The 56,609-nt window shown below is 45.1% G+C and carries 58 protein-coding genes (1 of these 58 running past the window's edge); 32 read left to right on the top strand and 26 right to left on the bottom strand.

What is annotated here, in order from left to right; genetic code table 11:
- Window positions 1–487, bottom strand: the 5' portion of a protein-coding gene (gene radC / locus ICN48_RS08350) for a DNA repair protein RadC (protein ID WP_216153246.1). It extends 236 nt beyond the left edge of the window; 487 of the gene's 723 nt are visible here — the first part of the coding sequence; the start codon lies at window positions 485–487; its stop codon lies beyond the left edge, outside the window.
- Window positions 488–490: 3 nt separating this feature from the next.
- On the opposite strand from radC, the gene ICN48_RS08345 reads away from it, so the two are divergent.
- The 7 genes from ICN48_RS08345 to ICN48_RS08315 all read left to right on the top strand — a co-directional run bounded on the left by ICN48_RS08345 (window position 491) and on the right by ICN48_RS08315 (window position 6,668).
- Window positions 491–937: a peptidylprolyl isomerase gene (locus tag ICN48_RS08345; RefSeq protein WP_216153245.1), complete on the top strand. Its 447-nt coding sequence runs from the start codon at window positions 491–493 to the stop codon at window positions 935–937.
- A gap of 3 nt (window positions 938–940) precedes the next feature.
- Window positions 941–1,882 carry a 4-hydroxy-3-methylbut-2-enyl diphosphate reductase gene (ispH, locus tag ICN48_RS08340; RefSeq protein WP_216153244.1) on the top strand — a complete coding sequence of 314 codons (942 nt, stop codon included), beginning with the start codon at window positions 941–943 and terminating at the stop codon, window positions 1,880–1,882.
- Between the two features lie 29 nt (window positions 1,883–1,911).
- Complete coding sequence (locus ICN48_RS08335; protein ID WP_216153243.1) at window positions 1,912–3,090, top strand: branched-chain amino acid ABC transporter substrate-binding protein; 1,179 nt, start codon at window positions 1,912–1,914, stop codon at window positions 3,088–3,090.
- Window positions 3,091–3,165: 75 nt separating this feature from the next.
- Window positions 3,166–4,101, top strand: coding sequence for a branched-chain amino acid ABC transporter permease (locus ICN48_RS08330; RefSeq protein ID WP_216153242.1), 936 nt, complete (start codon window positions 3,166–3,168; stop codon window positions 4,099–4,101).
- 1 nt (window position 4,102) lies between these two features.
- The gene (locus tag ICN48_RS08325; protein WP_216153309.1) at window positions 4,103–5,185 is read left to right on the top strand and encodes an ABC transporter ATP-binding protein; all 1,083 of its coding nucleotides are present in this window, start codon (window positions 4,103–4,105) and stop codon (window positions 5,183–5,185) included.
- Window positions 5,182–5,955, top strand: a complete 774-nt coding sequence (locus ICN48_RS08320) for an ABC transporter ATP-binding protein (RefSeq protein WP_216153241.1) — start codon at window positions 5,182–5,184, stop codon at window positions 5,953–5,955. The genes ICN48_RS08325 and ICN48_RS08320 overlap by 4 nt, the downstream gene beginning before the upstream one ends.
- Entirely contained in the window at window positions 5,955–6,668 is a 714-nt protein-coding gene (locus ICN48_RS08315) for an ABC transporter ATP-binding protein (RefSeq protein ID WP_216153240.1), read from the top strand. Before ICN48_RS08320 ends, ICN48_RS08315 begins: the two co-directional genes overlap by 1 nt.
- Window positions 6,669–6,680: 12 nt before the next feature.
- On the opposite strand, the gene ICN48_RS08310 is transcribed toward ICN48_RS08315, so the two are convergent.
- Window positions 6,681–7,874 (bottom strand): acetylornithine transaminase, encoded by a 1,194-nt coding sequence (locus ICN48_RS08310; protein ID WP_216153239.1) that lies wholly within the window; start codon window positions 7,872–7,874, stop codon window positions 6,681–6,683.
- A 71-nt stretch (window positions 7,875–7,945) separates the two neighbouring features.
- Window positions 7,946–8,986 (bottom strand): 2Fe-2S iron-sulfur cluster-binding protein, encoded by a 1,041-nt coding sequence (locus ICN48_RS08305; RefSeq protein ID WP_216153238.1) that lies wholly within the window; start codon window positions 8,984–8,986, stop codon window positions 7,946–7,948.
- A 36-nt stretch (window positions 8,987–9,022) separates the two neighbouring features.
- On the opposite strand from ICN48_RS08305, the gene ICN48_RS08300 reads away from it, so the two are divergent.
- On the top strand, window positions 9,023–9,928 hold the full coding sequence (locus tag ICN48_RS08300; RefSeq protein ID WP_216153308.1) for an SDR family oxidoreductase: 906 nt from the start codon (window positions 9,023–9,025) through the stop codon (window positions 9,926–9,928).
- Here ICN48_RS08300 and ICN48_RS08295 read toward each other — a convergent pair.
- From ICN48_RS08295 to ICN48_RS08285, 3 genes are all read right to left on the bottom strand, one after another.
- A complete protein-coding gene (locus ICN48_RS08295; RefSeq protein WP_216153237.1) occupies window positions 9,891–11,663 on the bottom strand; it encodes a glutamine--tRNA ligase/YqeY domain fusion protein in 1,773 nt (590 codons plus the stop codon). The two genes, ICN48_RS08300 and ICN48_RS08295, sit on opposite strands and share 38 nt — an antisense overlap.
- 84 nt (window positions 11,664–11,747) lie before the next feature.
- Entirely contained in the window at window positions 11,748–13,250 is a 1,503-nt protein-coding gene (locus ICN48_RS08290) for a tripartite tricarboxylate transporter permease (RefSeq protein WP_215358500.1), read from the bottom strand.
- Between the two features lie 18 nt (window positions 13,251–13,268).
- Window positions 13,269–13,727: a tripartite tricarboxylate transporter TctB family protein gene (locus ICN48_RS08285; RefSeq protein ID WP_216153236.1), complete on the bottom strand. Its 459-nt coding sequence runs from the start codon at window positions 13,725–13,727 to the stop codon at window positions 13,269–13,271.
- Window positions 13,728–13,848: 121 nt separating this feature from the next.
- On the opposite strand from ICN48_RS08285, the gene alaS reads away from it, so the two are divergent.
- Both alaS and ICN48_RS08275 read left to right on the top strand, forming a co-directional pair.
- On the top strand, window positions 13,849–16,473 hold the full coding sequence (gene alaS / locus ICN48_RS08280; RefSeq protein WP_216153235.1) for an alanine--tRNA ligase: 2,625 nt from the start codon (window positions 13,849–13,851) through the stop codon (window positions 16,471–16,473).
- Window positions 16,470–16,715, top strand: coding sequence for a sulfurtransferase TusA family protein (locus ICN48_RS08275; RefSeq protein WP_216863775.1), 246 nt, complete (start codon window positions 16,470–16,472; stop codon window positions 16,713–16,715). Before alaS ends, ICN48_RS08275 begins: the two co-directional genes overlap by 4 nt.
- A 51-nt stretch (window positions 16,716–16,766) precedes the next feature.
- Here the strand turns inward: ICN48_RS08275 and galU are convergent, their stop codons facing one another.
- Entirely contained in the window at window positions 16,767–17,654 is an 888-nt protein-coding gene (galU, locus tag ICN48_RS08270) for a UTP--glucose-1-phosphate uridylyltransferase GalU (protein WP_216153234.1), read from the bottom strand.
- Window positions 17,655–17,684: 30 nt separating this feature from the next.
- A complete protein-coding gene (locus ICN48_RS08265; protein ID WP_216153233.1) occupies window positions 17,685–20,576 on the bottom strand; it encodes a valine--tRNA ligase in 2,892 nt (963 codons plus the stop codon).
- 24 nt (window positions 20,577–20,600) lie between these two features.
- Here ICN48_RS08265 and ICN48_RS08260 point away from each other — a divergent pair, with 24 nt between their 5' ends.
- Entirely contained in the window at window positions 20,601–22,979 is a 2,379-nt protein-coding gene (locus tag ICN48_RS08260; protein ID WP_216153232.1) for a UvrD-helicase domain-containing protein, read from the top strand.
- 8 nt (window positions 22,980–22,987) lie between these two features.
- Here ICN48_RS08260 and ICN48_RS08255 read toward each other — a convergent pair whose 3' ends face one another.
- From ICN48_RS08255 to ICN48_RS08245, 3 genes are read right to left on the bottom strand one after another with little or no spacing between them, the layout of a single operon-like run.
- Entirely contained in the window at window positions 22,988–23,764 is a 777-nt protein-coding gene (locus ICN48_RS08255; RefSeq protein WP_216153231.1) for a BPSS1780 family membrane protein, read from the bottom strand.
- Window positions 23,761–24,735: a homoserine kinase gene (locus ICN48_RS08250; protein ID WP_216153230.1), complete on the bottom strand. Its 975-nt coding sequence runs from the start codon at window positions 24,733–24,735 to the stop codon at window positions 23,761–23,763. The genes ICN48_RS08255 and ICN48_RS08250 overlap by 4 nt, the downstream gene beginning before the upstream one ends.
- 20 nt (window positions 24,736–24,755) lie before the next feature.
- Window positions 24,756–25,130, bottom strand: coding sequence for a hypothetical protein (locus ICN48_RS08245; protein WP_255539513.1), 375 nt, complete (start codon window positions 25,128–25,130; stop codon window positions 24,756–24,758).
- A gap of 116 nt (window positions 25,131–25,246) precedes the next feature.
- On the opposite strand from ICN48_RS08245, the gene polA reads away from it, so the two are divergent.
- Genes polA through ICN48_RS08230 form a run of 3 tightly spaced genes read left to right on the top strand, consistent with a single transcriptional unit; the run spans window position 25,247 to window position 29,777 of the window.
- The gene (polA, locus tag ICN48_RS08240; RefSeq protein ID WP_216153228.1) at window positions 25,247–28,075 is read left to right on the top strand and encodes a DNA polymerase I; all 2,829 of its coding nucleotides are present in this window, start codon (window positions 25,247–25,249) and stop codon (window positions 28,073–28,075) included.
- Between the two features lie 47 nt (window positions 28,076–28,122).
- Window positions 28,123–28,998: a dienelactone hydrolase family protein gene (locus ICN48_RS08235; RefSeq protein WP_216153227.1), complete on the top strand. Its 876-nt coding sequence runs from the start codon at window positions 28,123–28,125 to the stop codon at window positions 28,996–28,998.
- A gap of 5 nt (window positions 28,999–29,003) precedes the next feature.
- The gene (locus ICN48_RS08230; protein ID WP_216153306.1) at window positions 29,004–29,777 is read left to right on the top strand and encodes a ZIP family metal transporter; all 774 of its coding nucleotides are present in this window, start codon (window positions 29,004–29,006) and stop codon (window positions 29,775–29,777) included.
- 31 nt (window positions 29,778–29,808) lie between these two features.
- Here ICN48_RS08230 and ICN48_RS08225 read toward each other — a convergent pair whose 3' ends face one another.
- Both ICN48_RS08225 and ICN48_RS08220 read right to left on the bottom strand, forming a co-directional pair.
- Entirely contained in the window at window positions 29,809–30,639 is an 831-nt protein-coding gene (locus ICN48_RS08225; RefSeq protein WP_216153226.1) for a sulfurtransferase, read from the bottom strand.
- A gap of 48 nt (window positions 30,640–30,687) precedes the next feature.
- Entirely contained in the window at window positions 30,688–31,794 is a 1,107-nt protein-coding gene (locus ICN48_RS08220) for an SRPBCC family protein (protein ID WP_216153225.1), read from the bottom strand.
- Window positions 31,795–31,955: 161 nt separating this feature from the next.
- Here ICN48_RS08220 and xseB point away from each other — a divergent pair, with 161 nt between their 5' ends.
- The 4 genes from xseB to folE2 are packed head-to-tail and all read left to right on the top strand — an operon-like array spanning window position 31,956 to window position 35,885.
- Window positions 31,956–32,189 (top strand): exodeoxyribonuclease VII small subunit, encoded by a 234-nt coding sequence (xseB, locus tag ICN48_RS08215; protein WP_072582862.1) that lies wholly within the window; start codon window positions 31,956–31,958, stop codon window positions 32,187–32,189.
- Window positions 32,190–33,086, top strand: coding sequence for a polyprenyl synthetase family protein (locus ICN48_RS08210; protein WP_216153224.1), 897 nt, complete (start codon window positions 32,190–32,192; stop codon window positions 33,084–33,086).
- A gap of 44 nt (window positions 33,087–33,130) precedes the next feature.
- Window positions 33,131–35,032, top strand: a complete 1,902-nt coding sequence (gene dxs / locus ICN48_RS08205; protein WP_216153223.1) for a 1-deoxy-D-xylulose-5-phosphate synthase — start codon at window positions 33,131–33,133, stop codon at window positions 35,030–35,032.
- 25 nt (window positions 35,033–35,057) lie between these two features.
- Window positions 35,058–35,885 carry a GTP cyclohydrolase FolE2 gene (gene folE2 / locus ICN48_RS08200; RefSeq protein ID WP_216153222.1) on the top strand — a complete coding sequence of 276 codons (828 nt, stop codon included), beginning with the start codon at window positions 35,058–35,060 and terminating at the stop codon, window positions 35,883–35,885.
- Window positions 35,886–35,908: 23 nt separating this feature from the next.
- Here folE2 and tsaD read toward each other — a convergent pair whose 3' ends face one another.
- Complete coding sequence (gene tsaD / locus ICN48_RS08195; RefSeq protein WP_216153221.1) at window positions 35,909–36,982, bottom strand: tRNA (adenosine(37)-N6)-threonylcarbamoyltransferase complex transferase subunit TsaD; 1,074 nt, start codon at window positions 36,980–36,982, stop codon at window positions 35,909–35,911.
- Window positions 36,983–37,059: 77 nt separating this feature from the next.
- Between tsaD and rpsU the strand changes: the two genes are divergently transcribed.
- From rpsU to rpoD, 4 genes are all read left to right on the top strand, one after another.
- Complete coding sequence (gene rpsU, locus ICN48_RS08190) at window positions 37,060–37,272, top strand: 30S ribosomal protein S21 (RefSeq protein WP_011903537.1); 213 nt, start codon at window positions 37,060–37,062, stop codon at window positions 37,270–37,272.
- 137 nt (window positions 37,273–37,409) lie between these two features.
- Complete coding sequence (locus ICN48_RS08185) at window positions 37,410–37,856, top strand: GatB/YqeY domain-containing protein (protein ID WP_216153220.1); 447 nt, start codon at window positions 37,410–37,412, stop codon at window positions 37,854–37,856.
- A 49-nt stretch (window positions 37,857–37,905) separates the two neighbouring features.
- On the top strand, window positions 37,906–39,870 hold the full coding sequence (dnaG, locus tag ICN48_RS08180; protein WP_216153219.1) for a DNA primase: 1,965 nt from the start codon (window positions 37,906–37,908) through the stop codon (window positions 39,868–39,870).
- A 242-nt stretch (window positions 39,871–40,112) separates the two neighbouring features.
- Entirely contained in the window at window positions 40,113–42,656 is a 2,544-nt protein-coding gene (rpoD, locus tag ICN48_RS08175) for an RNA polymerase sigma factor RpoD (RefSeq protein WP_216863774.1), read from the top strand.
- A 29-nt stretch (window positions 42,657–42,685) separates the two neighbouring features.
- Here the strand turns inward: rpoD and ICN48_RS08170 are convergent, their stop codons facing one another.
- The 5 genes from ICN48_RS08170 to ICN48_RS08150 all read right to left on the bottom strand — a co-directional run bounded on the left by ICN48_RS08170 (window position 42,686) and on the right by ICN48_RS08150 (window position 46,104).
- A complete protein-coding gene (locus tag ICN48_RS08170; RefSeq protein WP_216153218.1) occupies window positions 42,686–43,090 on the bottom strand; it encodes a PIN domain-containing protein in 405 nt (134 codons plus the stop codon).
- Window positions 43,080–43,310 carry an AbrB/MazE/SpoVT family DNA-binding domain-containing protein gene (locus ICN48_RS08165; RefSeq protein ID WP_072582921.1) on the bottom strand — a complete coding sequence of 77 codons (231 nt, stop codon included), beginning with the start codon at window positions 43,308–43,310 and terminating at the stop codon, window positions 43,080–43,082. The genes ICN48_RS08170 and ICN48_RS08165 overlap by 11 nt, the downstream gene beginning before the upstream one ends.
- A 762-nt stretch (window positions 43,311–44,072) precedes the next feature.
- Window positions 44,073–44,582 carry a hypothetical protein gene (locus tag ICN48_RS08160; protein ID WP_215283661.1) on the bottom strand — a complete coding sequence of 170 codons (510 nt, stop codon included), beginning with the start codon at window positions 44,580–44,582 and terminating at the stop codon, window positions 44,073–44,075.
- Window positions 44,579–44,896: a hypothetical protein gene (locus ICN48_RS08155; protein ID WP_216153217.1), complete on the bottom strand. Its 318-nt coding sequence runs from the start codon at window positions 44,894–44,896 to the stop codon at window positions 44,579–44,581. The genes ICN48_RS08160 and ICN48_RS08155 overlap by 4 nt, the downstream gene beginning before the upstream one ends.
- A 66-nt stretch (window positions 44,897–44,962) precedes the next feature.
- Window positions 44,963–46,104 (bottom strand): IS3 family transposase gene (locus ICN48_RS08150; protein WP_173959624.1). Its coding sequence is split into 2 segments (ribosomal slippage): window positions 44,963–45,837 and window positions 45,837–46,104, totalling 1,143 coding nucleotides; the frame shifts between segments, so codons are not numbered across the junction.
- 77 nt (window positions 46,105–46,181) lie between these two features.
- Between ICN48_RS08150 and ICN48_RS08145 the strand changes: the two genes are divergently transcribed.
- Both ICN48_RS08145 and ICN48_RS08140 read left to right on the top strand, forming a co-directional pair.
- Window positions 46,182–46,508: a hypothetical protein gene (locus tag ICN48_RS08145; RefSeq protein WP_216153216.1), complete on the top strand. Its 327-nt coding sequence runs from the start codon at window positions 46,182–46,184 to the stop codon at window positions 46,506–46,508.
- A 163-nt stretch (window positions 46,509–46,671) separates the two neighbouring features.
- Window positions 46,672–48,018, top strand: coding sequence for a hypothetical protein (locus tag ICN48_RS08140; protein ID WP_216153215.1), 1,347 nt, complete (start codon window positions 46,672–46,674; stop codon window positions 48,016–48,018).
- 59 nt (window positions 48,019–48,077) lie between these two features.
- On the opposite strand, the gene ICN48_RS08135 is transcribed toward ICN48_RS08140, so the two are convergent.
- From ICN48_RS08135 to ICN48_RS08110, 6 genes are all read right to left on the bottom strand, one after another.
- Window positions 48,078–48,275, bottom strand: coding sequence for a hypothetical protein (locus ICN48_RS08135; RefSeq protein WP_216153214.1), 198 nt, complete (start codon window positions 48,273–48,275; stop codon window positions 48,078–48,080).
- 2 nt (window positions 48,276–48,277) lie between these two features.
- Window positions 48,278–48,796 carry a zeta toxin family protein gene (locus ICN48_RS08130; RefSeq protein WP_216153213.1) on the bottom strand — a complete coding sequence of 173 codons (519 nt, stop codon included), beginning with the start codon at window positions 48,794–48,796 and terminating at the stop codon, window positions 48,278–48,280.
- Window positions 48,793–48,990 (bottom strand): antitoxin VbhA family protein, encoded by a 198-nt coding sequence (locus ICN48_RS08125; protein WP_216153212.1) that lies wholly within the window; start codon window positions 48,988–48,990, stop codon window positions 48,793–48,795. Before ICN48_RS08125 ends, ICN48_RS08130 begins: the two co-directional genes overlap by 4 nt.
- 85 nt (window positions 48,991–49,075) lie before the next feature.
- Window positions 49,076–49,732, bottom strand: a complete 657-nt coding sequence (locus ICN48_RS08120; RefSeq protein WP_216153211.1) for a putative quorum-sensing-regulated virulence factor — start codon at window positions 49,730–49,732, stop codon at window positions 49,076–49,078.
- Window positions 49,733–49,852: 120 nt separating this feature from the next.
- A complete protein-coding gene (locus tag ICN48_RS08115; RefSeq protein ID WP_216153210.1) occupies window positions 49,853–50,320 on the bottom strand; it encodes a hypothetical protein in 468 nt (155 codons plus the stop codon).
- Window positions 50,321–50,359: 39 nt separating this feature from the next.
- Window positions 50,360–50,803 carry a DUF6641 family protein gene (locus tag ICN48_RS08110; protein ID WP_216153209.1) on the bottom strand — a complete coding sequence of 148 codons (444 nt, stop codon included), beginning with the start codon at window positions 50,801–50,803 and terminating at the stop codon, window positions 50,360–50,362.
- Between the two features lie 155 nt (window positions 50,804–50,958).
- Here ICN48_RS08110 and ICN48_RS08105 point away from each other — a divergent pair, with 155 nt between their 5' ends.
- The 3 genes from ICN48_RS08105 to ICN48_RS08095 all read left to right on the top strand — a co-directional run bounded on the left by ICN48_RS08105 (window position 50,959) and on the right by ICN48_RS08095 (window position 52,831).
- Window positions 50,959–51,237 (top strand): hypothetical protein, encoded by a 279-nt coding sequence (locus tag ICN48_RS08105; RefSeq protein ID WP_216153208.1) that lies wholly within the window; start codon window positions 50,959–50,961, stop codon window positions 51,235–51,237.
- Window positions 51,238–51,665: 428 nt separating this feature from the next.
- Window positions 51,666–52,022: a hypothetical protein gene (locus tag ICN48_RS08100; RefSeq protein ID WP_216153207.1), complete on the top strand. Its 357-nt coding sequence runs from the start codon at window positions 51,666–51,668 to the stop codon at window positions 52,020–52,022.
- A 236-nt stretch (window positions 52,023–52,258) separates the two neighbouring features.
- A complete protein-coding gene (locus ICN48_RS08095; RefSeq protein WP_216153206.1) occupies window positions 52,259–52,831 on the top strand; it encodes a site-specific integrase in 573 nt (190 codons plus the stop codon).
- On the opposite strand, the gene ICN48_RS08090 is transcribed toward ICN48_RS08095, so the two are convergent.
- Window positions 52,823–53,677, bottom strand: a complete 855-nt coding sequence (locus tag ICN48_RS08090) for a hypothetical protein (RefSeq protein WP_216153205.1) — start codon at window positions 53,675–53,677, stop codon at window positions 52,823–52,825. The two genes, ICN48_RS08095 and ICN48_RS08090, sit on opposite strands and share 9 nt — an antisense overlap.
- A 111-nt stretch (window positions 53,678–53,788) precedes the next feature.
- Here ICN48_RS08090 and ICN48_RS08085 point away from each other — a divergent pair, with 111 nt between their 5' ends.
- From ICN48_RS08085 to ICN48_RS08065, 5 genes are read left to right on the top strand one after another with little or no spacing between them, the layout of a single operon-like run.
- A complete protein-coding gene (locus ICN48_RS08085; protein WP_216153204.1) occupies window positions 53,789–54,403 on the top strand; it encodes a hypothetical protein in 615 nt (204 codons plus the stop codon).
- Window positions 54,404–54,461: 58 nt separating this feature from the next.
- Window positions 54,462–55,301 (top strand): hypothetical protein, encoded by an 840-nt coding sequence (locus ICN48_RS08080; protein WP_216153203.1) that lies wholly within the window; start codon window positions 54,462–54,464, stop codon window positions 55,299–55,301.
- The gene (locus ICN48_RS08075; RefSeq protein WP_216153202.1) at window positions 55,302–55,700 is read left to right on the top strand and encodes a hypothetical protein; all 399 of its coding nucleotides are present in this window, start codon (window positions 55,302–55,304) and stop codon (window positions 55,698–55,700) included. It abuts the gene before it with no gap.
- Between the two features lie 60 nt (window positions 55,701–55,760).
- Window positions 55,761–55,985 (top strand): hypothetical protein, encoded by a 225-nt coding sequence (locus ICN48_RS08070; RefSeq protein WP_216153201.1) that lies wholly within the window; start codon window positions 55,761–55,763, stop codon window positions 55,983–55,985.
- A gap of 34 nt (window positions 55,986–56,019) precedes the next feature.
- Window positions 56,020–56,505: a hypothetical protein gene (locus ICN48_RS08065; protein WP_216153200.1), complete on the top strand. Its 486-nt coding sequence runs from the start codon at window positions 56,020–56,022 to the stop codon at window positions 56,503–56,505.
- Window positions 56,506–56,609: the final 104 nt, after the last annotated feature.

Here is a 56,609-nt window from a genome sequence, read left to right as displayed (position 1 = left end):
TGGCTGTTTGGGCGATAGAGCCCCTAAAAAGCTCGTCACATTCAATCAAATGCAGGCGTGAGTCCAAATAGAGGCACAGAAATACCTCATGGGGAAGGCGGCCAATTTTGGCTTGTAAGAACTCTCTAACGTGGTTCGGCGATGAAAAAATGGAATCTTGGCTTAGACCGTCTTCTAGACTACGTTTAACAAGCTCATATGCCGCTTGAATTTGAGACCATTTGGAGAGTCCCATACCGTGTATTCGGGTAAATTCTTCAGGGGAGCTAACCAGAAGGCGGGGCAAGCTTCCGAAATGGTGCAGTAGATCTTTAGCCAGGGCAACAGCACTTTTACCTTTTACCCCTACCCGCAAAAAGATAGCAAGTAGCTCAGCATCAGAAAGAGACGCAGCGCCATTTAAGCGCAGCTTTTCTCGGGGCTGCTCATTTTTGGGCCAACCTGTGATTGGGGAGTGCACAGCTAGCGCAGGCCTAGATACAATCACCTTATGACTAAGCTTACCGTTTTGCCTAATTCCTTTTTGACTCTCAACTACCGGCTCACTTTGCCCAGCGGGGAGGATTACATCAACACTTTTATTGATCGCCCTGCGACGGTTTTGATGGGATCTGGACAATTTGCTCCTTGTTTTGAAAATGTCTTGTTGGGCTTAGGTGTTGGCGAGAAAAAAAGTGCGCTGCTTGCACCCGAAGAAAGTTTTGGTGAGCGCAAAGAAGATTTAGTGCAATGGGTATCCCTAAAGGCGCTTAAAGAAGGCCGTGATGACGACGTGGAATTTAATCCAGGTGATGTGATTGAGTTCAATGCGCCGGGTGGCGCTCAATACGCGGGTGTATTGCAATCGATTAATGAAGAGGGGGCTTGGTTTGACTTTAACCATCCCTTGGCGGGAAGACCAATAAGTTTTGAAGCAGAGATTGTGGCGATTTTGTAAACCATGAGCGATTTCAATAACCCAGAAATTTTGATGGCTCAGCCTCGTGGTTTTTGCGCAGGCGTAGATCGTGCGATCAATATTGTTAATGAGGCGCTCAATCGTTTTGGCGCACCTATATATGTACGCCATGAAATTGTTCACAACGCTTATGTTGTGAACGAGTTGCGTGATAAAGGCGCAGTATTCGTAGATGAATTGCATGAAGTTCCTAAGGGCGGCATCGTGGTATTTAGTGCGCACGGTGTTTCTCAGGAAGTTCGCAAGGATGCTGAGGCTAGAGGGCTGCAAGTATATGACGCCACCTGCCCATTGGTGACTAAGGTTCACCTTGAGGTGGTAAAGATGTGCAAAGATGGCTTTACAGTGTTGATGATTGGTCATGAAGGACACCCTGAAGTTGAGGGCACTATGGGACAGGTCAAAGAAGGCATTTTCTTGATTGAGAAGCTCGGTGATGTGGACGCTTTGACATTTCCGACTGATGAAAAGATTGCATTTGTTACCCAGACAACGCTTTCAGTAGATGAGACCAAAGAAATCGTAGAAGCATTAACTAAAAAGTTCCCTAATATTGTTCAGCCCCGAAAACAAGATATTTGTTATGCCACTCAGAATCGACAAGATGCTGTGAAATTCATGGCGCCTCAGGTTGAGGTGGTAATTGTGGTGGGAAGTGCGACGAGCTCAAACTCCAATCGTCTGCGTGAACTTTCTGAAAAGCTTGGCATCCCTTCTTACATGGTTGATGCCCCCGACCAACTTAAGCCAGAATGGTTTGTTGGTAAAAAACGGGTTGGGTTAACTGCGGGAGCATCCGCTCCAGAAAGTTTGGCTCAGTCTATTGTCAGTCGCATCCAGGAGTTTGGACCAAGAACCGTACGTCCTCTTGATGGTGTAGTTGAGGACGTCACCTTTTCATTGCCTAAAAATTTAGTTGATTAAAGTATCCATTCATAACAGAGGAGCCATACATGATCAAATCACACATTACTTTTACAAGCAGTGCCCTTGCTATGGCGGCCTCAGCTTTGCTGCTGACTGCTTGTGGCAAAGGTGGCGATAAGTCTGTAACAGCCCCGGTTGATGGCGTTGAAGTAAAGATCGGTCACGTTGCTCCTCTCACCGGACCTATTGCCCACTTAGGTAAGGACAATGAGAATGGCGCCAGACTCGCGCTTGAAGAAATTAATAAAGCAGGCTTAACGATTGATGGAAAAAAAGTAGTTCTGACCTTGGTTCCTGAAGATGACGCTGAAGATCCAAAGACGGCTACGCAAGTCGCACAAAAATTAGTGGATGCTAAGGTGGTTGGAGTAGTCGGTCACCTCAATTCTGGAACAAGTATTCCGGCATCACGTATTTATAGCGATGCAGGTATTACCCAGGTCTCTCCGTCTGCAACTAATCCTGACTACACCAAGCAAGGCTTTAAAACAACCTATCGCTTAGTGGCAACCGATGCTCAACAGGGTCCAGCACTGGCTAATTACGTTGTCAATAATTTAAAGGCAAAGACTGTAGCCATTATTGATGACTCCACCCAGTACGGTAAAGGTTTGGCCGATGAGTTTGAGAAAACAGTAAAAGCTGCTGGCGTTAAAGTGGTGACTCGTGAGGCCAGCAACAACAAAGCTACTGATTTCAAGGCTATCTTGACGAAGATTAAAGGTAGCAAACCTGATGTCATTATGTACGGCGGCATGGATGCTACCGGGGGTCCATTAACTAAGCAAGCGGCTGAGTTGGGTATTAAAGCTAAGGTAGTTGGTGGTGATGGTATGTGTACTGAGAAGCTTGCTGAGTTGGCTGGTGAGGCTGTTGTCAATGTGACTTGCTCCGAAGCGGGCATGGCTTTATCAAAGATGGCTCAAGGAGCTGATTTCCAGAAGCGTTACAAAGAGCGCTTTAACTCTGATGTACAGATTTATGCACCTTTCACCTATGACGCTGTATATGTCTTGGTGGATTCTATGAAGCGTGCAAACTCAACTGATCCCGCAAAGATTTTGGCTGTTATGCCTGATACAAAAATGCAGGGCTTGATCGGTAATATTGCTTTTGATAACAAAGGTGATATGAAAGAGGGTGTGATTACCTTGTACGACTTCAAGGATAAAAAGAAAACAGTTCTTGAAGTTATTAAGATGTAATGACCCCTGAATCAAAAATAGCGCCGCTCATGCGGTGCTATTTTTTTATTAAGACACAATAAATCCTCTCCCCGCATGGATATCCTTCTTCAACAGATCATTAACGGCTTAGTGCTTGGCAGCATCTACGCTTTGATTGCGTTGGGCTACACCATGGTGTATGGCGTGCTGGGGATTATTAATTTCGCACATGGCGAAGTATTAATGATTGGCGCAATGGTTTCGTTGTCGCTCTTACGTATGATTCTGAATTTAACTAGCGATTTGCCGGGTTGGCTGACGCTATTAATCGTATTGCCTGTGACCATGGCGGTTTGCGCAGGATTAAGTTATTGGATCGAGAGAATTGCTTACCGCCCCCTACGAAATGCGCCACGCTTAGCGCCGCTGATATCGGCCATCGGCATGTCTATTTTGTTGCAAACCATTGCAATGATGATTTGGTCGCGTAATCCCATGACCTATCCACAGTTGTTGCCTTCTGCTCCAATTGATTTATGGGGAAGTGGTGCCACCATTACCGGTAAGGAAATTGTGATCATCATAGTGGCATTGGCAGTGATGTCAGGCTTACTGTTCTTGGTGGAAAAAACAAAACTTGGCAGAGCGATGCGGGCTACTGCTGAGCAAACTCAAATTGCTGCACTAATGGGGGTTAACCCAAATCGTGTGATCTCCATTACTTTTATGCTGGGTGGGGCTCTGGCAGGTTTAGCGGGCGTCATGATTGCGAGTAACTATGGCAATGTCCATTTTTATATGGGCTTCATTCCTGGCCTCAAAGCTTTCACTGCTGCCGTCCTTGGGGGCATCGGAAATTTACAGGGTGCGATGCTGGGAGGACTACTTCTGGGTTTAATTGAATCTTTGGGTGCTGGATATATCGGTGAGCTTACTGGTGGAGTGTTTGGCTCAAACTATCAAGATATTTTTGCATTTCTGGTTTTGATCTTGGTATTGGTATTCCGACCTACTGGTTTGTTGGGTGAGAAAGTTTCAGATCGTGCATAAGATTTTTGTTGTCAATCGACTTAGTCGTTCTACCTACTTATGGCTTGGATTGATTGCTTTAGTTCTTTTGCCTTGGATCGTTGGTGCTGGTGGCGGTAACTATTGGGTGCGGGTGCTCAATTTTGCTTTGCTTTATATCGTTCTCGCCCTGGGCTTGAATGTAGTTGTGGGTTTTGCAGGCCTTTTGGATTTAGGTTACATCGCTTTTTATGCTCTAGGCGCATACAGCTACGCCTTATTGGCTTCTCCACACTTACCAACGCATTTTGAAACTATTGCAGCCACGTTCCCAGAGGGAATGCATTTTTCTCCTTGGATGGTTGCGGTGTTCTCGATTATTTTGGCCGCCTTATTTGGTTTGATCTTAGGTTTACCGACACTCCAGTTACGCGGTGATTATTTAGCAATTGTTACTTTAGGTTTCGGTGAAATTATTCGCATCTTCATGAATAACTTAGATCGTCCTTTAAATCTTACCAACGGCCCCAAGGGAATTTCCGGCATAGATCCCATTCACCTATTTGGCATCTCATTTACCAAGCCTTTAGATTTTGGCTTCATCCAAATCCCCGGTTTGTATTTGGTGTTTTATTTATTTCTGCTATTGGCGATTGCGGTGGCGATCGTTTGTTTGCATTTACAGGACTCACGCATCGGACGTGCTTGGATTGCAATTCGTGAAGATGAGATTGCAGCTAAAGCAATGGGTATCAATACCCGTAATATGAAATTACTTGCCTTTGCAATCGGCGCTTCATTCGCTGGAGTGGCAGGCGTACTATTTTCTGCCTTTCAAGGCTTTGTTTCCCCAGAATCGTTTACGCTCTGGGAGTCGATTGTGGTCCTAGCTATGGTTGTTCTAGGCGGTATTGGCCATATTCCAGGAGTGATCTTAGGGGCTGTTCTTTTGGCAGTGTTTCCGGAAGTCTTGCGCGGTATTGCGCAACCGGTGCAACAGTTTCTATTTGGCCATGTCATTGTCGATGTAGAGATCATCCGTCAATTAATTTATGGCCTAGCTTTGATTTTGATCATGCTGTATCGCCCAGGTGGCATTTGGCAAAAGCGTGGAGGTAGCAAATGACTACTGCATTGCTTTTAGATGTGACAGATGTTTCTAAGCACTTTGGAGGCCTACAGGCGCTAGATTCTGTTGGCTTACAAGTGCCTCAAGGATCAATTGTTGGCTTGATTGGCCCTAATGGTGCCGGTAAGACTACTTTCTTTAACGTCGTCACCGGTTTATATCCTGCAGACTCTGGAATCTTTTTGTTTGATGGCAAATCGTATTTTCCAGAGTCAGTATCTGAAGTGACTAAATCTGGCTTGGCTAGAACATTCCAAAATATTCGTCTTTTTGGCGAAATGTCTGTTCTTGAAAATGTGATGGTGGGGTGTCACTGTCGAACTAGGGCGGGGTTACTGGGCGCAATTTTCCGCTTTCCGTCTACTAGGCGTGAAGAGCGAGCGATACGAGATAAAGCGATGCAGCTATTGGCTTACGTGGGACTAAGTGATTTTGCTCAGATGGAGGCACGCAACCTTTCATATGGTCACCAGCGCCGCCTTGAAATAGCAAGGGCTTTAGCTACAGAGCCAAAGCTCTTGGCACTAGATGAGCCAGCTGCTGGCATGAATGCTACTGAGAAATTAGAGCTTCGTGAATTGTTATTGCGTATCCGGGCTGACGGTAAAACAATCCTGCTGATTGAGCATGATGTGGCTTTGGTAATGGGAATTTGCGATAGCCTAACAGTGCTAGATTACGGCAAAGTCATTGCCGCAGGAAAACCTGCAGATGTGCGCATTCACCCAGAAGTGATTAGAGCCTATCTTGGCCAGGGAGCTGTTTAATGAGTGCCCTATTAACAGTAAAGGATCTCAAAGTTTCTTATGGCGGAATTAATGCCGTCAAAGGAATTGATTTGCATGTGAATCATGGCGAGCTCGTTGCATTGATTGGCGCAAATGGCGCCGGTAAGAGTTCTAGCTTGAAAGCGATTGCAGGTTTGCTGACACCATCTACAGGTGAAATTAATTTTGCAAATCATGTAACTAAAAAGTTACCGGCTCATGAATTGGTGCGCTTAGGGTTAGGCATGGTTCCGGAAGGCCGTGGCGTCTTTAAACGCATGACTATTTTGGAAAACCTCCAAATGGGCGCCTACCTTCAGTCGGATGCTAAAGAAATCGAGCGCAAACTGGAAGAGGTGTATTCCTATTTCCCGAGATTAAAAGAACGTTTATCTCAGCTAGCCGGGACTCTTTCGGGTGGTGAGCAGCAAATGGTTGCTATGGGTAGGGCGATGATGGCCCAGCCTAAGTTATTACTGCTAGATGAGCCCTCCATGGGGCTCTCACCGATCATGGTGGAAACCATCTTTGATGTGATTCAAGGTCTATCGGGTAGCGGTATGACTATTTTGCTGGTGGAACAGAATGCGCGCCTAGCACTACAGATGGCTGACCGAGCTTATGTCATGGAGAGTGGATTAATAACGCTGAGCGGGTCCGGCAAAGAGTTATTAGAAGACTCCCGAGTCCGTGCAGCCTACTTAGGTGAGTAGGCTGATAGTTTTTTAAGCTACTTCTTTGAGTAACTCGCGCAGCATATTACACATCTGACGAATTTCATCACCAGATACATTCAAGGCGGGCATAAAGCGTAATAAGTTTGGTCTTGGTGAGTTAATCAGCAAACCTTCAGGACTGCGATCGCGTGCCAGTTCAACCAGTTTTGGACCAATGTCTTTTCCAAGCATCAGCGCGCGCAACAAGCCTGCGCCACGCTCACCTTCGAGATTAAATTCTGCACAAAGCTTGAGTAATTCAGACTTGAGTAACTCGCCTTTGGCTTTGACGTTATCCAAAAATCCTGGGGCTAAGAGTTGTTCAATGACGCTAATACCTACAGCAGTCATGAGTGGATTGCCGTTATAGGTACCACCTTGATCACCCGGTACAAAGCAAGCTACCGCATCAGTTGCTAATAAAGCGGCCAAGGGTACGCCTCCACCAATGCCTTTGCCCAGCGTCATGATGTCTGGCTCAATACCGTAGTTTTCGTAAGCGAAGAGAGTGCCGGTACGTCCACAGCCAGCCTGCACTTCATCTGCAATCAATAAAATATTGTTTTCTTTGGTGAACTTACGCAGTTCATGCATAAATTCTGGAGCAGCTGGAATGACGCCACCCTCACCTTGAACCGGTTCAAGCATGACCGCTACTGTTTTATCGGTGACGAGTTTTTTAACGGATTCCAAATCATTTAAATCTGCTTTAGGAAAGCCCGCCACTTGTGGGGCAAACATCGTGTCCCAGTTTGGCTTACCAGAAGCGCTCATTGTTGCTAATGTACGTCCATGAAAACTGTGATCAAACGTAATAATTTCAAACGCACCAGATTTATTTAGCTGACCCCATTTGCGTGCCAACTTAATCGCGCCTTCATTGGCTTCAGCGCCGCTGTTGGCAAAAAATACCTTATCAAAGCAGCTGTTTTGAGTTAGCAGATTAGATAAGCCAATCATGGGTTCGTTATAGAACGCAGGACTTGGATTAATGAGTTTTTTTGCTTGCACATTGAGTGCCTCAATCATTCCTGGATTACAGTGACCCAAGCAATTTACTGCCCAACCTTGCAAGAAATCTAAATAGCGTTTGCCATTGTTATCCGTTAGCCATGAACCATTGCCCTCGACCATGGTGATCTCTGGACGTGAGGTAATGAACATTACTGAATGGGTGTCGATGGCTTGGGCTGGCTTGTTCATGCTGATTTAGTGGTCAATAAGGTCGAATGAGGTTTTTATTATCTAACTAAATGGGATTAATGGCGCAGGATTTAAACACTTGCTAAATCTGCCGCGCTGGTGAAGGAGTCAGCAAAGAATTCTTCCTCAGGCAGATGACATTTGGATGAAAAGTCGTTTCTGGCGGCATTGACCATTACTGGGGCGCCACAGGCATAAACCTGGAAATTCTTCATATCAGGATGGTCCGCCATGACAGCTTGGTGGACAAAGCCTACACGACCCTGCCAGGCATCTTCTGGCAAGGCTTCAGAAATCACGGGGATGTACTTAAAGCCGGCAATTACTGTTTCCCAGGATTTGCATAAATCAGCTAAATACAAATCGCTTGGACGACGGCCGCCCCAATATAAATGAATTGGACGCTGAATTTTCTTGGCTTGCATTTGTTCGATGATCGATTTGATTGGGGCAAAGCCCGTGCCAGCAGCAACAAAGATAATCGGTTTCTTAGAATCTTCTCTTAAGAAGAAGCTTCCCAAGGGGCCCTCAAAACGAAGAATGTCTTTTTCTTTTAATGCGGGTGTGACGGCACCAAACACAAAGTCAGTAAACAGGCCGCCTGGCAGATGACGAATGTGCAACTCCAGCGGACCTTCTTGCACAGGCCCGTTAGCAATTGAGTAAGCACGGCGTTGACCGTCTTTGAGTAGAAACTCTAAATATTGACCAGCCAAGAATTGGAAGCGTTCAGCAGCCGGTAGTTGGAGTTTGAGAATGGCCACATCATTACTGGGCTTACTAATGGTATTAACGCGGCAGGGCACCTTACGAATCGCAATATCACCGGCTCCTTGGACCTCACGAGCTTCAATTAGTAAATCTGACTGGGGGTGAGAGCAGCAAAACAAAATGCCGCCAGCGGTTTCATCGGACTTGCTCAAAGCACTTTCACTATGCTGGCCATGGGTCACCTGGCCCTCTAAAACTTTGCCCTTGCAGGACCCACAAGCACCATTTTTACAGCCATAGGGCAGATTGATTCCTTGACGAAGGGCGGCCTCCAAAAGGTTTTCATCTGGATTGACGGTAAATTGTTTGCCGCTCGTTTTGAGCGTGACTTTATAAGACACTCTCATTCCTTTCAATAAATCGTTACGATGTTACTTATGCAATCTTTTGGTAAACCTTCAATCCTGATTATTGGCTGCGGAGATATCGGTCTTCGGGTAGCTAAACAGCTCTCGCGAAGCCATCGTGTTTACGCTCTTACTTCTCAACAGAATCGCTTTCAGGAGCTGAGGGAGGTTGGCGCGATCCCTATTTTGGGTAACCTGGATCATCCAGAGTCCTTATGGCGCCTCAGTGGTTTAGCTCAAACCGTTATTCATTTGGCACCACCTCAAAATGGTGGAAATCGCGATTGCCGAACCCGCAACTTACTCCGAATTTTAGCCCAAGGCTCTAATACCGTCAGACGCCTCATTTATATCAGCACCACCGGTGTCTATGGCGATCACAGGGGTGGCAGGGTGAGTGAGGCAACCCCAGTCAGCCCCCAAAGTGAGCGCGCTCAAAGAAGGGTTGATGCGGAGCGGATGCTTCGTCTATGGGCGCCTGCTCACGGGGTGGCTTTAACCATTCTGCGTGTTCCGGGGATTTACGCTGCTGACCGTCTGCCGATTGAGCGTCTCCAAGCAAAAACACCGGCGCTATTGCCAGAGGAAGATGCTTACTCAAATCATATTCATAGTGATGATTTAGCGCGGCTAGTATGTGCGGCCGTCTATCACGGCAAACCCCAGCGCATCATCAATACATGCGATGGAGGAGAAACCAAGATGGGTGATTACTTCGATGAGGTGGCTGATGCCTTTGGGTTGGAGAGGCCAACTCGATTACCAGGAAGTGAGTTGCAAAAAATCGTCAGCCCGATGCTCTGGTCTTTTATGCGCGAATCACGCCGCGTGACCAACACTCGCTTGCATGAACTCAAAACACCGCTACGCTATCCCAGCGTAGGACATTTTCTGAAAACTATTTCCAAGAATCCTTCAGACCAACAGTACGATTGAATACTGGCTTGCCAGGTTTGGAATCGATCTTATCGGCAACAAAGTAGCCGTGCCGCTCAAACTGGAAGCGATCTTCGGCTTTAGCATCTTTCATACAAGGCTCTAAGTAAGCGTTAATCGTCTGCATAGAGTTTGGATTGATTGCATCTAAGAAGTTCTTATCGCCACTATCTGGATGCGGGTCACTAAAGAGGTGATCGTATAGGCGCACTTCAGCGGGGATGGCTTCAGCAGCGCTAATCCAATGAATATTGCCTTTAACCTTGTAATTGTTGGAGCCAGCAGTACCGCTTTTACTGTCTGGGAAATGGGTTACATTGACTTGGGTCAAATTGCCCTGGGCATCAGTTTCAAAGCCGGTGCATTCCACTACAAAGCCATGGCGCAAACGTACGCGGCTACCAGGCTGATCGCCAATGGGTGGATAGAGTCTAAAGAATCCCTTAATGGGTTCTTCCATAAAGTCATCTGCCTCAATCCAAAGCTCACGCGTGAAATGAAATTCACGATTGCCCCATTCTGGATGATTGGGGTGGCGTGGGGCAGAGCATGCTTCTTTTGCTGAGGCATCAAAGTTTTCCACCACGAGCTTGAGGGGTTTGAGCACTGCAGTCGCGCGCGGTGCCTTTGCTTCTAGATCGTCACGCAAGGCTTGATCTAGGGTACTCATGTCAATCCAGCTATCTGCTTTGGATACGCCAATGCGCTCACAGAACAAACGAATGCTTTCTGGGGTGTAGCCGCGACGACGGATACCAACGATGGTTGGCATACGCGGATCATCCCAGCCTTCAACATGTTTTTCTTCGACTAGTTGCAATAGCTTGCGTTTACTAGTGATGGTGTAAGTCAGATTTAAGCGAGCAAACTCATACTGATGCGGTACGGGATCTTTGAAGACGCCCAATTCTTTTAGGGAATTCACAATCCAATCGTAGAGTGGGCGATTGTTCTCAAACTCCAGCGTGCAGATAGAGTGGGAGACATTCTCCAGGGCATCAGAGATGCAGTGGGTGAAGTCATAAAGCGGGTAAATACACCACTTGCTGCCAGTGCGATGATGATCGGTATGGCGAATACGATAAACCACAGGGTCACGCATCACGATATTCGGGTGCGCCATATCAATCTTCAAGCGGAGAACATGTTCACCATCTTTGAACTTGCCATCACGCATGTCACGGAACAGTTGTAGATTTTCTTCTGGGCTTCGATCTCGATAGGGGCTATTTTTTCCCGCTTGACCAAAGTTGCCTCGATTGGTGTGAATGTCATCAGCACTTTGGCTGTCCACATATGCTTTACCATTTTGAATCAGGATCTCGGCAAACTCGTACAGTTTGTCAAAGTAGTCACTTGCGTGATACAGATTGGTTCCCCAATCAAAGCCCAGCCACTTCACCGCATCCAAAATACTGTCGGCGTATTCAACATCCTCTTTTACCGGGTTAGTGTCATCCAGACGCATATTGCATCGAGCGCCACCAGCTTGATTGTTGTAATCAGCAGCTAAGCCAAAGTTCAGGCAAATACTTTTGGCGTGACCAATATGCAAATAGCCATTAGGCTCAGGTGGAAAACGAGTGATGATGGAGGGAATCGGCTCCCCAGCTAAATTAGTGCGCTGTGAAAAAGCTCCGCTTGCCAAATCATGATCGATGATCTGGCGTAAGAAATTGGATGGCTCAGTTGCGGCGCCGGCATTTGCTTTAAAGGGTTTGCTATCTTGGGACATAGTCACATTGTAGAGAAAACCCCCAGCCCATAAAGAAAAAGCCCGCAAACAGCTGCGGGCTCGTTTCTGTGTGGCATAAAACGATCAGTCTTCGACAAATGCCTCTTCGCGAGTCTTCTTAACTGCAGGCAGCGCCACGATCACTACCAACAGGGCTGATGCAATGAGCAACCCCAAGGACAGTGGACGAGTTAGGAAGGTAGTGAAATCGCCACGAGATAGCAGTAATGCGCGGCGGAAGTTCTCTTCCATCATTGGCCCAAGCACAAAGCCCAAAAGCAATGGAGGCGGTTCGCAACCCAGTTTGAAGAAGAGGTAACCAATGATGCCAAAGGCAGCGGTCACATACACGTCAAACACAGTATTGTTTACGGTATAGACACCGATACAGCAGAAAACCAGAATGGCTGGGTACATGAAGCGATAAGGAATCTTCAGTAGCTTTACCCAGATACCAATGAGGGGCAAGTTTAAGAGAATCAACATCACGTTACCAATCCACATGGAGGCGATCAGACCCCAGAACAAAGCTGGGTTGCTGGTCATCACCTGAGGACCTGGTTGAATGTTGTGAATAGTCATCGCACCAACCATCAAGGCCATCACTGCATTTGGAGGAATACCCAAAGTCAACAATGGAATAAATGAGGTTTGAGCAGCAGCGTTATTAGCTGATTCAGGGCCAGCAACACCCTCAATAGCGCCTTTACCAAACTCATGGCTGTACTTAGAAGATTTTTTCTCAACTGAGTAAGCGCCAAAAGCAGCAAGTGCTGCGCCACCGCCCGGTAGGATGCCTAGAATTGAACCAATCGTTGTGCCACGCAAGATGGAGGGAATCATGCGCTTGACGTCTTCCTTGGTAGGAATCATCGTGGTCATTTTGTTAAGGAAGCCTTCATCCTCATCGGTTTTCTCAAGGTTACCCATGATCTCTGCGAAACCAAAGACACCCATCGCAACTGCAACGAAGCCAATACCATCGCTCAACTCAGGAATATCAAACGCATAACGCGAAACACCAGAGTTAACATCAGTACCGATCAAGCCCATTAGAAGGCCTAAGACGATCATGCCAATCGCTTTGATCAAAGAGCCAGATGCCAACACAACTGCACCGATCAAGCCCAAGATCATCAGAGAGAAGTACTCAGCTGGACCAAACTTAAATGCCAGTTGTGAGAGTGGTGCAGCAAAAGCGGCCAACACTAAAGTTGCCACGCAACCCGCAAAGAATGAGCCCATGCCGGCGGTGAACAATGCAACGCCAGCTCGACCATTTCTGGCCATTTGGTAGCCATCGATCGCCGTCACCACCGAGGACGTCTCTCCTGGGATGTTCAACAGAATTGCTGTTGTGGAGCCGCCGTACTGTGAGCCGTAGTAAATACCAGCCAACATAATCAATGCAGCAATTGGAGGCAAGGCATAAGTAGCTGGCAATAACATCGCGATAGTCGCGATAGGGCCAAGACCTGGCAAAACACCAATCAGAGTTCCCAAGACGCAGCCGATCAGGCAGTACAAGAGATTTTGTAAGGTAAAAGCGGTATCGAAACCGAGAGCTAAATTAGCAAATAAGTCCATTTTCAGTATCCCGGTACGTTATTGAAGAAAGAAAGGCAGTAATGGGAACTGTAATTTCAGACCCAGAACAAATACCGAATAAGTGAAAACAATCAGAAATATGGCATTAATTAAAGTGCCTTTCCAATGAAATTCATGACTTGCGCTGGCTGACATAAATACCAAAACGAACACGGCTACGATAAAGCCCATCGTTGGCAAGAGGATGCCGTATGCAATGACAGATCCAGTAATGAGGCCAATGACCTTCCAATTGAAAGGAGGGATTTTTTCAATTGCTGCTTTAGCGCTGAGTGACTTCACTAGGATGATTAAACCCAGGGCTGTCATTACTAGGCCAAGCCAGAAGGGAAAGTATCCAGGCCCCATTTTGGCAGCAGTTCCCATTGGGTGCTGGGTGGCCATGAAAGTGAAAAAGAGACCAATGACCATATACATTAGGCCAGCCCCAAAATCTTTTTGATTGCGGATTTCCAAGTTGCGCTCCTTAATTACAGACTTATTAGTCGATTTATTGATGTTGTGCGATTGTAAGGCAGGATATGGGTATCTTGTCTAGGGTTTGCCCTAGACAGGTGCCAATGCGATAATTATTGCCATGAAAGTCTCCCAAATTCGCCAGGCTTACCTGGAATTCTTCGCCCAAAAAGGCCACCAAATTGTTCCATCCAGCCCAGTAGTGCCGGGGGATGACCCAACCCTGCTATTTACAAATGCAGGTATGAACCAGTTTAAAGACGTGTTTTTGGGCTTTGATAAGCGCCCCTATAACCGTGCTACGACTGCCCAAAAGTGCATCCGGGCAGGTGGAAAACACAACGATTTGGATAACGTAGGCTACACGGCCCGTCATCACACCTTTTTTGAAATGTTGGGAAATTTCTCTTTTGGAGATTATTTCAAGAAAGATGCCATTCAATTTGCTTGGGATTTGTTGACTCAGGTATTTCAGTTGCCTAAAGAAAAGCTCTTGGTCACCGTGTATGCGGAAGATGACGAGGCTTATGAGATTTGGAATAAGCAAATTGGTGTGCCGGAGGATCGCATTATTCGCATTGGGGATAACAAGGGCGCGCGTTACGCATCGGATAATTTTTGGATGATGGGTGACACAGGCCCTTGCGGACCTTGCACTGAAATTTTCTACGATCACGGTGAACATATTCCTGGTGGTCCTCCTGGAAGTCCTGATGAAGATGGTGATCGCTTCATCGAAATTTGGAATAATGTCTTCATGCAGTACAACCGCGACGAGGCCGGTGCAATGCATCCGCTACCTAAGCCTAGTGTTGATACAGGCATGGGTCTTGAGCGTATTGCAGCAGTCTTGCAGCATGTTCACTCCAATTATGAAATCGACCTCTTCGTCAATCTCCTTAAGGCTTCTAAGGATGCGGTTGATGCGGCGGGTGGCGAAAACTGTGATGCACAAAGTCCTTCATTAAAGGTCATTGCTGACCACATCCGTGCATGTAGTTTCATTGTGGTCGATGGCGTAATTCCAGGTAATGCTGGTCGTGGCTATGTATTGCGTCGCATTGCGCGTCGCGCGATTCGTCATGGTTATAAGTTAGGTGCACGCAAACCATTCTTCTACCAGTTGGTGCCTGCGCTTGTTAAAGAAATGGGCGAAGCCTATCCAGAGTTACGTGCAGCACAAGACAAAGTCAGTGAAGTGATTAAGCAAGAGGAAGAGCGCTTCTTTCAAACGATTGCTAATGGTATGGAAATTTTAGATGGCGCTTTGGCTGGTGGTGCAAAAGTAGTCGATGGTGAAACTGCTTTCCGCTTACATGACACATTTGGTTTCCCGTTAGATTTAACGGCTGACGTTTGTCGTGAGCGTGGCGTGACTGTTGACGCTGAAGGCTTTGAAGTGGCGATGCAAAAGCAGCGTGATCAAGCCAGGGCAGCAGGTAAGTTCAAGGTAGCCCAAGGATTGGATTACAAAGGCAAGCCAACCCAGTTTCATGGCTATGACACCCTTAAACATGAGGGCGCCATAGTAACTGCTTTGTATGTGGATGGTTCGGCAGTATCTGCTGTTAAGGCTGGAGATGCAGCGGTCATCGTTTTGGATAACACCCCTTTCTATGCAGAATCTGGCGGTCAAGTTGGTGATAAAGGCGAGCTCCGCAATGAAAGTATTCGCTTTGCGGTCGAAGATACCTTCAAGATCCAGGCCGATGTATTTGGTCATCAGGGAGAGGCTCTTGAAGGTGAGCTCAAGGTGGGTGATTCTCTTAATGCTTTGGTAGATACCCAACAGCGAACTGACATTATGCGCAATCACAGCGCTACTCATATCTTGCACAAAGCATTGCGTGAGGTATTAGGTGATCACGTGCAGCAGAAGGGATCCTTGGTAGACGCTACGAAGACCCGTTTTGACTTTACGCACAATGCACCGATTACTGCTGAACAAATTCGCCGCATTGAAGATATCGTGAATCAAGAAATTCTGGAAAACACTGCAACCTCAGGCAAAGTCATGTCTTTGGATGATGCGCAAAAGACTGGCGCCATGATGCTCTTTGGTGAGAAGTATGGTGATGAGGTACGCGTGCTGGAGATTGGCTCTTCTAAAGAGTTATGTGGTGGCACCCACGTAGGGCGCACTGGTGATATCGGTAGCCTAAAGATTGTTTCTGAAGGCGGCGTTGCTGCTGGTATTCGCCGTGTTGAGGCGGTGACTGGCAATAATGCACTGCACTTCTTACAAGGTTTAGAAGACAAAATCAATGAAGCTGCAGCGATCCTCAAAACCCATCCAGGTGACCTAGTGAATCGTGTTGCGCAACTTCAAGATAGTCTGCGTCAAGCTGAGCGTGAATTAGAAAAAGTGAACTCTAAGTTGGCAGCTAGTCAAGGTGATGAGTTAGCTGGTCAAGCTATTGATGTGAATGGCATTAAAGTGCTGGCTGCTCGACTTGATGGCGCTGATGCTGGCGTACTTCGCGAAACCATGGATGCACTTAAGGCAAAGTTAAAAACAGCTGCCATTGTGTTGGCCTCAGTTCAGGGCGATAAAGTCAGTTTGATTGCTGGCGTGACGGCTGATTCAATTGGTAAAGTTAAAGCGGGCGATCTCGTGAACTTTGTTGCTCAGCAAGTGGGTGGTAAAGGCGGCGGCAAACCAGAAATGGCGATGGCTGGTGGAACTGATCCTAGTAAGTTGGGCGCGGCCTTAGATGGCGTTAAAGACTGGATAGCAAGCAAATGAGTGAACCAGTGAATATTGCCTTTAATGCAGAGGTAGATGCGATTGGCATGAACTGCCCATTGCCTATCTTACGTACCAAGAAGGCCTTGGCAACCATGCAGTCGGGCGAAGTCTTAAAGATTAAGGCAACTGATGCGGGAGCCGCTCATGACTTTCCTGCATTTGCCAAGCAAACTGGTAATGAGTTGCTAGCAAGCACCATCGAGGGTGATGTGCTGGTTTTCTTTATGAAGAGAAGATAAGCATTAGACAGATGTTTACGCTCTTTAAATCTAGGCCCAGCCTTACCTTAATTATTTAAGATAAACCCGGCTCTTCAAGTATTCTGCAAAATCGTTTTTTACCTCTGGGTGACGAAGTGCAAATTCAACTGAAGCTTTGAGGTAGCCCAGCTTGCTGCCGCAGTCATAACGTACACCATCATATTCATAAGCGAATACTGGCTCTTCCTTTAGCAAAGACGCAATTGCATCTGTAAGCTGAATCTCGCCACCCGCACCTGGTTTGAGATTGCGAATATGGGTAAAGATGTTAGACGATAGGACATAACGTCCCACGACCGCTAAATTAGATGGTGCATCTTTAGGTTGAGGCTTCTCTACTATGCCGTCTAGGCGATAAATGCCTTTAGTTACCTCAGATCCAGAAACAATTCCATAAGAACTGCTCTTTGCGGGATCAATTTTTTCCACAGCAACGACAGAGCCATTTTGCTCATCAAATACATTGAGCATTTGCTTAAGTACGGGAGGTTGGCCATCCAATAAGTCATCAGCCAAAATAATGGCAAATGGCTCATCACGAACTAACTTTTCTGCACATAAAACTGCGTGGCCTAAACCGAGTGCCTCAGGTTGACGAACATAAATACAATCAACGTGACTAGGTTTAACACTACGAACGATATCTAGAAGGGCTTGCTTGTTTTTAGCTTCAAGCTCAGCCTCCAATTCATAGGCTTTATCAAAGTGATCTTCAATAGCGCGTTTACTACGTCCGGTAACGAAAATCATTTCAGTAATGCCAGCCGCAATAGCCTCTTCAACAGCATATTGGATGAGTGGTTTGTCGACCACATTGAGCATCTCTTTTGGGCTTGCCTTAGTGGCTGGCAAAAACCGTGTGCCTAATCCAGCAACTGGGAAAACTGCTTTGGTGACTGCTTTTGTGCTTAGTGACATATAAATCCAATTGTTTTATTTGGCTAATTATTACTTCAGACGTTCTAATTGTGCAACAAGCTTGTCATAATTTTGCTCAAAGCCTGCAAGACGCTGCTTTTCCTGGGCAACAACCTCGGCGGGGGCGCGAGCCACAAAGCTTTCATTGGTCAATTTGCCCTTGGCTTTATTAATTTCGTTTGCGAGGCGCTCAATTTCTTTGCTTAAACGAATGCGCTCTGCCGCAATATCCACTTCAATCTTGAGCAAGAGCTTGATATCACCCACTAGAGCAATTGGTGCATCTGGAGCATCTTTTTCTAATGCAGATTCATCGCTATAGATTTTGACCTCAGCTAACTTAGCAAGCGCCATCAAATAAGGAGTAGCTTTTTCTAAGAATGCCTCCGGCCCACAAATCCAGAGCGGTACTTTTTGACCAGGAGGAACTTGCATCTCACCGCGCAGATTTCTACAGGCATCGACAATCGCTTTAATCTGAGTAATCCAAGCTTCGCTTTGCTCATCAATCTTTTCAGGTTGAGCAACCGGGTAAGGCTGGAGTGCAATCGTTTGTTTGGCTTGTTGGGCTAATTCTTTTCCAGACTTAGGGCCAACAGTTTGCCAAAGCGTTTCAGTGATGAATGGAATCAGTGGATGCGCCATGCGTAGGATAGTTTCCAAAACACGCAAGAGGGTGCGACGTGTAGCGCGTTGCTGCGCTGGCGTGCCAGTCTGCAATTGCACCTTAGCAAGCTCGAGGTACCAATCGCAATACTCATCCCAAACAAATTGGTAAATACTAGTAGCAATATTGTCAAAGCGATATGCCTCAAAGCCCTTGGCTACCTCAGCTTCAGTCCTTTGGAGTTCGGAGACGATCCATTTATCTGCAGGTGAGAAATCTAGATATCCTTCTGGACCGCATTGGTTGTCGCAAGGTGCTAAGCCATTCTCTTCATCACTACCAGAGCAGTTCATCAGCACAAAGCGAGTGGCATTCCAAAGTTTGTTACAGAAATTACGATAGCCTTCGCAGCGCTTTTGGTCGAAGTTAATATTGCGACCAAGTGAAGCTAAAGATGCAAAAGTAAAGCGCAAGGCATCGGTACCGAATGCCGGAATACCATCCGGGAACTCTTTCTTGGTTTTCTTGCTAATGCTTTCTGCTTGCTTAGGATTCATGAGGCCAGTAGTTCTCTTGCCTACTAACTCTTCAATCTTAATACCATCAATCAAATCGATTGGATCCAAAGTATTACCTTTGGACTTACTCATCTTCTGGCCTTCAGCATCACGTACTAGACCATGAACATAGACAGTGTGGAATGGTACTTTTCCAGTAAAGTGGCAGGTCATCATGACCATGCGTGCCACCCAGAAGAAGATGATGTCAAAGCCCGTGACTAACACTGAGGAGGGTAGGAAGTGATTTAAAGCAGGTGTTTCTTCTGGCCAGCCTAAGGAGCTAAAGGGGACAAGGGCAGAACTAAACCAGGTATCTAATACATCTGGGTCACGGTTGAGTTTGCCGGTGTAGCCGGCTGCCGTAGCCTTAGTTTTAGCCTCTTCCTCAGAGCAACCGACAAAAATCTGCCCATCATCGCCATACCAAGCGGGTATTTGATGGCCCCACCAAAGTTGGCGAGAGATGCACCAGTCCTGGATGTTTTCTAGCCACTGGGTGTAAGTATTGATCCAATTCTCTGGAACAAGTTTGATATCACCTCTAGTTACCGCATCTAATGCTGCACCAGCAATAGATGAACCGGGTTGATATTTGTTATCTGGACTTGATTTAGACATCGCTACAAACCATTGGTCAGTGAGCATTGGCTCAATGATGGTTTGAGTGCGATCACTGCGGGGCACCATTAATTTATGTGGCTGAACTTTTTCTAGTAAACCAGCAGCATCTAGATCAGCGACAACTTGCTTGCGTGCCGCAAATCTTTCCAGGCCTTGATAGGCAGCTGGAGCATTCTCATTAATCTTGGCATCCAAAGTGAGGATGTTGATCATGGGCAGTTGATGTCGTTGGCCTACGGCATAGTCATTAAAGTCATGTGCAGGAGTTACCTTTACAACGCCAGTACCAAAGTTCAGATCAACATAATCATCAGCAATGATCGGGATCTGGCGATCACACAAAGGCAGATTTACTGACTTACCGATCAGATGTTTGTAGCGCTCATCTTCTGGGTTCACCATGACGGCTACGTCACCCAGTAAGGTTTCTGGACGAGTGGTAGCGACCGTGAGATGGCCAGAACCATCGGTTAATGGATAGCGGATGTGCCACATTGAGCCATCCTCTTCTTCGCTTACCACTTCTAAATCTGAAACTGCGGTACCTAGAACAGGATCCCAGTTCACTAAACGTTTGCCGCGATAAATCAAACCTTGCTCATGTAGGCGTACAAAAACTTCCACCACTGCTTTGGACATCTTGCTGTCCATTGTGAAATATTCTTTACCCCAATCGATCGATGCGCCTAGACGACGAATTTGGCGAGTAATCGTGTTGCCAGAAGTTTCTTTCCACTCCCACACTTTTTCTAAAAACTTGTCACGACCCAAATCATGGCGAGACACTTTCTGTGCATCAAGTTGGCGTTCAACCACGATTTGGGTGGCGATACCAGCGTGATCGGTGCCGGGTACCCACAAAGTGTTTTTACCTGACATGCGTGCATGACGCACCAAGCCATCCATGATGGTTTGGTTAAAGGCATGCCCCATATGCAGGGTGCCAGTCACATTCGGCGGAGGAAGCTGAATGGAAAAATCACACCTATCTTCATCCATGGTGGAGTCGGCAATACCTCGGCGCTCCCACTCTGGACCCCAGTAGGCCTCTATCGGGGCGGGTTCGTAGGATTTGGCGAGCTCGTCCGCTGAGCTGGCCGCTGGTGAATTAGGGGTATTTGAGGCATTTGGCATAAGAGGCAAATTATAATTGGGCTGATGTACTCAGACTTGCTCGCGAACCTCAACCCAGAACAGCGCGAGGCAGTGACCCTCCCGCCCGTAAATGAAAATGGCCAAGCCCAGTCAGCCTTGATTTTGGCTGGGGCAGGGAGCGGCAAGACCCGCGTCCTCACCACCCGTATAGCCTGGTTGATTCAGACCGGCCAGGTATCGCCCATTGGCGTCCTAGCGGTGACCTTCACCAATAAGGCCGCTAAGGAGATGATGCTCCGCCTAAGCGCCATGTTGCCGATAAATACGCGTGGAATGTGGATTGGTACTTTTCATGGTCTTTGTAACCGTTTATTGCGCGCTCACCACAAAGAGGCAGGTTTACCGTCTACTTTCCAAATCCTGGATACCCAGGATCAGCTTTCAGCAATTAAGCGCCTATTAAAGGGTCTAAAGGTTGATGATGAAAAGTATCCTGCCAAGCAATTGCAATACTTCATTGCCCATGCCAAAGAGCGCGGTCAGCGCGCAAAAGATTTAGCGCTTGGGGATGATTTCCAGGCCAAGATGGCACAACTTTATGCAGCTTACGATGAGCAATGTCAACGTGAGGGCGTGGTTGATTTTGCTGAACTCTTATTGCGTAGTTATGAATTACTCAAGCATAGTGAAGCGATTCGCACTCACTATCAAGAGCGTTTTCGTCATATCTTGATCGATGAGTTTCAAGATACCAACGCCTTGCAATATGCATGGCTCAAATTGTTATCAGGCCATGACGCAAGTCGTATTAATGTCAGCGGTATGGGTAGCAGTTCCGTCTTCGCAGTGGGCGACGATGACCAAAGTATTTATGCCTTCCGCGGCGCCGATGTTGAAAACATGCGCCTTTACGAAAAGCAATATCACCCTCTAATGGTGAAGCTAGAGCAGAACTATCGCTCACACGGCCATATTCTGGATACAGCAAATCACCTCATTGCGAATAACTCGGAGCGCCTGGGTAAAAACCTGCGTACCGATGCTGGTCATGGCGAGCCAGTCCGTATTTATGAGGCTCCGAGTGATCATGCAGAAGCTGCTTGGTTGGTTGATGAGATCAAGGCTTTAGTTAATAGCGGCATCAAACGTACCGAAGTTGCCTTGCTTTACCGTAGCAACGCCCAGTCACGCATTATTGAGCACGCATTGTTTTCTGCAGGTATTCCGTATCGTGTTTATGGCGGTTTGCGCTTCTTCGAGCGCGCTGAAATTAAACATGCACTAGCTTACTTACGCTTACTCGAAAATCCGAATGACGACACTTCATTCTCCCGTGTGGTGAATTTCCCTACTCGCGGAATTGGTGCAAGATCAATTGAAGCATTGCAAGATGCCGCCAGAGCACAACAATGTTCTTTATATTTAGCCGCATCTTCCTTAGAAGGTAAGGCCGGTGCTGCACTGGGTGGATTTGTGCGCTTAGTAGATCACATGCATGAAGCTACTCGTCACAATACTTTGCCGGAAACAGTCGAATTTGTGATTCAGCATAGCGGTTTGATTCAGCACTATCTTTCAGAGCGTGAAGGACAGGATCGCGTTGAAAACTTGCAAGAATTAATTAACGCTGCTACTGCGTTTATTGCTGAAGAAGGTTTTGGTCAGGATGCCGCAGCCGCCATGCTCCCTGGTGAGAATGCTCCAGGCGTAGTAGAGGTTTCACCCTTGGCTGCTTTCCTTTCCCATGCTTCATTGGAGGCAGGCGATAACCAAGCTCAGGCTGGTCAAGATGCTGTGCAGTTAATGACAGTGCACTCAGCCAAAGGATTGGAGTTCACTTCAGTATTTATTACCGGCCTTGAAGAGGGTTTATTCCCCCATGAGAACAGCGTTAATGAACAGAATGGCTTGGAAGAAGAACGTCGCCTGATGTACGTAGCGATTACACGTGCCAAAGAGCGTTTGTACCTCTCGCACACCCAATCAAGGATGTTGCATGGCCAGGTACGCTACAACATGCCTTCTCGCTTCCTAGAGGAGCTTCCATCTGATTCATTGAAATGGCTCACCCCTAAGGCAAGAGATGCACGCTGGGGTGGTAGCAGTAACTCAAGATCAGGATCTACTTGGCAAGATGGCTATACACGCCAACGTGAATACGAGTCTAATGACTTTTTTGATTCTGGATCTGATCGACAAAGACCGGTTAAACGAGTTGAGCGAGTTGGCTCAGCCTCAATGGAAGTGAAAAGATTAGCTTCTCCCCCTCGCGGAAATTATCCATTCACGATCGGACAAAACGTCTTCCATACTAAGTTTGGTGAGGGACGTGTGACTGGTCTTGAGGGGGTGGATGCTGATGCACGGGCGCAAGTGAACTTCAAGCGCCACGGAATTAAGTGGTTACAGCTGAGTATTGCGAAGCTTGCAGCGATTGACTAATAAGTCAATTAGATGGGCAGCACTTCATCTTCAGTAAAGCACGCCTTCCAAGTTGCATAGAAAGAACAGTGCATTATTGTTAAGCCTGCCATGGAGATGGGGGCGATGATGAAGGAGGCTGCTTGCCCTAGATCGAGAGCATCAAAAATCATTCCGACTGTCAGAGGAATAGCAATCAGAATAGCGCTCCAGATAGAGAGATACAAAAAGAATGCTGCCTTATTGGTCCAGCACGCCAGACAGCTAGAAAATAGCGCCTGAGGTACAGACATATCAGCCCACGCCACTAAGATTGGTGAGAACCACATCAGCATTGCCACTGGTAAATACAGCATTGCTCCAAAGATCAGTACCAAGTAAAGCTGGCGCAGCGCTTCTGGCGTAATCGGCTTTTCACTTGTCATCAAAGGAAGCAGTAATTCAAAATCTACCAAGAGACTTAAGATAAAACTCAGCAACAAAATCATGCCGGCGTACACCAAGCCTAATTGCAAAATTCTTTTGCGAACAATTTGGCTAGACCGAAGTGCCACCAGATAAACTATTGGTTTAATGCGCTCTTTTTGGATGGCTTGACGACAAGCAGTCATAAAACCAACGGAAAGGGTTGGCGTGAGCAGGAGTACTGCAAAAACACCAATGACTGGGATGATGACTGCCAATTGCGCAGCAAATACATACATAAACACCAGCATCAAGAAGCCTAAAGGATTTTGTTTGAAGAGCCAAATACCTTGCCTAATCCAGGTGTATCCTTCTTTTGGTGCTATGGAATTGAGTTTCATAGTGAGCGACGACTTAGTAGAATGTGTTCAAAATGCGTAGGGTCATGAGGAGTCAGCATCTGAGCATCCCGCGGTAGATAGAAGTCCCATAGCCTTGAAACCCAGAAGCGTAAAGCAGCAGCGCGCAACATAAGCGGCAAACTGGCTTGCTCTTCGTTAGTAAGCGGACGAACTGCTTGATATGCTTTCATGAATGCATCAAGGCGAGCAGGGTCTAAATCTTGTTTGTTATCAGCAAGACACCAGTCGTTTGCAGTCACGGCGATATCAAATAACCATTTATCAGTACCAGCAAAGTAGAAGTCGAAGAAACCGCCTAGTTCATCTTGAGATGTATCCGCTCCTTTTGGATCAAACAAGACATTGTCACGAAACAGATCACAATGGCTAGCGCCTTGCGGCAGGCCATCATAAGTACCCGAGGAAAAGAACTCTTCTTGAGTTTTTAGCTCATGGGTAATGAGTTCTTTTTGGAATGTATTCAAATGCGCCATTACTTGGGGAATTGTTTTTTGCCACCAAGCAAGGCTCCGAAGATTTTCTTGTGACTTAGGGAAATCTTTTCCAGCTAAATGCATTTTGGCAAGCATTCCACCTACGAGTGCGCAATGATTAACCTCTGGTTGAAGTCTAGAAAGGCCTGGTAATTTGGTAACAATGGCTGCTGGCTTACCTTTGAGGGTAAATAGGATTTCTCCATGCTTGTTCTCAATAGGCTTAGGAACTGGTACGCCTTTGTTCGCTAAGTGGCGCATTAACTCTAGATAGAAAGGTAATTGTGCAGCAGATAATCTTTCAAAGATGGTTAAAACATATTCCTGTTTCTTGCCGTCTTTGATGGTGTCTAAGAAAAAGTTGGAGTTCTCAATCCCGCCATGAATGCCACGAATTTCATGGGCTTGGCCGATGTCAAAGTCTTGAGTAATCCAATGAGAAATATCCTCAAGCTCAATCGGAGTAAATACGGCCATAAGCTAAATTGCTTTAAAGATTATCTAAGTGGAATGCTAATACTGGGAACGCTAATAAGATCAGTATCTTTTTGGGGTCCAGGCATCACTGACGTAGGTGGTGCCATTTCATAGCTAGTAAAAGGTGTTTTTACATCGACCTGTGTTGGTGAGTTGGCATCTTTGTACTCAGTGACCGTCGTACCATTTTTATCTTTGAACTGATAGTTCGGCTTACGCGTTTCTGGAGAGTTGAGTGCGCCAGCGGGGCTGACTGTTGGGGCGAGTGGTTGATTATTAATACGGTTTAATTCGGAGTTACTGAGTGCCTGGCTGTTATTCTGAGCTTGGGCTGAAGTAACGCCTAAAAGTCCAAAAACCACTAAAAAGCTCATTAGAGCTAGACTTTGACTCATTAAGTGGCTTATTAAGTTAGTTAAATAATGCATTTTTTCACCTTTTTAAGCCTACTCTCGGACGGTTCCTTAACCAGACCTGTAGGCAATTCACAACTAGATTGTACGATTGCAGTATGACTAAACATAGACTCTTGTTGGTAGATGGCTCTAGCTACCTCTATCGCGCCTTTCATGCCATGCCAGATCTCAGAAATGGGGCTGGAGAGCCCACTGGAGCTATCTATGGCATGGTCAATATGATGCGCCGAGCCCGTTCTGAGCTCAAGGCTGACCATATAGCCTGTGTTTTTGACGCCAAAGGTAAGACTTTCCGTGATGAAATGTACTCAGAGTACAAAGCGCATCGCTCCCCCATGCCTGAAGATTTGGTTAAACAGATCGAGCCTATTCATGCCATGGTCAAGGCATTAGGTTGGCCGGTATTAATGGTTTCTGGCGTTGAGGCAGATGATGTGATTGGTACATTGGCTTGCCAGGCAACGCAAGCGGGTTGGGAAACGATTATTTCTACCGGTGATAAAGATTTAGCGCAATTAGTAAATCCTTCTGTCACTCTCATCAATACGATGACGAATGAAAAGCTAGACATCGAAGGCGTAAAGGAAAAGTTTGGCGTTCCTCCAGAATTGATTGTGGATTATTTATCCATCATCGGCGATACCGTGGATAACGTACCGGGTGTTCCGAAGGCGGGGCCAAAGACAGCAAATAAATGGTTGGCAGAATTTGGCAACCTAGATAACTTAATGGCAAATGCCGATCAAGTTAAAGGTGTTGTTGGTGAAAACTTACGCGCTACTCTTCCTTGGTTGCCGCAAGCACGTCAATTGATTACGGTAAAAACGGATTGCGATTTATCACCCCATTTACCGAGCTTAGATGATTTGCATGCGAAATCTGAGGATGCCCCTTTGCTGCGCGAATTGTTTGAACGTTATGCATTTAAGACATGGTTACGTGATGTAGAAAAGCAGCTCACAAGCCCAGAAAATAAGGGCTCTGAAGCAGTTTCATTCGATTTAGCAGGTAGCCCAATTCACTCCAGCACCAATCAGGGTGAGGAAGGGAAAAAGTCTCGTGTTATTGCTAGCGCGCCAACCAAAGATTTGTCACAAGAAACTCGTGACTCCCATGATGCGATCGAGCGTCACTATGAATGCGTAGTGGATGAAGCAGGCTTGGAGAAGTGGTTAAAAAAGATTGAGTCTTCTGCGCTAACAGCGGTAGACACTGAAACAACTAGTCTTGATGCGCTTGCTGCAGAGCTCGTTGGAATTTCTTTATCGGTCAAACCGGGTGAGGCTTGCTATATCCCAGTTGCGCATCGTAATGGCGAGGTACAGCTCGATCGAAATCTAGTTCTTGCACGCATGAAATCCTGGTTAGAAAGTGCAGCACATTTAAAGGTGGGACAAAACTTAAAGTACGACGCCCATATTTTTGCAAACCATGGCATTACTTTAAAAGGTGTTGCATTCGATACCTTGCTCGAGTCGTATGTTCTTGAGTCACACATGCCGCACAACATGGATAGCTTAGCTGAGCGCCATCTAGGTATGAAGACGATTCGCTACGAAGAGGTCTGCGGCAAAGGGGTTCACCAGATTGGCTTTGATCAAGTGGATCTCCAGATTGCGACAGACTATGCGGCAGAAGATGCTGACATTACCTTGCGCCTCCATTTGGAGTTATGGCCACAGATTCAGGAAAGCCCTGGATTGCTCTACATCTATGAAAACGTTGAGATGCCAGCCATGCGTGTACTCGGCATCATGGAGCGTAACGGTATTCGGATTGATTCCGCGCTATTGGCGAAACAAGGGCAACAAGTAGGTAAGCGTCTACTTGAATTGGAGGGTGAGATTCATAAGTTAGCTGGTCAGCCGTTCAACATTCAGTCACCCAAGCAAATCGCAGAAATTTTATTTGGGCAACTTGAGCTCCCAGTGATAAAAAAGACGCCATCGGGTGCACCCTCTACGGATGAGGAGGTTTTGCAGAAGTTGGCTGAAGACTATCCGCTACCAGCACGTATTCTTGACTACCGTAGCTTGGCAAAGCTCATGTCTACGTATATTGAGAAGCTCCCTCGTATGGCCGATCCCAAGACTGGGCGCGTTCACACGAACTTTTCTCAAGCTACCGCGGTTACCGGTCGTCTGGCATCAAGCGATCCCAACATACAAAATATTCCTGTGCGTACAGAAGAGGGTCGTCGTATACGCGAGGCATTTATTCCGGCAGAAGGATGTAAGTTGTTATCAGCAGATTACTCGCAAATTGAGTTGCGCATCATGGCGCATATCGCTGAAGATGAAAACCTATTAACTGCATTTAGAGAAGGCAAAGACGTTCATCAAGCTACTGCGGCAGAGATCTTTGGCATTCCTTTGGATGATGTCAATTCTGAGCAACGTCGTTATGCCAAAGTGATTAACTTTGGTCTTATTTACGGTATGAGTGCTTTTGGCTTAGCTGGTAACTTGGGTATTGAGCGTTCAGCTGCCCAAAACTACATCGCCAAATACTTTGATCGTTATCCGGGGGTTGCTCAGTACATGGAGCGCACTCGTCTTGAGGCGCGGGAAAATGGTTACGTAGAAACAGTCTTCGGGCGACGTCTCTGGTTGCCGGAAATCAAGGGATCAAATGGTCCTCGCCGCCAAGGCGCCGAACGTGCGGCAATTAATGCCCCTATGCAAGGTACTGCTGCAGACTTAATTAAGTTAGCGATGATTGCTGTTGAGGATTGGTTGGAAAAGGAACAGTTAAAAACCAAAATGCTGCTTCAAGTCCATGATGAATTGGTATTTGATGTGCCCTTAGACGAAATTGAGCTACTGCAGGCAAAGCTGCCGGATTTAATGTGTCATGTTGCTGATCTCAAGGTGCCTTTGGTAGTTAGTATTGGGATTGGCGATAATTGGGAAGAAGCGCATTAAGTATTGATTAAGTATTGAATGGGTAATACAAGCTAGGGGACAAGATAATGAGTAAAGATATTCAAAATAGTCGACGCAATTTCATGAAGACATCCGCACTGGGTGCGACCGCAATTGGGGTTGGATTTGTAGCTGCGTCTGAGCCTGTCATGGCTGCTGCTATCGAAACGGATTTCAAGGGCATCAAAGCTGGTGAGCAGATGATTCCTGTTGGTAGTTTTCAGATGCCTGCTTATGTTTCTCGCCCTGAAAAAGTGAAAGGCTCGTTGCCCGTCATTATTGTCGCGAGTGAAATCTTTGGCGTGCACGAATATATTGCTGATGTCACAAGACGTTTTGCCAAATTAGGTTATCTTGCTATTGCCCCAGAATTCTTTGCCCGCGCAGGCGATCCAAATGCTTATGGAACGATAGCGGAGATTCAGCAAAATATTGTGGCCAAAACTCCAGACTCGCAGGTCTTAAATGATTTGCAGGCAGCCTTGGTTTGGGCTGGTAAGAATGGCGGTGATCTCAAGCGGGTCGGTGTAACCGGCTTCTGTTGGGGTGGTCGTATTACTTGGCTATCGGCAACCCTGCCACAAGTACGTGCCGGAGTGGCCTGGTATGGACGCCTCATCGGCGAGAAGACTGAAGGTAACCCCAAACATCCTGTAGATATTGCTGCTGATTTAAAAGCACCAGTGCTCGGCTTGTACGGTGCTGCTGATACCGGGATTTCTCTAGAGAGCATTGAACAAATGCGTACCGCACTAGCGCAAGCAGCCCCAAAAAATCCAGCGGCTAAGGCCTGTCAATTTGAAGTGTACCCAGATGCTCCACATGCTTTCCATGCAGACTATCGCGCCACTTATCGTGAGGGTCCTGCTAAAGATGGTTGGGAAAAATGTCTTGCCTGGTTCAAGAAAATGGGAGTGGTGTAAGCGCGATGCCTGTTTTACAAACCATTCTCTTGGTCACCACCTTAGCAGGCACTGCTAGCGTCTTAGTTGCAGCAAGTTGTTCTTTAGCGATGCTGTCGAAGATGGTCAACAACATGGTCAGTTTATCTGTTGGTATTTTGTTGGCAACTGCTTTACTTCACTCCTTGCCTGAGGCATTTAGCATGGAGGGTGCAAGCCCCCAGTACTTGTTTGCCACCTTGCTCGCTGGGTTATTAGGATTCTTCTTGCTCGAGAAAATCGCTTTACTACGTCACGATCACCATCATGAAGGCGATGGGCACCAGCACCATCATGGCCATGATGCTGAAAATGCTGGGCGTAGTGGTTGGATGATTTTGGTTGGTGATGGTATTCATAACTTTGTAGATGGCATCTTGATAGCGGCAGCCTTCATGGCCGACTATCAGGCTGGTATCTTCACCGCTATTGCGATCATTGCCCACGAGATTCCACAAGAGATCGGCGATTTCATTGTGCTTCTGAATGCTGGCTTCTCGCGCGCACGTGCTTTGTTATACAACTTTATCTGCGGCTTATCAGCGGTAGTAGGCGGGGTACTGGCATATTTCTTTTTGGAGCGCGCCCATGCAGCGATGCCTTACTTACTAGTGATTGCGTCCAGTAGTTTTATTTATATTGCGGTGAGTGATCTCATTCCGCAAATGCACCGCCGTCCACACTGGGTTGAGTCTTTGCGTCAAACACTATTGATTGCTTGCGGCGTAGGTTTTGTGATCCTGCTTTCTTTACTGCATTAATACATTTCCACAGACTTAAAACTCAACTGCCCTAGAGTTCAACAGGCCTATTGGTGTCTGCACACCATTCGCTCCAACTGCCTGCATACAGGCGCGAACCTTTAAATCCAGCAAGCTCCATCGCCAAAAGGTTATGGCAAGCAGTGACGCCTGAGCCACATTGATGAATGACTTCAGACGCTTTAATAGGTCCAAGAAATTCTGTGAACTCTTTGAATAATTGCTCCGGAGTTTTAAATGCAGTCGCGTTGAGATTGTTTTTGAAGAAGCGATTCATTGCGCCAGGGATATGCCCGCCAACAGGATCTAAAGTTTCATTTTGACCATGAAAACGATCTTCTGTCCGAGCATCAATAATTTTGTTTTTCTGGGTTTGTAGATTGCCTACCACCTCGTCAACTAGAGCGAGCCCTGCATAAGGCATCACTCCGATCACTTGGGCGCAAGGGGTCGGTGCTCTAGGAATGGTGCCCATAGGACCATTCCAAGAATCTAGTCCGCCATCCAACACTTGTACATTGGCATGGCCAGTGGATTTCAGCATCCACCATAAGCGGCTGGCATATACAGAGCCTTGTTTGTCGTAGGCAACTACTAAAGTGTTTGGGCTGATGCCTAAGCGAGTCTTGGTAATTGCCCAGGCTTTAGGACTGGGAAGAGGGTGACGGCCATTGCTGCCAGATTTTGCCCCTGAAAGATCTTTATCAAGGTCAACGTAGATGGCGCCTGGAATATGACTTTCTTCGTAGGAATTTTTGCCAATCAGTGGATCTACTAGATCAAAGCGGCAATCACAGAGCAATACATTCTCACCACTATTAATGATTTCTTCTAACTGGTTTGCTGAGATTAGAGGAGACATGATGCTTCCTTTATAGGTGGCAAGGGGTATTGATAAAACTTGTTTTGATTATGCGCCTTCAAATTTCATGGCGCGGCGATACCACTCATGAAAATGTTGCATGCCATCTTCCATGGGGCTTTGATAGGGACCCACTTCATTTATACCGCGAGCCAGTAGTGCTGCACGTCCTTGATCCATGCGCTCAGCAATTTCATCATCCTCGATGCAAGTTTCCATATAAGCGGCACGTTCTGCCTCCACAAATTCACGCTCAAACAAAGCAATTTCTTCTGGATAGTAGAACTCAACGATGTTGCGTGTTTTGCCAGGCCCCATTGGGTGAAGTGTGGATACGCACAATACACCCGGATACCACTCCACCATCACATTGGGGTAATAGGTTAGCCAAATAGCTCCATGGCGCGGGGCTTTGCCGTCAAATTGACGTAACACTGCCTCATGCCAGTTGCGGTAGGTTGGTGAGCCAGGGGTTTGCAAATCTTTGTGAACGCCAACCGTTTGTACGCTATGCCAGTCACCAAATTCCCAGTGCAGATCTTCGCAAGAAACAAACTTACCTAAGCCCGGATGAAATGGCACAACGTGATAGTCCTCGAGATACACCTCGATGAATGTTTTCCAGTTGTAGTTGCACTCATGTACTTCAACATGATCGAGTACATAACCTTCAAACTTGAGATCATCTGCAACGCCCAGTTTGGCGAGGTCAGTGCGTACGTCGCGCGGCCCTTCAAACAGGAGTCCTTGCCAATTTTGCAAAGGGGATTTGCCTAGATTTAAACAAGGCTTATCTTCAAAGTGTGGAGCACCCAATAAATTGCCGCCTAGGTCATAGGTCCAGCGATGTAATGGGCAGACAATATTGTCAGTTTTGCCGCGACCATTGAGCATTAATGCTTGGCGATGGCGGCAGACGTTTGAAAGAAGTTCTATGCCAGATTCATTGCGAACAAGAATGCGACCTTCGTTTTCTGCGCTTAAAGTTTGATAGGAGCCCATTTCAGGCACCATCAATTCATGACCAACATAGCCGGGGCCCTGCTTAAAAAGCAGTTCAATTTCCCGCTGATATAACTCAGCGTCAAAATATGCCGAAACCGGCAGTTGTAGATTGGACGGCGCAAGCTTCTGCGCGGTAGCCAGATTAGTCATTCTCCCCACCCCCGAAAACGTCAGCCGAAGCTAAGCGGAATAACCAATCCAACCATCGACGGATCGATATTGGAAAGGAAGGGATGGATTATACCCATCCAAGGGGTTTCTCGCTTTAATATGTAGGGCTATCCGTGTAGGAAATACGAAGGAAATAGCTTATGCCAGCCAAGAAGTCAGAGAGTCAAAAACCCGGTCTTGAGGTTCAAATCGACCCCGATTTACGCTATGAACAGGCCGTTAAAGAGCTTGAGAAGCTTATTTCCGATATGGAATCTGGCAAATTTTCACTTGAAGAAACCTTATTAGCCTATCAACGTGGTGCGGCATTGCTTAAGCACTGCCAAGGAATGTTGGCTCAGGTTGAGCAACAAGTTCGCGTGTTCGAGGCTTAATTGAGCACTGCTTTTCAATTTCAGGAGTGGATCACTTCTCACTCTGAGCGTACTGAGCGAGCCTTAGATCGCTTGCTTGATTCCGCACAAAATACCCCTCGTCGTTTGCATGAGGCAATGCGATATGCGGCGCAAGGTGGCGGCAAGCGTATACGCCCACTGTTGGTTTACGCTGCAGGTCAACTCGGCGATGATAAAGAATGCGGCGAGGCATTAGATGCTGCTGCTGTAGCAATTGAATTAATCCATGCTTACTCATTAGTGCACGATGACTTGCCCTGTATGGACGATGATGATTTGCGTCGCGGTCGTCCGACAGTACACAAAGCTTTTGATGAGGCAACAGCATTACTGGTGGGGGATGCACTGCAAACTCGGGCCTTCGAAATTATTGCCATTACAAACTGCGATACGCAAGTGCGCCTCAACATGATTGCCTCTTTAGCTGCTGCCTCTGGTTCACGAGGTATGGCAGGCGGTCAGGCAATTGATTTGGAGAGTGTTGGTAAAAAACTAGATTTGCCAGGCCTAAAGCAAATGCATGCCATGAAGACTGGTGCTTTGTTGTCATGTGCTGTTGAGCTAGGAGGCATTGCTGCCAACCTGAATCCTGCGCAAATGTTGAATCTCGATCATTATTCAAAAGCCCTAGGGTTGGCGTTTCAGATTGTAGATGACGTGCTGGATGCCACCGCTGATAGTCAAACCTTGGGTAAGACTGCTGGCAAAGACGCTGCGGCGAATAAGCCGACCTATGTGACCTTGATGGGTTTAGACTATGCACAGAAGCAGGCTAAAGATTTGCAAGAAACGGCAATCGCCAGCCTAGATGGTTTTGGTGCGCAAGCGCAGGCATTAAAAGATTTGGCTCTCTTGGTTGTCAATCGCGGCAAATAAGAGACTAGCAAGAGAAATTTATCAGTACAGATTACTTAGGTTCAATGACTTTACTTTCCATTAACTCCCCCGATGATCTTAAAAAACTCTCGCGTGAAGAGCTGCCTGCTCTAGCTGATGAGTTGCGTGAGTTTGTTCTGGACTCTGTTTCTAAGACGGGTGGTCATCTGTCGTCAAACTTGGGAACAGTGGAATTATCGATTGCTTTACATTACGTGTTCGACACACCAGACGATCGTATTGTTTGGGATGTGGGTCATCAAAGCTATCCACACAAGATTCTGACTGGTCGTCGTGAGCGCATGAATACCTTGCGTCAATATCAAGGTTTATCAGGTTTTCCACATCGCTCTGAAAGTGAGTTTGATGCTTTTGGCACCGGCCATTCCTCAACGAGCATTTCTGCAGCAATGGGTATGGCACGTGCTTTTCAAACAAAAGGCGAGCGACATGTTGCTGTAGCAGTGATTGGCGATAGCGCTATGACTGGTGGGATGGCTTTCGAAGCCATGAACAACGCTGGTGTGTATGACGACTTGCCGCTTGTAGTCATTTTGAATGACAACGACATGTCAATCTCTCCAGCTGTAGGTGCCCTTAATCGCCACTTGGCTAGATTGCTCAGCGGTAATATTTATTCAGCGACAAAAAAAGGCATTGATAGTGTCCTATCCATTGCGCCACCCTTACGTGAGTTTGCTAAACGCCTTGAAGATCATGCCAAAGGCATGGTTTCACCATCAACAATTTTCCAAGAGTTTGGCTTTAATTATTTCGGCCCGATTGATGGCCATGATTTAGATGCCTTGATTCCGATGCTGCAAAACGTGCGTCGCTTGGCTTTAGAAGGTCGTGGCCCGCAGTTCTTGCACGTAGTTACCAAAAAAGGTCAGGGCTATGAGTTGGCTGAGGCTGATCCTGTGCTGTATCACGGTCCTAGTAAATTCAATCCCGAAGAAGGCGTCAAAAAAGCGGTTGCTAGCAAGAAAACCTTTACCCAAGTATTTGGTGAATGGTTGTGCGACATGGCACACGCAGATCCTTTGTTGGTCGGTATTACCCCAGCGATGCGTGAAGGTTCTGGCCTGGTGGAGTTTGAAAAGAATTTTCCTAAGCGTTACTACGATGTGGGTATTGCTGAACAGCATGCAGTCACTTTTGCAGCGGGTATGGCGTGCGAAGGTATGAAGCCAGTAGTGGCTATTTACTCTACTTTCTTGCAACGCGCGTATGACCAACTCATTCATGATGTGGCCTTACAAGATTTGCCAGTACTGTTTGCATTAGATCGCGCTGGCCTAGTTGGTGCTGATGGCGCTACGCATGCTGGGGCATATGACATTCCATTCTTGCGTTGTATTCCAAACATGTTAGTAATGACACCAGCAGATGAGTCTGAGTGTCGCGATTTATTAACAACCGCTTTCCATCAACCTCATCCAAGCGCAGTGCGATATCCACGTGGTGCGGGTATTGGTGCGATTCCATCTAAGGAATTACGTACATTGCCAATGGGTAAAGGCGAGCTTCGTCGTAAATCAACTGCGCCTGCTGGTCAACGTGTAGCAATTTTGGCATTTGGTACTTTGCTCTACCCTGCACTTGAAGTGGCTGAGGGTATTGATGCAACCGTTGCCAATATGCGTTTTGTTAAACCGCTCGATGTGGATTTAATTCAATCATTAGCTGCCGATCATGATTATTTTGTAACGATTGAAGATGGCGCTATCGCCGGCGGTGCTGGCAGTGCTTGTCTGGAGGCGCTATCAAATCTCGGCATTAATAAACCCCTCTTGCAATTAGGTCTTCCTGATGAATTCATTGAGCATGGCGACTACAGTTTGTTGATGACCAAGTGTGGCTTGGATGTAGCGGGCATTACTAACTCCATCAAACAACGTTTTCCTGCGATATTGGCTACAAATTCAGCGCTTTCAGGCAAATAAGCCCGTTTTGCCTGAAAATAGAGCTATGAATGACATGAACCCCGCCTTTTTGAAAGCCAGCGTAATGCCTGACGTGCAATCCACCTTGGATGAGCGCGCACTGCCAATTGAGCAGGTCGGTATCCGCGGAGTCCGTCACCCACTCACCATTCGCAGCAAGACAGGCAATTTTCCATCGGTAGGCCTTTTTGAGATGGATGTTGCATTGCCTGCGCATGTGAAGGGCACTCATATGTCGCGCTTCATGGCATTACTGCAAAAACAAGATATTGCTGTCGATAGCACTTCAGTAGTGGCAATGGTACGTGAGATGTTGCCATTGCTTGATGCCAAAGAAGGACATGTGCAATTTACTTATACGCACTTTGTTAAAAAAGCTGCGCCAGTATCTGGTGTCGAAAGCTTGATGGATTACGAAGTAACTTGGATGGCTACGGCTAAGCAAAATGAAGCCGGCAACCCCGATGTTGAATTAGGTTTGCGCGCACAAGTTCCAGTGATGAGTTTATGCCCGTGCTCAAAAGAGATTTCAGATTTTGGTGCACATAACCAGCGTTCGCATGTCACTATGTCAGTGGTGCTCGATACCGACACCAAAATGACTGTAGAAGATTTAGTATCTGCTGCAGAGAGTGAAGCATCCAGTGAGTTGTGGGGCCTGCTTAAACGTCCTGACGAAAAATGGGTGACTGAGCATTCTTACAGCAACCCTAAATTTGTAGAGGACTTAGTTCGTGATGTGGCCGGCAACCTCAAGGCAGATCAGCGTATTCGCTCCTTTATGGTAGAGGCCGAGAACTTTGAGTCGATTCATAACCACAGTGCATTTGCCAGAATTAGCCACAAGAAATAGGCAACCACAGATAAGTAATAAATTTATTTCAGATTATTGCTTTGTAAATCCCAACGGGGTTTGATATCAAAGGCTCCAGAAGTTGTGGAGCCATTATTTTTTTCAATCAAACGTAGCGCTCCAGCAAAAGCAATCATCACGCCGTTATCAGTACAAAGTTCTAGCGGTGGGTAATGTACTTCAAAACTATTGCGCTTCGCCTTTTCATTAAGTGCAGCACGTAGTTGTAAATTGGCGCCAACACCACCTGCAAGTACTAAATGTTTGCAGCCAGTTTGCTTGAGTGCTTTCTCTGATTTGCTGACAAGAACTGCGACGATGGAGTCAACAAAGCTTCTGGCAAGGTCCGCATGAAACTGAGCAACCTCATTGGCATCAAGAATGTTTTTCTCAGCAAACTTTTTAGTTTGATTGAGAACGGCAGTCTTTAGGCCGGAGAAGGAAAAATCTAAATCACCAGAATGCATCATGGGCTTTGGTAAATCAAAAATACCTGGACGACCTTGCTCCGCTAATTTAGAAATCGCTGCGCCACCGGGGTAATCCAAGCCGAGTAATTTGGCTGTCTTATCAAAAGCTTCTCCTGCAGCGTCATCTAAAGTTTCACCAAGAAGCTCATATTGACCAATACCGGAGACTTTCATGAGTTGGGTGTGACCGCCAGATACCAAAAGGGCGATAAATGGGAATTGGGGTGCTGTCTGACCCAAAAGCGGGGAAAGCAGGTGTCCTTCAAGGTGGTGAACCCCAATGGACGGTAAATTAAGACCTTGGGCGAGAGATTTTGCAAAAGCACTACCCACTAGGAGGGCGCCAGCCAGCCCAGGGCCCTGAGTGAATGCTACGGCATCAATATCGGCTAATTTGAGGCCAGATTGGGCTAAAGATTGGTCTAAAAGGGGTAAAACCCGGCGAATATGGTCGCGGGAGGCTAATTCAGGGACAACGCCCCCATAGTCCCGGTGCATGGCGATTTGGGAGTGCAAGCCCTGGCCCAGTATGCCTTGGAAGGCTGGTTTACCCTCTTCCCAAGGCGTGGTGTTGTATAAAGCCACCCCGGTCTCGTCACAAGAAGTTTCTATTCCTAAAACAATCATTTTTTTTCTTAGCCGTGCTAGAATCGCAATTCAGTTAATTTTTCGATATCTATCGAGCATATACGAGTTAAATAAGTATGACTACAGTCCGCCTCCGCGAAAACGAACCATTTGAAGTGGCATTGCGCCGTTTCAAGCGCACCATTGAAAAGAATGGCCTTTTGACAGACTTGCGTGCACGCGAGTTTTACGAGAAGCCAACGGCTGAGCGTAAGCGCAAGAAGGCCGCAGCTGCTAAGCGCCATTACAAGCGCATTCGCAGCCAAATGTTGCCTAAGAAGCTTTACTAATAGAATTTAAAAGCTCTCCTCACCGAGAGGCTTTGAAACCCGCTGACGGTGAAACGCAGCGGGTTTTTGCTTTTTGAATTGCCAAATACAACTAGATAGCTGTACAGCTAGATATATTCAACATTAGGAATCAAGCCATGACTTTAAAAGATCAAATTACCGAAGATATGAAAAACGCTATGCGCGCTAAAGAAGTTGAGCGCTTAGGAACGATTCGTCTTTTGTTGGCTGCCATCAAGCAGCGCGAAGTAGATGAGCGCATTGTGGTTGATGATGCGGGTGTGATTGCTACTGTTGAGAAAATGATTAAGCAACGTAAAGATTCGATCTCTCAGTTTGAAAAAGCCAATCGCGATGATTTAGTTGCGATTGAAGCTGCCGAGATGGTGATTTTGCAAACTTACTTGCCGGCACAGTTATCCGATGCCGAAGTCGAGGCTGCAGTAGCTGCTGCGGTTGCCACTACTGGCGCTGCAGGCCCACAAGATATGGGTAAAGTCATTGGCGTACTGAAAGGTCAATTAGCTGGCAAAGCGGATATGGGTAAAGTTTCCGGCTTAGTAAAAGCCGCATTGGCAAAGTAAGTAATTTCAGTAGCTATCCAAGAAAGAAAAATCCTTTCATACTGGCTACATGGCACTCATTCCACAATCCTTCATTGCTGATCTTTTAAATCGGGTTGATATCGTTGATGTGGTTGGGCAGCACGTTAAGTTAAAAAAAGCGGGCGCGAACTTTCAGGGTTTGTGCCCCTTTCATTCAGAGAAGTCTCCATCATTTTCAGTTTCACCTACTAAACAGTTTTATCACTGCTTTGGTTGTGGTGCACACGGCTCTGCCATTAGTTTCTTGATGGAATACTCTGGTCTTGGTTATGTGGATGCCATTGAAGACTTAGCGCGTTCTGCAGGCTTAGATGTACCTCGTGAAGAACGAACTGCAAATGATGTAGCAAGACAGCAGCAAGCAATGGCATTGAGCGAGGTCATGAGCTCGGCTGCAGATTGGTATCGTCAGCAACTCAAAGGCAATACCAGGGCGGTTCAGTATTTAAAGGGTCGCGGCCTAACTGGTGAGGTTGCTAAGCGCTATGCTTTAGGTTATGCCCCTGACGGGTGGCAGGGCTTAGAGGCGGTGTTTGGTACTTACTCCAACGACGAGATAGCGAAGACCCTGATGGAAGGTGGTTTGCTGATACAGGGTGAACAAGCAGAAGGTGCTCAAGCTGTTAAACGCTACGATCGTTTTCGCGATCGCATCATGTTCCCCATTCGCAATCCCAAGGGTCAAACAATAGGCTTTGGTGGACGCATTCTGGATCAGGGTGAGCCGAAGTATTTAAATTCTCCAGAGACGCCACTCTTTTCTAAGGGCAATACTCTCTATGGATTATTTGAAGCAAGGCAAGCGATTCGTGCGCAAGAATATGTTTTGGTGTGTGAAGGCTATATGGATGTTGTTGCCTTAGCGCAGTTAGGTTTTCCAAATGCTGTTGCAACACTGGGTACGGCGTGTACGGCAAACCATGTACGCATGCTCTTGCGTCAGACTGACAAAGTGGTGTTCTCATTCGATGGTGACTCTGCTGGGCAACGTGCGGCTCAGCGTGCTCTTGAGGCATGTTTACCACTTATGTCAGACGATAAAGAAATTCGCTTCTTATTTTTACCGACTGAACATGACCCTGATAGTTATGTGCGGGCTTATGGAGCTTCATCTTTTGAGAAGGTCATTAAAGAAGCAATGTCCATCTCTAGCTTCTTCTTTAAGGTTGTTAGTGATGGCCATGAGCAAACCACTCCTGAGGGAAGAGCCCATACGCATCATGCCGCTAAGCCACTTTTACTATCGATGCCGCCAATCGCGCTTCGTACGCAAATCTTGCGCGAGTTAGCGATTCGAACTAATACGACCCCAGCAGAGCTAGAAGCTTTTTGCGGTTTAACGGTGGCTCCAGTAAGGCAGACTACTTATCAGCCAATGCAAGTAAGAGCGCAAAGTAGTCAAGGCAATCAAAATAATCCTAATGGCTATGCCAGCAACAGCAATCGTCAAGGCGCACCATGGCAAGCATCCAAGGGGTCTGCAAAGCGCGTTGCCACTCAAAATATTGAGCCACCCAAGGCGCCAACAGATTTGGCTGAACAAATGCTGCGAGTCATCATTCAGTTTCCACATTTAGGAAAAGCGTTAGATCCGACTAAACGCGCACTCGCATTGAAGGCGGCCGAACAAAGATCTCCAAAAGCCCATGCCTTGATGCAAGATCTTTTATCGCAGTGTGATTTAGTTGAGCTTATTCCAGGTGAAGGTAACAAACCAGCAACCGCAGGTGCTGGTGCCTTTGCGATGTTCCAAGATCAACTCTCTCGCAGTGAGTTGGCGCCGTTGTATGAAGTCCTGAGAAATCGGGTAATGGGCTCTGATTTAGAGCTAGAAGGTGCGGCCGCCGATTTGGACGGAGCATTTAAAAAGTTGGAATTAACCCATCTCAAGCAAGAGATGACCGAAATTGCCCAAAAGATCGCTGGAGGCACGGCTTCCGAGCAAGATAAAGCCCGTTACCGGGAATTGGGTGAAAAACTGAAATTCTCCTAAGAATTACCTGAAGCAGCCCTAGAAATTCCCTGAAATTACCCCATATTTATAAGTAATGTGGCGGTAAAAAAGTCGTAATCGACTATAATCCTCTGTTCCCAAGAAAAAACCGATTTAATTCAGCCACTTGCGCTTTATTTTGATGAAATTTGGGGTAAGTGGGTAAGTGAGTAAATGAATTACTACGGGGCTGTGTTTCATCAGTCGATATCAACAACAGTAATGTGAGTAAGTGCTAATAAATGCCGAATACCAAGACCAAAAAACCAGCTCCAAAAGCGAAAGCTCCAGCTAAACCAGTAAAGGCTGCTGTAAAACCAGTGGCCAAAGCAAAAACTCCGGCAAGACCAATTAAGGCTCCAGCTAAACCAGTTGTTAAAGCAAAGACCCCAGCAAAGCCGGTAAAAGCTGCCGCTAGGCCAGCGCCTAAAGCTAAAGTACCAGCTAAGCCAGCTCCAAAAGCGAAAGCTCCAGCTAAGCCAGTAAAGGCAGTTGCTAAGCCAGCACCTAAGGTGGTAGCTAAGGTGCCAGCTAAGGCTCCAGCAAAACCAACAAAAGCTGTTGCAAAGCCAGCGGCAAAAGTACCGGCAAAATTGCCGGCTAGGCCAGTTGCTAAGGCACCTGCGAAAGTAGCAAAAGTAGAAGTCAAAGTTGAGCCAGTAAAGAAAGCTAAAGCAGCGCCTGCAGCAAAGGCTGAGCCAATTAAAGAAACAATAGAAACCAAGGGTAAAAAAGCCAAGGTTGCTGAAGTTGAGGTTCCAACAGTTGAAGATGAGAAAAAGCGCGGCCGCAAAGCGAAAGCGGACGCCCCTGCAGAAAATGCTGAGCCAGTATTAACGGATCGCCAAAAAGCCCGTGAGCGTAAGGCTAAAGAGAAGGCACTTCTAAAAGAATTTGCAGCACAGCAGTTAGGTACTGAAGAGCAACAAGAATTGCGTCGTGCGCGCTTGAAGACCTTGATCAAGATGGGTATGTCCAAGGGTTACTTAACCCATGGCGAGATGAATGACGTGATGTCTGACGAGTTATCAGATGCAGATGCATTAGAGACTTTGATCAGCTTGCTAAACGACATCGGTATTACTGTTTACGAACAAGCACCCGATGCTGAAACCTTAATCTTGTCTGACAACACAGAAGCTGCAGCTTCCGAAGAGGAGGCTGAAGAAAAGGCTGAAGCAGCCCTTTCCACAGTGGACTCAGAGTTTGGTCGCACAACCGACCCGGTGCGCATGTATATGCGTGAAATGGGTACAGTAGATTTGCTGACTCGCGAAGGCGAGATTGTGATTGCGAAGAAGATTGAGGCCGGCCTCAAAGACATGGTGATGGCTTTGGCCGCTTGTCCTGTAACGATTGCTGAGATTCTGAGCAACGTTGACAAGATTGCTAGTGGCGAAATGGAGATTGACCAGTTTGTTGATGGCTTGGTTGATCCAAACGCAGAGGATATAAAGCTTGGACCTGAAGAGCCAGAAATTGATCCCGATGCAGAAGAGGGTGATGAAGAGGGTGGCGAAGATGAAGGCGGCGGTGGGGGTGGTGCTGCAACTGCGAATGCCAAGCAATTAGAAGAGTTAAAGCAAATTTCTTTAGAGAAGTTTGCGATCGTTCGCACACAAGCTGACAAGATGCGTCGTGCCTTCGATAAGGATGGCTACAACTGTCCTGCATACGTGAAGGCACAAGAAGCTATTCGTGCTGAATTACTTGGTTTCCGCTTAACGGCGAAGAGTGTTGAGAAGTTATGTGACACCATGCGCTCACAAGTGGATCAAGTTTGGAAGCTAGAGCGTGGCATTGTTAGTCTTTTGGTCGACAAAGTTGGCGTCAATCGTGGCGAAGTATTAAAAGACTTCCCTACGATGTCCATGAATTTAACTTGGACTGAAAAGTTGCTTAAAGAGAACAAGCCATACAGCGCACTCTTGCAGCGTAACGTTCCAGCCATTCAAGAGCTACAACAGAAGTTGATTGATATTCAGAAGAATGTTGTTATTCCACTTCCAGAATTAAAAGAAGTAAACAAGCAAATGATTGCTGGTGAGAAGCGTGCCCGTGAAGCAAAACGTGAGATGACAGTAGCCAACTTACGTTTGGTAATCTCGATTGCTAAGAAATACACTAACCGTGGTTTGCAGTTCTTGGATCTGATTCAAGAAGGCAATATCGGTTTGATGAAGGCGGTAGATAAGTTTGAATACCGTCGTGGCTATAAGTTCTCCACCTATGCAACATGGTGGATTCGTCAGGCGATTACTCGTTCGATTGCTGACCAGGCACGTACGATCCGTATTCCAGTTCATATGATCGAGACCATCAATAAGATGAACCGTATCAGCCGTCAGATCTTGCAAGAAACTGGCCATGAGCCAGATGCTGCAACCTTGGCGCTGAAAATGGAGATTCCTGAAGATAAAATTCGTAAGATCATGAAGATCGCTAAGGAGCCAATCTCTATGGAGACACCGATTGGTGACGACGAAGATTCTCATTTAGGCGACTTCATTGAGGATGGCAATACATTGGCTCCAGCAGAAGCTGCGTTGCATGACTCTATGCGCGATGTGGTGAAAGACGTTCTCGATTCATTGACGCCACGCGAAGCAAAAGTATTGCGTATGCGCTTTGGTGTTGAGATGAGCACTGACCATACTCTCGAAGAAGTCGGCAAACAGTTTGATGTTACTCGTGAGCGTATCCGTCAGATCGAAGCGAAGGCTCTGCGCAAGATGCGTCATCCAAGCCGTAGCGACAAACTCAAGACCTTCCTCGAGGAAGATTGATTGTCTAGCACTTCGATATCGTGAGTCCTTTATAAAAAAGGATTCACGATTTGCAGTCTCTTATCAATTACTTGCCGGTGCTGCATATCTTCCGAGTACAGTTTTTCGCATCCTGCTTGCAAAGCCGCAGCAATAATCATTGAATCATAGTGATGGTATCCATATCGCCTAGACACCATCAATCCAGTTTCAAAAGTAGCTATATCAAGCGATCTTACGTTGAATGTAGACGTAAATAAATCTAAGAATTCATCCAGCTCACTATTAGATATTTTTATTTTTCTAATGCTAGCAGAAGTAAATTTATTAAGCACTTGAACGCTTATTACGTTCGATTGCTGTAAATTTTTAGTAACCCAGTCTGCTTTTTTGGTATCTGATGATAGTAAATAAAGTAGGGTATTGGTATCAAAAAATATCTTCTTAGCGTTCATTCAATTCAGATCTATCAAAGTGAAAATCAGCGGGCATGCGACCACGAAATTTTCTCAAACTTTGAAGCCTATCCTGCAAGGAAGGTTTCTTCTTAACTTGGAAATGCTTTTTATCGGCAACATGGACCTCAATGTCGTCCCCTTCTTTTAGCTCTAAAAATTCGACCACTTGAGCTGGTAGACGAATGGCAAGGCTGTTCCCCCATTTTGATACGACCATGATTTTCATCTCCTTTAGATATACATATAATAATGTAGATCTAAACAAAAACCAACATTTCAGCAAGTGCATACCAATCAATCATTTGAAGGGCCCCTTCAATTACAATGAGTGGTTAGGGCCCATAGCTCAGTTGGTTAGAGCAGAGGACTCATAAGAAAGAAGCCCTAGGGGTCTAGTAGAAAATACCTCAATGATTTCAAGAGCTTAGTGGTGAAATAGGTGGTCAAAATTGCTTACACACCGCTTACACACCAGGGCAAAAACCGAGGTGTGTAGTAAATAGGCTTTTTGTGTGGTTTTAACTAGTTAAGAATTGTAAAAAACACTGTGTATTAAGGTGTGTAGTAAATAAGATTAATGTACGAGTTTTAGGGCCCATAGCTCAGTTGGTTAGAGCAGAGGACTTAACTGCACTAAACCTACCGCATCAAAAGTGCCAGGGTTTATTGCTAGTGGGTTGCATATGAGTAAGTTAGCTCTGCTCGTATGTAGAACTACTCAAATTCGGGGAAGCCTCTGTGTAACAGCGTGGTAATCCCGAGCCAAGCTAGGTAGTAATGCTTAGAAGGTGTAGAGACTGTACGGGTAGGTCGTAAAGACAAGAGACAGTCCAGACTACAAACTGGAAACAGGCAGTGAAAACTGTAGTGGTAAGCATAATCCTTTGGTCCCAGGTTCAAGTCCTGGTGGGCCCACCAATAATCTAATACCAACTCTAGGGTTGGTATTTTTTTGAGCGTTACTTAAAGTAACGGTTACTCAGTGAAGATTTGAATAAAACTCAATTAAATAATCTATTGCCATATCACTATTAATTGAATGGAAATATCGTAAAAGATTTCCATAGCTACTCGGCACTTGATTGAAGGGGTGTCTAAATAAATGACCTGCTCCCCATTTTGACTCGATAAAACTATCATTAGATACTAAGCCAATATGTTGAATATCTTCATCCTGATAATAGATTGCATAGTCATTGAGTGGATCTGTTTGTGGATCCAGCTCTTTGATGTAGCCCTTTCCAATGAGAAAGTTTAGAAATTTTGTATTTGCATAGTACCTTCCAAAAGGAGAGGTTGGATCTTCTAATCGAAAATCTAGTGCATACATTACACAATTAAAATCATCACTTAGATCGGATTTTCTGATGATGGTTATGGAATGATTTTTTAGTTCGTCTAAATTTGCTTGATGGCTATCTAAATCTTTATTTTGACCAATCTTTTGCTCTAAATCTTTTCTTAGTTGTGTTTGATCAAGTTTTATCATCGCCTTCTTTTGGTCATATGTGCAGTTGCTGCGGCAAGCCAACCTTTTCTGTGTGCGATGGCATATGCGCTTGATTCATTGGCACGCCATTCAGCTTGCCTTATATATTGTTTAGCGCTTTGAATAATGTTCTCTTTAGTCCATTTGCCATGTTCAGTAACAAAGGTCATATGTTTTGTGGCTATATCAGCTAAGCCATGAGCTAAAGCAAATCTATAGGTTTTTGAAGAGCCCTTCATCCATTCAGCGCGAGTTTTGTATTTCTTTGCCTCCTCTAAAATAGTATCTTCATCAAAAGCTAGTCCACTTTGCACTTTCTTCAACTCGGTGAACTGCTGTCAATTTAGGTCCACTACCAAAGAGAGTTTTTCTATAGTAAATCATTGCAGCAACATGGGTTGATTTTGTATTATTTGGGGTACTTGGGTTTGGGGTGCTGGTGGTCTGTAACCTAAAGCGCTATGCGGCCTGACATGGTTGTAATGCTTAACCCACTCCCCCACGATGATCTGGGCTTCTTTTAAGCTATAGAAGATCTCCCCATCCAAAAGATTGTCTCTAAAGGTGCCGTTAAAGCTTTCACAAAAGCCATTCTCCCAAGGGCTGCCCGGTTCAATGTAGGCTGTCTTTACTCCAATGCCAGATAACCAACTACGCAGCTCTTTAGCAATAAATTCTGGGCCATTATCACTTCGGATGTGCTCGGGGATGCCGTGAGTAATCATGGCGTTGGCCAGTTGTTCAATCACTTGGATTGAGCCAATTCGTCTAGCGCAGTGGATCGTTAAACACTTTCTACTGAACTCATCAATCATGGTCAGCATCCGGATCTTGCCACCATAAGCGTCCCTGATAAAGACAAAGTCATAACTCCAAACATGATTGGTATGAGTAGCTCGCAACCTCATACAGCTGCCATCGTTAAACCAGAGTCTGCCTCTAGGAGGTTGCTTTTGTGGGATCTTTAGGCCTTCTTGCCGCCAGATGCGAGCAACCTTGGCGGTAGTCGCTTGCCCCCAACCAGCGTTACGCATCATGCCCGCAATAAATCTATAACCGTAACGGCCATAGGTGCTGGCCATGCGGATGACTTCGGCTCTAAGGGGCTCTTCGTCATCTCTAGGCAATGGCATATAGCGATACGCTGCTCTAGATAGCCCCACTAAACTGCAGGCAGTCCGCTCAGAGATAGAATGCTGGTCCATGAGCAGCTGCGCTGCATTTTTACGCCTAGTAGGGCTTAGAAGTTTCCCTTAATGACTTCCTTAAGCATGACTTCTCGTAGCGATAAGTCCGCTACGAGCTTCTTGAGTCGGGTATTTTCCAGTTCTAGATCTTTGTACTTACGAGCTTGATCGACCTTCATGCCGCCATAAATCTTGCGCCAACGATAGTAGCTTTGCTCTACCGTTCCCACTTCTTTACAGGCCTGGGCTAGGGTTTTGCCGTTCGTTGTCAGGACATCGATTTGACGCAATAAGGTGACGATTTGCTCGGGTTTAAGACGTTGGCCTTTTGCCATATTTAGCACTCCTTTAAGGTGAAGATTATCAAAAATCCTCTCTTCTGGAGTGGTACTAAAAATCAGGTCAGTTCAATATGGATAGGCGGCTCCATAAAAAGAATCACTGGACATTGGCTGCCTGCATTGAAGATGCTCAGCAATACAAGACGAAGTCTGAATGGCAGCAGGCAACAAGAAGTGGGTATTCAATAGCTGCTAAGAACAAGTGGATTGAGAAATGCACAGCCCATATGGAGCCAGATGGCCGAAAAACTTTAGGGCAGAGATTATGGACAAAAGAAAAATGCATGGAACTTGCTAAGGCTTGTAATTCTCGGGCTGAATTTAAAAAGGCTTCTGGGTCGGCGTATTTAAGGGCTAGAGTAAAAGGCTGGTTGGATGAGTGCTGTGCCCATATGTAGAGAAGCTAATCACTGTAATAAGCGTTACTTTAAGTAACGCTTATGTCTTCATAATCACCCCATTAACCACCATAACTAGCCACACTTTCTTTTGGCTAAATTGACCTCTTCAATTCCTCCAATTAGGTTGTCCTAGCCTGGTGTCTGAAGCTAAAGTATGTGTATGGCAACTAAAAAAGAAAGTACACATCAACTCATACACTGCAACCTAACCCTCTATCAACGCGAGCATAGTGCCGTATGGCAATGTCGCTATAAGGTGGATAACAAATGGATACGAGCAACTACTAAAGAGACCCAGCTTGATTTGGCTGTGAATAAAGCTAAAGAGCTATTAGTGGAAGCAGAAATACGCAAGCGCTCCGGCATCCCAGTGGTAACCAAACGCTTTAAAGATATCGCTATGCTGGCAATTGATCGTATGGAGAGAGACTTAAAAGGCGGTCTAGGCAAGTCAATCTACAAAGACTACATCCGCATAATCAATGAGCATTTCATTCCCAGTCTTGGACAGCGGCTTATTACCAATATTGATTACGACGCCCTGCAGCATTACTACGATGATCGTGAAGCCAAGTATGGCTTGGCAATATCGAACAGCAATCGTAAAACTCAAAATGCTGCATTTAATAGAGTCTTTGATGAGGCTATTGTTAGAGGTTACTTAACCGAGAGTAACCGTCCCAAGTTAGATGGCAAGACCAAAGAGAGTGTTCGTCGCCCAGCGTTTGAATTGCATGAGCTAAGAGCCTTACTTAAACTCTTGGGCCCATATATAGAATCAGGTAGAACCAAGGATGTCCGGGAGCGTCGTGAGATCCTACGAGACTATGTAGAGATGCTGGTTGATACGGGAGCAAGGCCAGGCATTGAGCTGCTGGATATGAAATGGAAGCAAATCCGATTCATGATGAATCCCATTAGTACAGTCACAGACCAATTGGATGAAGAAGGGGAAGTCATTGAAGTGCATAGCCTAAACCGTAGTTGCGAGATGACAGTTAAAGGGAAAACTGGGCAAAGGCAGATTATTGGACGACTGCCCAGCATCAGAGTTTTAGAGCGGATTGCCATGCGTAACTATGGGGTAGCTAGCTCAATTAAAGATCCCTTGGCGCAGCTGATTAAACCCACCAATGATGATTACATCTTTAGAACCAAAGAAGGTAGAGATTTAAGTGATGTGCTTAATCACATGTTTGATGGCTTCTTAGCAGACCATGGTTTATTAATAGACCCCAAGACAAATCAAAAGCGGGTGTTCTATAGCTTGCGCCATACCTATGCCACGTTAGCGCTTACTCACGATATAGTGCCTATCCATACGTTAGCCAAACAAATGGGTACTAGCGTCTTAATGATTGAGCGGCACTATAGCCACTTACAGGTAATACAGGCTATTGAGCAGTTACGCGGAGCTAATACTAGAAAGCTGATTGAAGCTGATAACATGGCGGCGGATAACTATCCCAGTAAGAAGCGGGCAGAACGGGAGCTGCGGGCGGCTTAGGTTAGGACAAGCGTTACTTTAAGTAACGCTTAGGATTGAGAGCTCTCCCTACTAACGGATTAGGGTGTAAGTTGGCGTTGCTTAATAAGTTCTGCAGCTGGTATCCGAACAATCTTGCCATCAATAGTAGTTACGATTGCAGTATTAGTTTGGATTGCTAGGTCAATCGCTGCTTGACCAGCGCGTTGCATGGCATAGTAGGATCCAGCGATATCAGGATCTGATGAATTACGTATGTCTTTGCTTGGAATAGTCATAGTTAACCTTGATCCGTTTGCTCCGGTGGCGTTTTATCACCATTTAACAATACCCATGATTTTACAGCCTTTTGATATTTAGATAAATTCTCAAGGCCTGCGGTGTAGCGCCTACGAATTACTTCTTCAGGAATATTATGCCCTCCCTGTGCCACCCGCTCTGCTACTCGGGAAATAGCTAATTCAGGAGAGCTTAATGCAATAAACCAGAGTTTGATGGTGTAGCCTAAATCTTTCCACTCCTGAATGCGTTGCAGGTAATGGGCTCCAGATAAAGTTGTTTCAAAGGCAAAGCTTTCACCAGCTTTGGTGTATTCATCTAATTCATTTAGCATTAATCGGGCTGCTTTAAATGAAACAGATTCAGGATTAAATGGCGCCAATCCAGCGGCTATGAGATCAGCGTTAATAAAGCGAAACGTATGTGCTTCTTCTGGCAAAAAGTTCTTGGCAAAAGTCGTTTTACCAGCACCATTGGGCCCAGCAATAATGATAATTTTTTTACTCAAAGAAGGCGTCATCTAATTTGATTTACAGCACGTCGTTGCTTGGTTTCTTTTACTAATTGCGCAATACTCTTTTTGCCATAAATGTAATCAGCAAGGTTTTGCTCTAAATGCTTAGTAGGTGTAATGCCTTCAATGCGAGCAGGGGCCACAGCGTTAGAAACGTTGTACTTGCTGGTCTGAGATTGGGTAGCAAACTTAACTGGCATGATTCTATTTTAGTAGATTCAAGACTGATTTCATAGTGAAATCACAGCTAAAATATACTTAAAATTACGCTTTTAAATAAGAAATTCAAGCCCCCAAAGCCTTCCGCAAATAGGGATCTATATCCCCTTGTCCTAACAGCCACTGTTTGTAGTCGCTGGGAACATCCGCTAACAATAAGCCCTTATGTTTACCAAATGGCATAGTCGTTGGGGTTCTAGCTTTTTCAGATTCAGCATATAAATCTTCAATAGTTTTAACGCCCAACTGCTGGCATATGTGATCTAGGATCACAGCGCAAACGCCCGCATCCGCAATCGCAGAGTGAGCATTGCGTAATTGCTCTCGTGCTGTATCGCGCTCCAAGTAGTACATCAATGCGCTTTGATTATGGCTATCTAAATCAGGCCATAGTTTGCGAGCTAGGGCTAGCGTACAAATACGTTTGATTTCAGGTTTGCCGATAACTTCCCAGTCAAAGTCCACGTTATGCCCAATGATGTAGTCCACATGACCGGGCAATGTAAAGCTAGCTGCGGGTGGGCAATCTACCAATTCTTCATCCATGATGTGATGAGTAGCTAGTGCACCAAGGGTAATGGGTTTACCAGGGTTATAACGCTGTACAAATGGGTTGGTAACCGTAAAGGGTTCAATGGATTCAAGCTCAACCCAAGCTGCTTCTATGAGTACGGGTTCTTTAATGCCTGTGGCTTCGGTATCGAAAATAATGGTTATGGACATAAGTAATGGGGTTTGTAGTTATAGGTGTAATTATGAGCGTTACTTAAAGTAACGCTTAGAAAGTATCTGTATTGCGGCTCGTATAGCCTGTCTGCGTGATGAGTAAGAAAATCGATTTGACTAATAAGAATGCGGTAGTGATCCATTAGAGCGGTTTTGCTCGCCTTGTTTTCTTGCCAATTCCAATTTTTTATTAAACTCAGGATTTCCGCCCCCAATAGGGCTAATGATATTAGTTGGTAATGGCTGCAATGACTTTGGCATCTTAGCCATATCTTTATCAAAAGCCTTTTTAACTGCTTGCGCATAGTTTTGTTGATGCTTGTGCTGTTGGTATTTTATTTGTGTCGGTGTTTGAGGTATTGGTTTCGGCTTTGGCAGTGGCTTGGGGGGTGCTGCATAAGGTGCTTTTTTAGGTTTCGGAGAGACCTTTGCCTTCACTATTTTTTTCAATGGAGTCGTTCTGTAAGACTTAGTTGCTGGCGCTTTTAATCGCCGCTCCCAACTAAAAGCCGCCCAAGCGCCATCCATGAGGATTTTGAGTAAAGCCAATTGATCTTCGGGGCTAGTAAATTCATTTATACGCAAGATATTCTCCTATTCATATATTTAGCCCGAACTAACTATCTACCTATTAAAACTCGATTTAGTAAAATTACTTGCTGCGGTGATTGCAGTATCTAGTTCACCATCTAAGACGGCTGTTTTAAGAGTCTTAAGTACATATATCAAAGCATCTGTATTGGCGCACACTATGGCATTACTACCATCTGCTGCCAGTGGTAAGACTTTGGATCCATATTTGACTGATAAGTGAATTAGTCCATCTGGTGCAGTCCAGTGCCATTCTTTAATTCGTTTGACTGCTTCTACAGTCATGCGCTGCCCAGTTTGCTTGTTGATATATGTACGAAGCTTTTTAGGCGCATATAACTGCCCATTCTTTTTGGCCTCACAAAGCTCTAGCTGTTCATGGATTTTAGCTACTAACTTATTGCGTCGATGCACTATGGGACTAGCTTTTATAGCCTTCTTACTTGTGGTTAACTCAAAACTACTTAATACTGACATTTCACACTCCTTTTGCTGTTTGTATATTTAATACAGTAGCTTCAGAGATTAGAAATTCCTACCGAAAAAATCCAGAAAATCAGCCTTATAAGCCATTGAAATCTATGGAGAAGTAAAAAAGAATAAGGTGATCATTGGTATTGCTAAATATCTTTATGCAAAGTTATCGAACGATTAAAGATATGAAGCTTAGGGATCGCTGGCTTAAATCTAATGGATATAACCCAAGAAATTTTTTTAATCCTGATTTAGAGATTGATTTAGTAAGAGCGCTAGCAGCTAGTAAGCAGTTGTTGGAAGACTTCAAAGATTTATTAACACTAGAGCAAATTGAACTCATTAAGGATTTCAATAAAAAGGCAACTCCTCGACGAATGTATCAAGTACTTAATTTATATAAAAAGATACGTAGGCAATTACATAGGCAGAGTTAAATGTAGTGAGGTTAGCCCACCTTAAACGGCAAAAACGCGGGTTGTAATACGTCGGCTAATGAGCCCGCACTTGGCATAACTGCTCTAAAGGTTATGCACCACAAGTAGGCCGCAGAATTCCCTCAAATCTAGGGTTTGGAGTTTTAATACATCTGTCTCCAATAAATTCTTTTAGAGTCGTGTTGCTGAGGAACTCATAGTGCCAATCTACACGTAAGCGGCGGCGAATAGTGCTTTCCTAGCGCTATAGCCGTCGTTTGACTAAAGAATCTATAGCCCAATCAAGTCATAAAACCATTTATCCAGTCATGAATATTCTGTAATATAAGAAGAAGTAAATGTGATGAGCGTGAGCGAAGAACGGGCGAACTTGTTTCGCCCTGAAGTAATGCAGTTATGAATGCAATCGAATTTCGAAGGGATAAATCATGAGTTCTAAAAAGAGTTCTTCTAATATAGATCAAACATCTAAAACTGAGGCAATATCTAATGATTTTTATAAAAGGATTTATATCTTTCAAGATGAACTACTTGAATCTGGTAAAAACTTTATTAGGTATTGGCTACGAGATGCTGATGAAGAAGGGGAGTTTGAGGAGGCCATTGATTGGATGCTGGGTGCTGATGCTGGGGGTCTTATAAAGCAGAATAAGGGTGTATTTTCCTTCGAGATTGCAGCTTATGCCTGGAATGAGTTTTTGAATGAAGAAGATGAAGATGAAAATAGAGCTGGAGATGAGGACGCATCTATCTATGAAAGGGTTAGAGTTTGGTTTGATGTTTAATAGCTAAAAAATTATTCGATACCTTATAAATTTAGTCATTTATGCCATTGTTTTTCAGAAAAATTCTACAGTTTTAAAAACTACAGGAAATCTAGCTTTCCTGTAGTTCAGCTTGTAAGTCATTGAAAACCTAGAGATCACATACACTGTGGCATTTTGACACTCTCGGTTGTCCATTCCATACATCAGAAAATATGCTTATAGCTAAGTAAATATTACTTTTAGGAGCTAGCTATATGGCACAAGCAAAGACATTTAAAACTGAAGAATTAGAACGAGTACTTGATTACGTAAAACTATCTAAATATGCCCAGCGTAATAGGGCGATATTGCTACTAACGCATTGGGCTGGACTTAGAGTGGGTGAAGTTGCTGCGCTACGCATGTGCGATGTTTTAGACGCCAATTTGACGGTGAAAAGCGAGATTCGCTTGAGTGCTGAGCAGACTAAAGGTGCGATAGCTCGCACTGTATTTGTGAATGAGAAACTGAGGATTGAATTACAGAGTTATGCAGATACTCTAAAAACCAGAGATTCCCAGTGGGCCTTCTTTCCTACCCAGAAGTTTCCACGAAGAGGCTTTACTGCTAATACATTAACTCAGCATATGAATGGCATCTATAGGCAATGCCAAATAGAAGGGGCCACGAGTCATAGTGGACGTAGAAGCTTTATCACTAACTTGGCTAGCAAAGGGATTGGTGTGAGAGTGCTTATGAGCTTGGCAGGTCATAAGAACATCAGCACTACACAAGCTTATATTGATGTGAACGATGATATGAAGCGAAGAGCTGTAGAGCTAATCTAATGCTTTTCTCCGTTTAGGTGCACTGCTACCTGCTGGTCTTCCAGCTTCTCGTTCATAAGGGGTCAGTATTGCCTCTTTAAATGGGCGGTTGTTTGGAAAGCGTCCACGGGCAGCATTCTCAGCAACTAAGGCAGCATTTTTGATGAGTCTACTAGCTGCAATACTCATCACCTCCTTATTAGCCGAATATTTATAGGCCATTTTAGTTTCTAATAGCATCTCATCAAAGGTTTGGCTTGGTACAAGGTTCAATCGATTGCCAATTTGCCAAAGCTGCATTTTCTTTTTATACATGCGCAGGGCTTGAAGTCCTTGTTGTAAATTCTTTTGTCTTAACTTGATCTTTTCCAGTTGGTACTTGGGTTTAAGTGTTTTGGGTATAGATGTAGAAAACTCATAGCCTTTGGCCAATTGCTTAACTTGTTTCACCGCTTCCGAGATAGTTAGGCTGAGGGGTATCTCAAACACCAAGCTTTGGTACATGGACTTATTAATAGATATTGATTTACTATTTTCATTTAGCTCGCCAGCCAACCTAACTTTGGCAGTAGCAGCTTGGATGCCATATAGCTGCATACCTATCTGCTGCCACCAGGTAACTTCATTCATCTTATAGATAGCGCCAAAGTCCTTTAATACTTGCTCTACGACTTTTAAATCCTTTGGCTGTGCATATGGGCTCTTTTGACCTTGTAGCTTTCTATAAACAAACTCATAGCTGGGACTAGCTTTTAAGTAGTCGCATATCAAGTCATAACGCCAATCTGGCGCTACAGACACTCCAGAGTGGTCAAAGTCAGCTCCAAATTCAAGTAATGGGAAACGGGTTTTTGGACTGTTTTTCATACTATTAATATTAACAAGTATTTTGTAATAAAGATAGTAATAATAATACTTGTTAACAAAGATTCTAATAGAGTTATAGCAATTTCGCTATGTTTATTAGGAGTCTTAAAAATGCAATTTACACAAGAAAAGATAAAGCTAACCAACGCAATTGATGGGTTTAGTGGGCAAAACTTATTAGATGTGAATACAACAATTACTCACTCTTTAGAAAGGTCCGAATTACACATATATTCGCGTGCTATTGGAAAGGTACTGAATAAAGATACTTTGAACAGAGATGACTTGAAGGTACTAGACAAGATTGATGCGCTGACTTATGAAAAGCATGGTATGTGTTTAAAAGATGCAGCTGTAACCAAGGCTAGACTTAAAGCATGCAAAAAGTATGGAATGCAATTTATTGATAGGGATGGTTTAGTTGTTCATTTACAGATGATGACCAATCTAAATCAAGAAAAAACTGCAGCACATAAGTTTGGTGCTTATATGGCCGATAAGTTAGGCGCAGGCTGCATCGAGGCTTTTTATAAAGCAATGCATAAAGTTAAGCAGGGCATTGATCTAGATATTACTGATTTAAAGACTTTTGATGCAATAGAAGAAATTGCCGAAAAGAAATTTAATTGGTGCATACGTGATGAGAAAGTACAAACTGCGAGAAAAAATGCATCTGACAAGTTGGGAATGAAATTTATAGATTTATCTAAAGTTACATTTCACTAATAAAAAGATATGCAAGCGTTACAAAATGTAATGCTTGCTTCATTCGAATGAGGAAAAAATGAAAAACGAAATTATTGAATTAGAAAATAATAGGGAAAGTACTCCGCCAGTCATCGTCAAAAGCTTCATTAGCCAGGCTGATGATTTAGCAGAGGAGCATGAGCAATTTAATGCTAACTATATTGTTGGCGGACGTTTAGCTTTATATGACTTGCTAGCAAAAATTTTCGCTTTATATCAACAGCTTAATTCTGCTGCTGATAAAAAAAAGTTGATCAGTAATATGAAGCACAAGCTGGTTCATAGCTATAAGATTCGCGTCCAATCAAACAGCTCAGATGCTGGAGTATTGGTTCGATATATCACCCGTGCAGATCGTAAAACAGCTCACGTCTATGCTCGCGTGATCGAATCAGCTGTTATTAATCAAATTTCAGTAGAGCAATTTAAGGATTTTGTTCAAGAATGCGGTGGAGTAGAAAACATGCGCTCTTTAGGTGTAGATCCAGCAACGAAAGCCAAGCAGGAGGAGTTAGAGCAATTTAAATATGACTTAGGTTGGAGGTATTGTTTAGCACGTGAGGAGTTGCCTTTTGCTGTATTTGAATCTCCAATGGATTTCAGCAAGCGTAAAGATGTATTTTTTGAGTATTACGCATGTATAAAGCGTGAAGGCATGCGTTATGTGATTGCCAATATTCCTGCTGATCCTGCATTTAATGATCGTGCAGTCCAGTTGATTGGTAATCAACTCGGTGATTTAGAAAATGCAGAGGAACTTGTTAGTAAGTTATATAACAAATCAATAGAAATTCGTAAAGAACGAATTGAAAAGGAGATGCCTGAACTGGCAAAGATTCTAGAAGCAAGGAAATGCGAAGAGAGGAAGGTTCAATAAATGAATAATTTAAATATGATCACCATTGGTCTGCAAGGACTTGGCTTTGAGAATTCCATAGATATTCCAGCAGATATGTTTTTTGAATTAATGGAAAATATTCCACATATGATTGAACGAATTGGTTTGGCTAAGTCTAAAAAGCAATATGCCGATATGTGGGATAGCGTCGATTCTACAATTGGGAATAGGGGAAATCTCAGCTGGTTTAATAGTGATCAGGAGGGAAAAGTTTTGTTACGTCGGTGCCAGATCCTTGCGGCGCTTGCAGCTCATTTATTTGAAATTCCTTTAATCCTATCTGGGGATGAAATTGTTGAGAAGCTAGAGGGTATTGGGGGAATTAATATTACAGAGCAGGTTGAAAATGGTTCAATACCCATGGAGCAGTTTTTGTAAGCATTCTTCATTTATTAAAAAACTTATTCATGAAATTTAAAAATTAGAAAGGATTAAAGAATGTCAAACTTTAAAAGGTGTTTTACAAAAGAGGAGGCTGAGATAATTAAGCCATATATTAAGTATCTTTCAGAGTCAACAAAGATGAGCTCAAAGGAAATTAAAAATATGTATGAAATTATGATTCAAGGATATGTATTTAGAACTCCAGTTCTTAAGCAGATGGCTAAAAACTTTAAAGCTAAACATCCTACTGAAAAGTTACCAAAATGCTTAAAGCTTTAATATTCAATCTCTTGCTAAGCTAGGTCTTTGAAAGATGGAAAAAGAGAGCTACACAAGAACTGAGATTTACGAAATGCTCTGGGTTGAGCCCACTACTAAAGTGGCTCAGCTACTAGGCATATCAGATGTTGGTCTAGGTAAATGGTGCAAGGCCTATGGGGTACCAAAACCTAAGCTTGGGTATTGGGCAAAGGTGCAGCATGGGGTGGAGGTTCCTGAAAGGGAGCCTCTAGAACCCTGGTGGAATGAACATGAACCATCATTCACGGTAAATGCCATTGAGAAGGCAAAAATACTTGCTAGGGCTAATTTAGAAAAGTCCGAAGCCCCTGTTTGGGAGATTTATAAGGGTAATAGATTTGATGCTGCTGTAGATAAAACATTTGAGAGCTTTGATGTTGATAGTGTTTCTAAATTTGGCCGCACTGCCTCTAAACAAGGCTTTGCTGTAGATATCTCACCTAAAAGTACGGGAAGGGTGAAAAGAGTCTTGCAAACAGAAGTGGCCCCGTTCCTTTGAACAATTTCCCTTAATTTATAAGTGGATTCTTTGCTGTGGTTAAGCCGCCTTTAATGCTGACGGCAGGGTTTTAAAATACATCTCATCCGGAGTCATTCTATCAA

Origin of the sequence: Polynucleobacter sp. JS-Safj-400b-B2 (assembly GCF_018881975.1) — a bacterium.
Taxonomy (GTDB): domain Bacteria; phylum Pseudomonadota; class Gammaproteobacteria; order Burkholderiales; family Burkholderiaceae; genus Polynucleobacter.
Note: the sequence above shows the minus strand (reverse complement) of the source record. Positions and strands in the feature narration are given on the sequence as shown.

Excerpts from the sequence above, each read along its gene's own strand:
- ICN48_RS08345 (WP_216153245.1), top strand. The coding sequence starts at position 491 with ATGACTAAGCTTACCGTTTTGCCTAATTCCTTTTTGACTCTCAACTAC.
- ispH (WP_216153244.1), top strand. The coding sequence starts at position 941 with ATGAGCGATTTCAATAACCCAGAAATTTTGATGGCTCAGCCTCGTGGT.
- ICN48_RS08335 (WP_216153243.1), top strand. The coding sequence starts at position 1,912 with ATGATCAAATCACACATTACTTTTACAAGCAGTGCCCTTGCTATGGCG.
- ICN48_RS08330 (WP_216153242.1), top strand. The coding sequence starts at position 3,166 with ATGGATATCCTTCTTCAACAGATCATTAACGGCTTAGTGCTTGGCAGC.
- ICN48_RS08320 (WP_216153241.1), top strand. The coding sequence starts at position 5,182 with ATGACTACTGCATTGCTTTTAGATGTGACAGATGTTTCTAAGCACTTT.
- ICN48_RS08315 (WP_216153240.1), top strand. The coding sequence starts at position 5,955 with ATGAGTGCCCTATTAACAGTAAAGGATCTCAAAGTTTCTTATGGCGGA.
- ICN48_RS08310 (WP_216153239.1), bottom strand. The coding sequence starts at position 7,874 with ATGAACAAGCCAGCCCAAGCCATCGACACCCATTCAGTAATGTTCATT.
- ICN48_RS08300 (WP_216153308.1), top strand. The coding sequence starts at position 9,023 with ATGCAATCTTTTGGTAAACCTTCAATCCTGATTATTGGCTGCGGAGAT.
- ICN48_RS08295 (WP_216153237.1), bottom strand. The coding sequence starts at position 11,663 with ATGTCCCAAGATAGCAAACCCTTTAAAGCAAATGCCGGCGCCGCAACT.
- ICN48_RS08290 (WP_215358500.1), bottom strand. The coding sequence starts at position 13,250 with ATGGACTTATTTGCTAATTTAGCTCTCGGTTTCGATACCGCTTTTACC.
- alaS (WP_216153235.1), top strand. The coding sequence starts at position 13,849 with ATGAAAGTCTCCCAAATTCGCCAGGCTTACCTGGAATTCTTCGCCCAA.
- ICN48_RS08275 (WP_216863775.1), top strand. The coding sequence starts at position 16,470 with ATGAGTGAACCAGTGAATATTGCCTTTAATGCAGAGGTAGATGCGATT.
- galU (WP_216153234.1), bottom strand. The coding sequence starts at position 17,654 with ATGTCACTAAGCACAAAAGCAGTCACCAAAGCAGTTTTCCCAGTTGCT.
- ICN48_RS08265 (WP_216153233.1), bottom strand. The coding sequence starts at position 20,576 with ATGCCAAATGCCTCAAATACCCCTAATTCACCAGCGGCCAGCTCAGCG.
- ICN48_RS08260 (WP_216153232.1), top strand. The coding sequence starts at position 20,601 with ATGTACTCAGACTTGCTCGCGAACCTCAACCCAGAACAGCGCGAGGCA.
- ICN48_RS08255 (WP_216153231.1), bottom strand. The coding sequence starts at position 23,764 with ATGAAACTCAATTCCATAGCACCAAAAGAAGGATACACCTGGATTAGG.
- ICN48_RS08250 (WP_216153230.1), bottom strand. The coding sequence starts at position 24,735 with ATGGCCGTATTTACTCCGATTGAGCTTGAGGATATTTCTCATTGGATT.
- ICN48_RS08245 (WP_255539513.1), bottom strand. The coding sequence starts at position 25,130 with ATGAGTCAAAGTCTAGCTCTAATGAGCTTTTTAGTGGTTTTTGGACTT.
- polA (WP_216153228.1), top strand. The coding sequence starts at position 25,247 with ATGACTAAACATAGACTCTTGTTGGTAGATGGCTCTAGCTACCTCTAT.
- ICN48_RS08235 (WP_216153227.1), top strand. The coding sequence starts at position 28,123 with ATGAGTAAAGATATTCAAAATAGTCGACGCAATTTCATGAAGACATCC.
- ICN48_RS08230 (WP_216153306.1), top strand. The coding sequence starts at position 29,004 with ATGCCTGTTTTACAAACCATTCTCTTGGTCACCACCTTAGCAGGCACT.
- ICN48_RS08225 (WP_216153226.1), bottom strand. The coding sequence starts at position 30,639 with ATGTCTCCTCTAATCTCAGCAAACCAGTTAGAAGAAATCATTAATAGT.
- ICN48_RS08220 (WP_216153225.1), bottom strand. The coding sequence starts at position 31,794 with ATGACTAATCTGGCTACCGCGCAGAAGCTTGCGCCGTCCAATCTACAA.
- xseB (WP_072582862.1), top strand. The coding sequence starts at position 31,956 with ATGCCAGCCAAGAAGTCAGAGAGTCAAAAACCCGGTCTTGAGGTTCAA.
- dxs (WP_216153223.1), top strand. The coding sequence starts at position 33,131 with ATGACTTTACTTTCCATTAACTCCCCCGATGATCTTAAAAAACTCTCG.
- folE2 (WP_216153222.1), top strand. The coding sequence starts at position 35,058 with ATGAATGACATGAACCCCGCCTTTTTGAAAGCCAGCGTAATGCCTGAC.
- tsaD (WP_216153221.1), bottom strand. The coding sequence starts at position 36,982 with ATGATTGTTTTAGGAATAGAAACTTCTTGTGACGAGACCGGGGTGGCT.
- rpsU (WP_011903537.1), top strand. The coding sequence starts at position 37,060 with ATGACTACAGTCCGCCTCCGCGAAAACGAACCATTTGAAGTGGCATTG.
- ICN48_RS08185 (WP_216153220.1), top strand. The coding sequence starts at position 37,410 with ATGACTTTAAAAGATCAAATTACCGAAGATATGAAAAACGCTATGCGC.
- dnaG (WP_216153219.1), top strand. The coding sequence starts at position 37,906 with ATGGCACTCATTCCACAATCCTTCATTGCTGATCTTTTAAATCGGGTT.
- rpoD (WP_216863774.1), top strand. The coding sequence starts at position 40,113 with ATGCCGAATACCAAGACCAAAAAACCAGCTCCAAAAGCGAAAGCTCCA.
- ICN48_RS08170 (WP_216153218.1), bottom strand. The coding sequence starts at position 43,090 with ATGAACGCTAAGAAGATATTTTTTGATACCAATACCCTACTTTATTTA.
- ICN48_RS08165 (WP_072582921.1), bottom strand. The coding sequence starts at position 43,310 with ATGGTCGTATCAAAATGGGGGAACAGCCTTGCCATTCGTCTACCAGCT.
- ICN48_RS08160 (WP_215283661.1), bottom strand. The coding sequence starts at position 44,582 with ATGATAAAACTTGATCAAACACAACTAAGAAAAGATTTAGAGCAAAAG.
- ICN48_RS08145 (WP_216153216.1), top strand. The coding sequence starts at position 46,182 with ATGGATAGGCGGCTCCATAAAAAGAATCACTGGACATTGGCTGCCTGC.
- ICN48_RS08140 (WP_216153215.1), top strand. The coding sequence starts at position 46,672 with ATGGCAACTAAAAAAGAAAGTACACATCAACTCATACACTGCAACCTA.
- ICN48_RS08135 (WP_216153214.1), bottom strand. The coding sequence starts at position 48,275 with ATGACTATTCCAAGCAAAGACATACGTAATTCATCAGATCCTGATATC.
- ICN48_RS08130 (WP_216153213.1), bottom strand. The coding sequence starts at position 48,796 with ATGACGCCTTCTTTGAGTAAAAAAATTATCATTATTGCTGGGCCCAAT.
- ICN48_RS08125 (WP_216153212.1), bottom strand. The coding sequence starts at position 48,990 with ATGCCAGTTAAGTTTGCTACCCAATCTCAGACCAGCAAGTACAACGTT.
- ICN48_RS08120 (WP_216153211.1), bottom strand. The coding sequence starts at position 49,732 with ATGTCCATAACCATTATTTTCGATACCGAAGCCACAGGCATTAAAGAA.
- ICN48_RS08110 (WP_216153209.1), bottom strand. The coding sequence starts at position 50,803 with ATGTCAGTATTAAGTAGTTTTGAGTTAACCACAAGTAAGAAGGCTATA.
- ICN48_RS08105 (WP_216153208.1), top strand. The coding sequence starts at position 50,959 with ATGCAAAGTTATCGAACGATTAAAGATATGAAGCTTAGGGATCGCTGG.
- ICN48_RS08100 (WP_216153207.1), top strand. The coding sequence starts at position 51,666 with ATGAGTTCTAAAAAGAGTTCTTCTAATATAGATCAAACATCTAAAACT.
- ICN48_RS08095 (WP_216153206.1), top strand. The coding sequence starts at position 52,259 with ATGGCACAAGCAAAGACATTTAAAACTGAAGAATTAGAACGAGTACTT.
- ICN48_RS08090 (WP_216153205.1), bottom strand. The coding sequence starts at position 53,677 with ATGAAAAACAGTCCAAAAACCCGTTTCCCATTACTTGAATTTGGAGCT.
- ICN48_RS08085 (WP_216153204.1), top strand. The coding sequence starts at position 53,789 with ATGCAATTTACACAAGAAAAGATAAAGCTAACCAACGCAATTGATGGG.
- ICN48_RS08080 (WP_216153203.1), top strand. The coding sequence starts at position 54,462 with ATGAAAAACGAAATTATTGAATTAGAAAATAATAGGGAAAGTACTCCG.
- ICN48_RS08075 (WP_216153202.1), top strand. The coding sequence starts at position 55,302 with ATGAATAATTTAAATATGATCACCATTGGTCTGCAAGGACTTGGCTTT.
- ICN48_RS08070 (WP_216153201.1), top strand. The coding sequence starts at position 55,761 with ATGTCAAACTTTAAAAGGTGTTTTACAAAAGAGGAGGCTGAGATAATT.
- ICN48_RS08065 (WP_216153200.1), top strand. The coding sequence starts at position 56,020 with ATGGAAAAAGAGAGCTACACAAGAACTGAGATTTACGAAATGCTCTGG.